This is a genomic window from Bacillus cereus group sp. BfR-BA-01522 (assembly GCF_022662635.1).
Taxonomy (GTDB): domain Bacteria; phylum Bacillota; class Bacilli; order Bacillales; family Bacillaceae_G; genus Bacillus_A; species Bacillus_A cytotoxicus.
In genome coordinates, this window is the sequence record NZ_JAKUDY010000017.1 from 1 (window position 1) to 57,671 (window position 57,671).

Sequence of the window (57,671 nt, forward strand, 5' to 3'; positions counted from 1 at the left end):
TGATGATGGCAGAGAGGTCACACCCGTTCCCATACCGAACACGGAAGTTAAGCTCTCTAGCGCCGATGGTAGTTGGGGCCTTGCCCCTGTGAGAGTAGGACGTCGCCAGGCGAATGGAGGATTAGCTCAGCTGGGAGAGCACCTGCCTTACAAGCAGGGGGTCGGCGGTTCGATCCCGTCATCCTCCACCATATATGCCGGCTTAGCTCAATTGGTAGAGCAACTGACTTGTAATCAGTAGGTTGGGGGTTCAAGTCCTCTAGCCGGCACCATTTTCAAAATGAGCCATTAGCTCAGTTGGTAGAGCATCTGACTTTTAATCAGAGGGTCGAAGGTTCGAGTCCTTCATGGCTCACCATTTTAAAAGAATATGCGGGTGTGGCGGAATTGGCAGACGCACCAGACTTAGGATCTGGCGCCTTTGGCGTGGGGGTTCGACTCCCTTCACCCGCACTTTTAATAAAACACTTATAACATGTCTTGCGGAAGTAGTTCAGTGGTAGAATACAACCTTGCCAAGGTTGGGGTCGCGGGTTCGAATCCCGTCTTCCGCTCCAAATATGACATGCCGGGGTGGCGGAACAGGCAGACGCACAGGACTTAAAATCCTGCGGTGGGTGACCACCGTGCGGGTTCGACTCCCGCCCTCGGCACCATATGCGCCCGTAGCTCAATTGGATAGAGCGTTTGACTACGGATCAAGAGGTTAGGGGTTCGACTCCTCTCGGGCGCGTTCTCTTTCGGGAAGTGGCTCAGCTTGGTAGAGCACCTGGTTTGGGACCAGGGGGTCGCAGGTTCAAATCCTGTCTTCCCGATACTAAAAAAACATGGGGCCTTAGCTCAGCTGGGAGAGCGCCTGCCTTGCACGCAGGAGGTCAGCGGTTCGATCCCGCTAGGCTCCACTTTATATGAGTTTTATGGCGGTGTAGCTCAGCTGGCTAGAGCGTACGGTTCATACCCGTGAGGTCGGGGGTTCGATCCCCTCCGCCGCTACCATAAAGGACCTTTAGCTCAGCTGGTTAGAGCAGACGGCTCATAACCGTCCGGTCGTAGGTTCGAGTCCTACAAGGTCCACCACTTAAATTAAATTATATGGAGGTATACCCAAGTCTGGCTGAAGGGATCGGTCTTGAAAACCGACAGGCGGCGAGAGTCGCGCGGGGGTTCGAATCCCTCTACCTCCTCCATTTTCATATTATATATCATCGCGGGGTGGAGCAGTCTGGTAGCTCGTCGGGCTCATAACCCGAAGGTCGCAGGTTCAAATCCTGTCCCCGCAACCAAGGTCCCGTGGTGTAGTGGTTAACATGCCTGCCTGTCACGCAGGAGATCGCCGGTTCGACCCCGGTCGGGACCGCCATCATATAAAGGCTCGGTAGCTCAGTCGGTAGAGCAGAGGACTGAAAATCCTCGTGTCGGCGGTTCGATTCCGTCCCGAGCCACCATTTTGAAATAGCAAGCCGGCTTAGCTCAATTGGTAGAGCAACTGACTTGTAATCAGTAGGTTGGGGGTTCAAGTCCTCTAGCCGGCACCATTTTCAAAATGAGCCATTAGCTCAGTTGGTAGAGCATCTGACTTTTAATCAGAGGGTCGAAGGTTCGAGTCCTTCATGGCTCACCATTTACAATTTTATGCGGGTGTAGTTTAGTGGTAAAACAAGAGCCTTCCAAGCTCTGGTCGAGAGTTCGATTCTCTTCACCCGCTTTTTCTTCTGTGGGCCTATAGCTCAGCTGGTTAGAGCGCACGCCTGATAAGCGTGAGGTCGATGGTTCAAGTCCATTTAGGCCCACCATTATTCCGCAGTAGCTCAGTGGTAGAGCTATCGGCTGTTAACCGATCGGTCGTAGGTTCGAGTCCTACCTGCGGAGCCATTATAGAGAAGTACCCAAGAGGCTCAAGGGGCTCCCCTGCTAAGGGAGTAGGTCGCTAACGCGGCGCGAGGGTTCGAATCCCTTCTTCTCTGCCAGAAATTTGGCCCGTTGGTCAAGTGGTTAAGACACCGCCCTTTCACGGCGGTAACACGGGTTCGAATCCCGTACGGGTCATATGAAAGAGATAGCATTATGCTATCTCTTTTTTCATGTTTCTGAAATAGTAAAAATATAATAATGGTTAATAGTATCAAACATATACTACTTAATATCATACAAAAGATCATTATGCTAAGTTTTTTGGCTTTAACTGCTAAGAGTGAAGCGATGATACATCCAACATCGATTATAGAAAATAAAGTAAAACTTTAATCAGTGGGGGGGCTTCATCCCTCGCTGATTATGGGCTCTCACCAATCGGGCTGTTACGGGCAGCCCTACTCCCACCTATCTTCCTTGCTGCTCTCTGAATCTTGAGGTGGGAGTCTTACTACCCTGAAATAGCGGGATCAAATAATTAAGGTCCATAGATTTAATCTTGTTATAAAAAATATTAGCAATGTAGCAATTATTAAAGAAATACTCCAAAGAATAGGAATGGTTATTGTTTTGCTTTCTTACGAATTCCTCATTATTTCACCTCATTTTTATTGTATCAAATCTAATTACTTGCAGACTATTGAGAAGAAATGGAATATCAAGTAGGGATTCCATAAAGAACATAAGCTTTGGAAGGTATCGAGATCGTGCAGGTAAGGAGAAAAAGAAGTATATGTATATACTAATTGTTTTTTTACAATTAGCAGGCAGATCGAAAAAATGGAATTGATTTCATGGGTAATAGTATAACTTTCTACTATGTGTGAAAAAGTTCACAAATAGGTCATAATTTGTGAACTTTTTCACAATTACTTATGCTACAATATGAGTGTAAGGAAGTTAAACAACATTAAATTAGTACTTTAATTAATTATTAAAACAACAATAATAAATGTTAGTCATAGAGAGGGGAATTCACAATGAAAAAAGGCATTAATCGTGTAGTATTAGTAGGAACAGGAGCTGTAGGTTGTAGTTACGCTTATTCCATGATTAACCAAGGTGTAGCTGAAGAATTCGTGCTTGTAGATGTGAATGAAGCAAAGGCAGAAGGAGAAGCGATGGACTTAAGCCATGCGGTACCATTTGCTCCATCACCAACAAAGATTTGGAAAGGTAGCTATGAAGATTGTAAGGATGCTGACATTGTCTGTATCACAGCTGGATTACCACAAAAACCAGGTGAAACTCGTTTAGATTTAGTGGAGAAAAATGCAAAAATCTTTAAGCAAATTGTTCGTAGTATTATGGATACTGGTTTCGATGGGATTTTCTTAATCGCAACTAACCCAGTTGATATTTTAACTTATGTAACTTGGAAAGAATCTGGATTACCAAAAGAGCGTGTAATTGGTTCTGGTACAACTCTTGACTCTGCTCGTTTCCGCTACATGTTGGGTGATTACTTCGATGTGGATCCACGCAATGTTCATGCATATATCATTGGGGAACATGGTGATACTGAACTTCCAGTTTGGAGTCATGCGACAATAGGTGTTCAAAAAATTGAAAAAATTATGTCTGATAACAAAGAAAAATACAGCCAAAAAGATTTAGAAGATATCTTTGTCAATGTTCGTGATGCTGCTTATCATATCATCGAGCGTAAAGGCGCAACTTACTATGGAATCGGTATGTCACTACTTCGTGTAACAAAAGCAATTTTAAACAACGAGAACAGCGTATTAACTGTATCTGCATACCTTGAAGGCCAATATGGTGAGAAAGATGCTTATGTAGGTGTTCCTGCTATTATTAATCGTCAAGGTGTACGTGAAATTGTTGAGCTCGAGTTGAATGAAGAAGAAAAAGCAAAATTCGCTCATTCTGTAAAAGTATTGAAAGAAACAATGGCACCAGTATTATAAGATAGTTAATAACTGATTTAGAAGCTGGGAACTGCTTCCTGCTTCTAAATTTTATATAAATTCCTTTTCTAGTTCTTGTTGTATATCCCCAAAATATATCCCTTTTTGCTGGAGAAGGATAAAAAAGAGTCCGTCCAAAAGTTATACTTTTGGGCGGACTCTTTTTTTAATAGTTAATGAAGTGACGCAATTTGTTGAAATTGCCGATATATCCTAATCATTTCTTCTCAATCATTAAAGCGCTTTCGGAAAATGTTCGTCAAATTTCGATATATTTCCTTATAAGGTGATGTTTTTTCTCTCAAATGTTATGAAAAAACGGATATTTATTTCAAAAGGAACAAGGATATTTCATCCCTATAGCGAATGTTGAATGTATTGAAAAATTCTGTCATCTTCGTGAGGTGAACATATTGCGTGCCATACATTGTTTAGAAGAAAGGTTAGAACAATTTCATACAGAGAAATGTTATGAGAGCTATCAAATATTTGGAGCACATCTTGCAGTAGAAAATGGAGTGCATGGTGTACGTTTTACTGTATGGGCTCCTCGTGCTAAAAATCTAAGTGTTGTTGGAGATTTTAATGAATGGAATGAAAAGCAACATAGGATGCAAAAAGTGACAGAAGCGGGGATTTGGTCGCTATTTATTCCTCAAATAGAAGAAAAAGAAATATATAAATATGCTATTGAGACCATCAATGGCGAAGTGATTTTGAAAGCAGATCCTTATGCAACATATGCAGAAGTAAGACCAAATACGGCATCTGTTATTTTGGATATAGAGGGATACGAATGGAATGATAAAAATTGGTTTCGTAAAAAGAAAAAAAAGTCAGTTTATAAAGAAGCAATGGCAATTTATGAATTGCATTTTGGATCATGGAAAAAGAAAGAAGATGGTTCTTTATACTCATATCGTGAAATGGCAGAGGAATTGATTCCTTATATGGCAAATCATCATTTTACTCATATTGAGATTATGCCGCTTGTTGAGCATCCATATGATCGGTCATGGGGATATCAAGGGACGGGATACTATGCAGTGACAAGTCGTTTCGGCACGCCGCATGATTTTATGTATTTTGTCGATGAATGTCATAAATATGGAATCGGTGTCATTTTAGATTGGGTACCAGGGCATTTTTGCAAAGATGCTCATGGCTTATATTTATTCGATGGAACACCAACCTATGAATATAGAGATTTAGATGTACAAGAAAATCGTGTTTGGGGAACGGCAAACTTTGATTTAGGAAAGCGAGAGGTAAGGAATTTTTTAATTTCAAATGCACTATTTTGGATGAAATATTATCATATTGATGGTTTTCGTGTTGATGCAGTTGCGAATATGCTGTATTGGGAGAAAGAGGGGAAAGCACAGAGTAATGAATATGCAGTTTCTTTTTTGCGTGAATTAAATGAAGCAGTATTTGCAGAAGATGGCGAATTTCTAATGACTGCTGAAGATTCAACAGCTTGGCCTCTTGTAACTGCTCCAACTTATGAAGGGGGATTAGGATTTAATTATAAGTGGAATATGGGTTGGATGAATGATGTTTTGAAATATATGGAGTGTGCTCCAGAGTATCGAAAATATATTCATGAAAAAATGACATTTTCTTTATTATATGCTTACTCAGAAAATTTTATTTTACCTCTTTCACATGATGAGGTCGTTCATGGAAAGAAATCATTGCTGAACAAAATGCCAGGAAACTATTGGGAGAAGTTTGCACAGCTTCGCTTATTATATGGATATTTCTTTACACATCCAGGAAAGAAATTATTGTTTATGGGAGGCGAATTTGGACAATTTGATGAGTGGAAAGATCTTGAAGATTTAGATTGGAATTTACATGAATTTGAAATGCATCGTCATATGCATGATTACTTTAAAGAACTCATAGCATTGTATAAGCGTTCTAAACCACTTTGGCAGCTCGATTATTCTCATGAAGGATTCCAATGGATTGATGCTGATAATAAAGAGCAAAGTATTTTCTCGTTTATTCGTAAAGGAGATAGAGAAGATGATGTTCTGATTGTGATATGCAATTTTACTAGCATTGTGTATGAAAAGTATAAGGTTGGCGTACCAGAGTTTCAATATTATAACGAGATTTTAAATAGTGACGCGATAGCATATGGTGGTTCAGGAAGAATAAATAAAAAGCGTTTAAAAAGCATTTCACAGCCATATCATAATCAAACTGCTCATGTAGAAATTACAATTCCACCATTTGGCGTATCTATTTTAAGACCAGTGAAAATGAGAAAGGGGAGCAAAAAACAAGATGGTAAAAAAGCAGAATTGCGTAGCAATGCTACTAGCCGGAGGAAAAGGTAGTCGCTTAAGTGCATTAACAAAAAACTTAGCGAAGCCAGCTGTTCCTTTTGGTGGTAAGTATAGAATTATTGACTTTACATTAAGTAATTGCTCCAACTCTGGAATTGAAACAGTGGGGATTTTGACGCAATATCAACCATTAGAGCTTCATAATTATATAGGGATTGGAAATGCATGGGACTTAGATCGAGTGAATGGCGGAGTAACGGTTTTGCCTCCATACGCAGAAGCGTCTGGAGTGAAATGGTATACGGGCACAGCGAGTGCCATTTATCAAAATATGAATTTTTTACGGCAATATAATCCTGAATATGTCTTGATTTTATCTGGAGATCATATTTATAAGATGGATTATAGCAAAATGCTAGATTACCATATTGCGAAAGAAGCGGATGTTTCGATTTCTGTTATTGAAGTGCCATGGGATGAAGCAAGTCGTTTCGGTATTATGAATACAAATGAAGAGATGGAAATTGTCGAGTTTGAAGAAAAACCACAATTTCCGAAAAGCAATTTAGCTTCAATGGGTATTTATATTTTTAATTGGGCCATTTTAAAAGAGTATTTAGAGATGGATGCACGAAACCCGGACTCTAGTAATGATTTCGGAAAAGACGTACTGCCACTTTTATTAGATGAAGGGAAAAAATTAATTGCGTATCCATTTCAAGGATATTGGAAGGATGTTGGTACAGTAAAGAGCTTATGGGAAGCAAATATGGACTTACTTCGTGATGAGTCTTTATTACAGTTAAATGATCATGAATGGCGCGTGTATTCTGTTAATCCAAATGAACCACCGCAGTTCATTTCTGAGACAGCCAAAGTAGAAGAATCACTGATTAATGAAGGATGTATTATTGAGGGAGAAGTGAGGCATTCTGTGCTTTTTCAAGGTGTAACAGTAGATGAAGGAAGTAAAGTGATTGATTCAGTTGTGATGCCCGGGGCTCATATCGGTAAAAATGTTGTCATTGAAAAAGCAATTGTTGGGCCCGGTATGGTCATTGAAGATGGAGAGGTGATTCGATCAGAGAAAAATACCGACGATGTTGTATTGATTGCAGAAGGAATATAGATAAGGGGATGAGATGGATGGGAGAAACAATGTTAGGAATTATTAATGCAACAGGAAGTTTTCCTTCTTTAAGGAATGTGACAGGACATCGTTCGCTTGCAGCATTACCGTTTGGAGGACGTTATCGTCTGATTGATTTTATGCTTTCTAATATGGTTCATTCCCATATCCATAGTGTAGCGATTTTTACAAGTCATAAAAATCGTTCCTTAATGGATCATCTCGGATCAGGGAAACAATGGGATTTAGATAGAAAACGTGACGGCCTATTTTTATTTCCCCCGAATTGCCAATGTGATCAAGAGGAATTTGGGTCTTTTGCACATTTTCGGAGACATATTGATTATTTTCTGCGCAGTAGACAAGAATATGTGGTGATTACAAATAGTCATCTTGTTACGTCTTTCAATTTTCAAGCAGTGTTAAAGAGGCATATACATATAGGGGCAGATATTACTGAAGTATGCCACGAAGGTATTTCTTTGCAAACTTACGTGCTGAAGAAACAGCTATTAGTAGATTTATTTGAGACATATAAAGGTAAAGAACATTATAGTTTATTTGATGTAGTGAAAGAGAAACGAGGAAAATCATTATATATAGCCACATATGAGCATACCGGATATGTCGCGATCATTGATTCAATTGAAAGTTATTATAAACATAGTTTAGAAATTTTACAGCCTGCTATTTGGAAACAATTATTCACAAAGGAGGCTCCAATCTTTACGAAAGTAAAAGATGAACCGCCAACACGGTATTTAAAGGGAGCGAAAGTGAAAAATACAATGATTGCAAATGGCAGTATGATTGAAGGAGAAATTACGAATAGTGTCGTATTTCGTTCTGTAAAGATTGGAAAAGGTTCAATCATTCGTAATAGTATTATTATGCAAAAGAGTCAGATTGGAGATAACTGTATATTAGATGGGGTTATTATCGATAAGGATGTTAAAATCGAGGATGGTGTAATATTAACAGGGGCGTCTGGTTCTCCACTTGTTGTGGAGAAGGGACAAATAAGAAGTCAAACAATGAAGAGCTATTCGTAAATAGTCTGGAAGTAAATCCCTATGAAATAGGGATTTACTTGCTCATAAAGAATGGAATGAAAATGTGAAGGGAGGAAGCTGCTAGAAGAGCGGAATCAATAGATGCTTTTTGGCAGTGGATAACACGTGAATATTTTATTTGCAGTATCAGAATGTGTACCGTTTATTAAATCGGGAGGATTAGCAGATGTTGCAGGGGCGCTCCCAAAAGAATTAAAGAAGCTTGGAGTAAATGTTCGGATTATGCTTCCAAATTATAGTCTCATCCCTGCAAACTTGCGAGAATCTTTCAAACTTCATAAAGTGATTCATGTGCCGCTTGGATGGCGAAATCAATATTGCGGTATTTTAAAAGGGGAACAAGACGGGATTACGTATTATTTAATCGATAACGAATACTATTTTAAAAGAGATTCTCTCTATGGACATTACGATGATGGAGAGCGATTTTCTTTCTTTTCAAAAGCCATATTAGAAAGTATTCCATATCTTGATTTTGAAGTAGATCTTATTCATAGTCATGATTGGCATACTGCGATGGTCAATTTTTTACTTCATGAAAAATATAAAGATAACCCGTTATATGAAAAAATCAAAACAGTGTATACCATTCATAACTTACAATTCCAAGGGGTGTTTCCGCGGGAAGTGATACATGATTTATTAGAGCTTGGTGATGAATATTTCAATAGTGAACAGCTTGAGTTTTATGGGAATATTAATTTTATGAAAGGCGGCATTATTGCAGCGGACCATATTACAACAGTTAGTTCGACGTATAAGGAAGAGATTCAATATGAATTTTTTGGTGAAAAGTTAGATGGTTTATTGCGTAAATATAATGATAAATTAAGCGGCATTGTAAATGGAATTGATACGAGTGTATATAATCCACGTCTAGATTCTTATATTACAGCCACATATGATGTGGATACTTTATATGCCAAACGGGAAAATAAATGGGCATTACAGCATTATTTCGGTTTACCAGAAAAAGAGAATACACCGATTATTTCAATGGTAACACGTCTGACAAAGCAAAAAGGTCTGGATTTAGTACGCGCTGTTTTTCAAGAAATCATGCAAGAAGATGTGCAGTGTATTATTTTAGGATCAGGAGATTCAGAATATGAGCAATTTTTTGAGTGGATGGCGTATGAATATTCAGAAAAGGTAAAGGTGTATATCGGATTTAATGAAGAATTAGCACATCAAGTATATGCAGGCAGTGATTTATTTTTAATGCCTTCGTTATTCGAACCATGTGGACTTGGACAACTTATTGCATTGACATATGGTGTTATTCCAATTGTGCGGGAGACGGGGGGATTAAATGATACTGTAAAGTCGTATCATGTGGAGACGAAATCTGGGAATGGTTTTACGTTTACAAACTTTAATGCACATGACATGTTGTATACAGTGAGGCGTGCACTGCGGTACTACGAGGATCCAGCAGTATGGAATCAGCTTGTTAAGCAAGCGATGACAGAAGACCATAGCTGGAAAACATCAGCTCTTGCCTATAAGGATTTATATAATCGTTTGCTGAAACTTTCTTAGGTGGTGAAAACATGTTTACTCATGTGGAAAGCTTTAAGGCAGCGTTTTTAGAAAAACTAGAAACGATGTACGGAAAAAGTTTCAAGGAGTCTACAAGTCGAGATCAATATAATACACTTGGTCACATGGTACGTGAGTATATGAATCAGCAATGGATTGCGACGAATGAAAAATATCGAACAGCAAATCAAAAGCAAGTGTACTATTTGTCCATTGAATTTCTTCTTGGACGCTTACTTGGAAGTAATATGCTTAATCTAGGTATCCGTAATATATGTGAACAAGGACTTAAGGAACTTGGTATTTCATTAAAGGAGTTAGAGGAAAGCGAAGCAGATGCAGGGTTAGGAAATGGAGGATTAGGACGCCTTGCCGCTTGTTTTCTTGATTCATTAGCATCGTTAAATCTTCCAGGACATGGATGTGGCATCAGGTATAAGCATGGTTTATTTGACCAAAAAATTGTTGATGGTTATCAAGTGGAATTACCAGAACAATGGCTTCTTCATGAGAATGTGTGGGAAGTGAGAAGGTATGATCAAGCGGTAGAAGTGAGTTATTTTGGACATGTAGAGCCGATAAAACAAAATGGTCGTCTCGAGTTTCGACATACAGGTGCTGAAGTGATTATGGCTGTTCCTTACGATGTTCCAGTCGTAGGGTATGAAACGGATACAGTAAATACACTGCGGCTTTGGAATGCAGAGCCAGTTCCGTTTCCACAACATTGTAAAGATGTTTTAAAGTATAAGCGTGATACTGAGGTTGTCTCAGAATTTTTATATCCCGATGATACTCATGATGAGGGAAAAATATTACGGTTGAAACAGCAATATTTTTTAGTATCAGCAAGCTTACAAAACATTATTCGTATGCATAGGGAACGCAATGGAACGCTCCAGAATTTGCATGAAAAAATTGCAATTCATATTAATGATACGCATCCCGTTTTAGCAATTCCAGAGCTTATGCGTATATTGTTAGATGAGGAGAAGCTTTCTTGGGAAGAGGCCTGGTATATTACAACACATACTATTTCTTATACAAATCATACTACATTATCAGAGGCGCTTGAGAAATGGCCCGTTCATATTTTTAAGCCACTATTACCACGGATTTATATGATTATTGAAGAAATTAATGAGCGTTTTTGTCACGAGCTTTGGGAGCGATATCCATATGAATGGAAGCGGATTGAAGATATGGCGATTATTGCGCATGATCTTGTCAAGATGGCTCATTTGGCGATTGTTGGAAGTTATAGTATAAACGGTGTAGCTAAAATTCATACGGAAATTTTAAAACGGCGTGAAATGCGTTTGTTTTATGAATTTTATCCAGAGAAGTTTAATAATAAGACAAATGGGATTACACATCGGCGCTGGCTTATGAAAGCAAATCCAGAGCTGACTACCCTTATTTCAGAAGTGATTGGAACAGGATGGAAAAAAGAACCGATTCGGTTAGAAGCATTACAAAGCTTTAAAAATAATACTGTTTTTCAAGAAAAATTACATGCGGTTAAGCAGAAGCGTAAAAATATTTTGGCAGAACGTATTCAAAATAAAATGGGGATTCTTATTGATCCACATTCTATTTTTGATGTGCAAGTGAAACGATTACACGCATATAAAAGGCAGCTTTTAAACGTATTACATATTTTATATCTATATAATCGTTTAAAGGAAGATTCTAGTTTTTCATTTTATCCGCGCACATTTATATTTGGAGCAAAAGCATCACCAGGTTATTACTATGCAAAAAAGATTATTAAATTAATAAATGAACTTGCTAGAAAAGTAAATGATGACCCTTATGTTAGTCAATATATGAAAGTTATTTTTCTAGAAAACTATCGGGTTTCCTTAGCAGAAGACATATTTCCAGCAGCAGATGTAAGTGAACAAATTTCTACGGCGAGTAAAGAAGCATCAGGAACAGGAAATATGAAGTTTATGATGAATGGTGCGATTACAATCGGAACATTAGATGGTGCCAACATTGAGATAAGAGATCGTGTTGGTGATGAGGCGTGCTTTATTTTTGGGTTAACAGCAGAAGAGGTACTTCATTATTACCAAAATGGTGGATATCGTGCGAACGATTATTATCATCATAACAGGCATATTAAAAAGGTAGTTAATCAGTTAACAAATGGCTTCTTTGCAAAAGCTGGAGCAGAGTTCGAAGTGATTTACGACTCTCTTATCATCCAAAATGATGAATATTTTGTTCTTCGTGATTTTAGCCCGTATGCTGAAAGACAAGAAGAGGTTGGAAAAGCGTATGAAAATAGAAGAAAATGGCTTGAAATGTCGATTATGAATATTGCACAATCAGGACATTTTGCAAGTGATCGTACCATTTTACAGTATAGTAAAGAGATTTGGGGAATAGGAGATCAAGTAAAACAATCATAAGAAGTGTATGATACTTGTACTTTACTATTTAAGTGCATTTTAATCGTTTGATTCGTTCTTATAAATGATAAATAAAACCAGCTTTAGAGTTACAAAGCTGGTTTTGTATTGTTTACTATGGAATATAATATACCAGTACCACTATATTCCTCTGTAGCAAAATATGAGAATGTAAAGAAACCTGTAACAACAAAAATGAAGATTAGAAAAAGTGCGAAGAAATATTTAACCATGCGTAATCCCCTCATCCCAAAGTAGTTGCATATATTATTATAATATACTGACTTCTCATTTCCAATTATCACCTAGTTAGAAATGAGAAGTCAGACAAGTTTTGTATGTCGTGATAGAGTGGTTATGTGTAATAGATTTTGTATTTTTAGTAAATGTCATATTGTGATGAACATGTGTATATTCCCAATCTTGTTCATTAAAATGTACTTTTCGTGGGGGAAGAAGAGGGACTACATCAAATAAATTTACGAATCGAAAGCTGCTAGCCACTTGTAATTTATAGTAGTTGCGAAAAGCTATATCACCAACTTTTGGTGAGGCAAAGCTATAGAGACCATACTGGGAAAAAGCGGTGTTCATGCGCGCATCTAATATGTGTAGTGTAGCAAGTGCTGCTCCTAGACTATGCCCTGTAGCGAGAAGTTTTTTATGTGCCGGTAAGGAAACAAGCATATCCATAATAGTATCGCGGCAAGATTCATAAGTAGACAAGAAACCATGATGAACATTTCCACTATTTAGTGCATAGGGATATGGTTTTTGATGGACAAGTGAGTCTGTAATCCAATCTGTTTCTGTTTGTGTCCCTCGGAATGCCACGATAATCGTATCCTCAGATTCTATTATGAAGCCGAACCATTCTGTCGTTTGAAGCGCTTTCGCTTGAATGCCTTGTACATATTGAAACCCGTCAGGTATTTTGAAAATGCCATTATATTTATATTGCTCATATGCTAGCTCACAGCAAGAGGCTAACAATATAGCAGTATCTTTGTCGAAGGATAAAGGAGCTCGCATGTAAGAAGCCCTCCTTAAGAAGAAGTATAATTCAATATATGAGTGGGAGAGGTAAATCATTCTTTGCGTGCTTTAAGGTAAGGTGAAACTTTCATCAGTGTGTTTTTTTTATCCCACTGACTATGACCCCTCACTAATCGGGCTCTTATGTTTACTTTTTTCCATCTAAAAGTCGTCCTATTCCACTTAAAACGCTACCTTCACCGCTAGTTTGAACTGCAGGGCTTTCAATTCTAAGTGTTAAGGATTGAATCCAAACTGTTCCTAAGCCTTCTAGTGTTGTGAAGAATAGACCTTCTCCACCAAATAGTGCTGTTTTTACGTTACCAACAAATTCAATATCATAATGAATATCTTTTGTCATTGCAACAAGGCAACCTGTATCAATACGTAATCTTTTGCCAGGCTGTAACTCTCGCTTATAGATCGTACCTCTTGCATGCATGAAAGCTAGGCCATCACCTTCAAGTTTTTGCATGAGGAAACCTTCACCACCGAAGAAACCGCTTCCTAGTTTTTTGTAAACTTAATTCCGGTGGAAACGCCTTTCGCTGTACAAAGAAACGCATCTTTTTGATAAATTATTTTCCCTTGATATTCTGTTAAATCGACAGGGACAATTTTTTCCGGATATAGTGCAGCAAATGATACGTGACGCTTACCATGACCAGTATTGGTAAATACAGTCATGAACATGCTTTTTCCTGCAATAAGACGTTTACTAGCGCCCATTAGTTTGTCGAATAAATCGGGAGAAGGACCGGAACCATCACCGAAAATTGTTTCCATTTCAATATGATCTTTCAGCATTATCATTGCACTAGCTTTTGCAATGACGCTTTTTTTGGAGCTAATTCAATTGCTACAAACTGCATATCATCGCCGTATAGTTTAAACTCAATTTCATGAGACCTCATTCTTTTCACCTCTGTAATGGATAGTACTATTGCACAAAAAAATAAGGCGATAATAAAAATTGGGAGTTTACAGAAAATACATATGCGCACGGAGCAATCTGCTGCGTAATGTAGAAAAAAGTTTGAGAATGAAAGTGTTGTCATTTGACGTTTTCGGTATAGCGTGATATAGTGAAATCACTATTGAGCTACATAATGTGGTACGGAAATAAAGCACGTGGAATTCTAGCTTTACGCTTGTTATGCATTCATGTCCTTTATATCCACCTTTTCATGTGGATTCATAGTTTCATTTTTAATTAGGAGGTACATGAACATGCAAACTGGTAAAGTTAAATGGTTTAACAGCGAAAAAGGTTTCGGTTTTATCGAAGTTGAAGGTGGAGACGATGTATTCGTTCACTTCTCAGCGATCCAAAGCGAAGGCTTCAAAACTTTAGAAGAAGGTCAAGAAGTATCTTTCGAAATCGTTGAAGGTAACCGTGGACCACAAGCTGCTAACGTTACAAAAAACTAATTAGCTAGCGAAGAAAAGCATTCCGACTCTCGGAATGCTTTTTTATTATTCTTTAAAGTGCGATTCATTAATAGATAATTCCCCTTTAAAAGTACGCTCTTCAAAATCATCCAGCATCTGTTCATATTCTTCATGTTCTTCTGTCGCAAAAATTTGTGGGTTTTTCCCATGTATATCTGTTCCGATGAAATTTTCGAAATCCTCAACATATCCGACGTGTTCTTCACCATTGATATACATTTCATTATAGTTTTTGGAATCTCGCCTTTCTAAATCAGCAGGTGTTTCGGATGTTCCATAATTGGCGACATCTTGCCAAGCATCTTCCGCGTCGTATTGGACAGAACGATCTTTGTCGTGTCTACTAAATGACGGTTTTAGAATTTCTTCTTCAACTGGCCGTGTTCTTGTATTGAATTGATTTGTTGTGTGCTCGATGCATGCTGTGGCAGTAGGCATTGCTTCTAGCCTTTCAAGCGGAATAGGTTCGCCCGAAACTTCGCAAATACCATATGTGCCTGCTTCGATTTTTTCTAAAGCATGCTTTGTATCTTGGAGCTGTTTGTTCCAAAATTCAATGAGCCCAAAATCTTTTTCACGTTCATACAATTCTGTTGCCATATCCCCTGGATGATTATCATAAGCGGATAGTTCGCCAACTGATTCCCGCTCAGAAGCACGATCTTCATTTTCATGATTTTGCAACGTTTGTTCTAATTCTTGTTTTTGCTTTTCTAATATGGCTCTAAAATGATTGATTTGTTGTGGAGTTAACATCGTATCCACCTTCCTACAATTCGGTTTCCTTATGTAGTATGAGCCTTGCATGTAGGAATTATGAGGTGGATTTTTATGTTGAAATTTGTCGGTTGGTCGATAAGTGGTGTCGAATCGCCGATAAATAAAAAATGAGCCGCATAAGCAGCTCATTTTTTATAAGAAATATCCAAGTAGCAATCCAATTCCCATTAAGAAACCGAAAATTGTATTTGTTTTCGCTGTTGCTACCATTGCCGGTACCATTTCCATTGGAATGCTCTTTCCAATAAAGCCTTTTGTTGCTTTAAATGCTTTCGGGACACTTAAGAATACAATGAGCATCCATGGAGATACGATTCCAACGATGATAAGTGCAACTGTCCAAATGTAAGAAACGATAAACATCGAAGCAAGAACACCAATTGCTTTTTCACGTCCCACGATAATTGCTAATGTGTTACGACCGTTTTCTTTATCTCCATCTAAATCGCGAATATTGTTTGAAAGTAAAATAGCACCAATTAATATTGCATTTGGGATAGATAAGAGAACAACTTCTGATGTTACAGTTCCAGTTTGAATAAAGAATGAAATTCCAATAATAATAACGCCCATAAATAATCCAGCTGTTAATTCCCCAAATGGTGTGTACGCAATTGGAAGTGGACCACCTGTATAAAGGTAGGCAACAGCCATACAAATAAGGCCGATTGCTGCAAGCCACCAGCTAGAATTCATGCAAATGTAAACGCCTAATAGAATGGAAATACCAAAAAATCCAAAGGCTAAGTTCAATACAGTTTTTGGTTTAATACCGTCGCGGACAATCGCTCCGCCAATCCCAACTGAACCTTCATGATCCAATCCTCTTTTGTAATCAAAGTATTCATTAAACATGTTTGTTGCTGCTTGAATGAGAAGACAAGCAAGAAGCATGATAAAGAAAAGAGGAAGGTGTATTTGATTTATACCGCCGACTTGCATTGCATAAGCTGTTCCAATAAAAACAGGAACAAACGCAGCAGTTAATGTATGAGGACGCAATAAACTCCACCAAATGCGCCAACCTGTCTGTTTCTTCGGTTTTGGCGCCATAGGAGAGGAATTCGTTTCGACTTTCATTTCCATTTTGATTCCTCCTTGGTCACATAATGTACACACTTAAGTGTAGAAAAAAGCATTATATAGTGTCAACGTTTATTTTTTAGGAAGAGCAGACGAATTTCTCAGAAATGCTAATCGTTGACATGACTTTCGTTTGAGGTGTATCTTAAAATCAAGCGTATTTATGACTATTTTTCGCCCATAGGGGGGAGACTTTGTGATTCAAACGAAACAAAAAGACTTGCAAGAAGTACTCACTACAGCGATTGAAAAGAGTACAAATGAACAGACATTGGTTAGTTTTGTAAAACAAATAGATTGGATAGATCCGTTGCTGTTTTATGCGGCAGGAAAAAGGATTGCATCCGAGCATAGATGTTATTTTGCAGATCCAGCAGAGCGCGTTATATTTGCGGGGATTGGTTCTGTTTTCAACATAGTAAACTCTTCAAATGCACGCTTTCAAGATGCTCGTCAGCAGTGGAACAGAGTACAAGAGAAGGCGGTTATTCAAAGAGAAGCGTATGAATTTGGGACAGGTCCGCTTTTATTTGGCGGTTTTTCATTTGATCCAGAAAAGGAACAAACGGAGCTTTGGAAGGAATTTAAAGATACAACATTTTCATTGCCAGCCTTTTTATTAACAGTAAAAAACGAAAAAGCATGGCTTACGATAAATACTTTTGTTTCGGCTAAAGATTCTGCGGATAAGAAATATGAAGAAATTTCTTCTTTAGAGGAAAGAATTTTACAAGAAAGTGAATATCCGCTTGAAGAATCGCGATTAACGGTTACTTCTAAAGTGGAAGTAGACCCGCAAGGATGGATGCATGCAATTGAAAAAGTACAAGAGGAAATGAGAAAGGGAAACATACAGAAAGTGGTATTAGCGCGAGAACTTAAATTAGAAATAGACCAACAAATTGATTCTGCTCGCGTGCTAGAAGCACTTCGTATTGGACAGCCGGATTGCTATGTATTTTCTTTTGATTATAAAGGAGCGTGCTTCTTAGGAGCGACACCGGAACGATTAATCCGTAAAGAAGGGAATAAGTTCACTTCTATGTGCCTTGCTGGATCAATTGGGCAGGGGAATTCTATAGAAGAGAGTCAAAAAAATGGCGAAATGCTCCTTCATGATGAAAAGAATTTAGTAGAGCATGGTTATGTAGTAAATATGATCCGTAGTGTATTACAGGAACATTGCGAATTTGTTAATATTCCAGAGAGTCCAGGATTATTAACAACGAAAAATTTAATTCATTTATATACACCTGTTGAAGCGGAGGGGGATGCTTCCCTTTTAACATTGGTAGAAGAATTGCATCCAACGCCAGCTCTTGGTGGCACACCTCGTCACGTAGCGATGAAATTAATTCGTGATGTTGAATTATTAGATAGAGGATTGTACGGGGCACCAATCGGTTGGATGGATGAGCAAGGGAACGGAGAATTTGCAGTGGCATTGCGCTGTGGATTATTAAATGGTGAAAAGGCATCCTTATTTGCGGGCTGTGGCATTGTAATGGATTCTGTCCCACAGCTTGAATATGAAGAGACAAGTTTGAAGTTTAGACCGATGCTTGGTGCTTTGGAGGAATTGATGAAATGAATAATCATATAGAAGCATTATCATATTATTTAGGCGCGTTTGTTGACGAACTAGCGCGTCTAAATGTATGTGATGTTGTCATTAGTCCAGGCTCGCGATCAACACCGCTAGCCTTATTAATGGAGCAGCATGAACAAATAAAAACATATTTACACGTAGATGAACGATCCGCGGCCTTTTTCGCGCTCGGTATGGCGAAAGCGAAAAAACAGCCTGTGGCGATATTATGTACGTCGGGAACAGCCGCAGCAAATTATTATCCAGCTGTTTGTGAAGCGTATCATGCAAGAGTACCCCTACTCGTTTTAACTGCAGATAGACCGCATGAATTGAGAGATGTAGGAGCACCGCAGGCAATGAATCAATTCAATTTATACGGCTCATTTGTGAAACAATTTATGGAAATGGCACTTCCAGAAGCGAGAGAGCCAATGTATCAATATGTTCGCATGGCAGCTGGACGTGCTGTGGCAAGTGCATCTTTTGCACCAATGGGACCTGTCCATATGAACTTCCCACTTCGCGAACCACTTATTCCAGACTTTTCGTTAGATGGATTGTGGGAACAAGGGTGCGGAGAATATACGAATAGGGTTCAACAAGGAAGCATGACGCTAACGAGTGAATATATCCGTTCTCTTATAAAGCGCCTTTCACGTCTAGAAAAGGGGCTTATTGTTTGTGGAGACGATAGTCACCTAGAGCTTGTAGAAGTGATTGCGGAGTTTGCGGAGAAAACAGGATACCCAGTTTTAGCGGACCCACTTTCAAATCTTCGGACTGGAAGCCATAATCAAACAATGATTATCGATTGCTATGATACCTTTTTGCGAAATGAATTATTAAAAGATACGTGGAAGCCAGATATCATCATCCGTTTTGGTGGTATGCCTGTATCAAAAGCATTAACGCAATATATAAAAAAACAAGAGAGTGCTGTTCATATCATTGTAGATGAATCTGGAAAGTGGCGAGACCCAGCTTTAATGACAACAGAAGTTGTTTCTGCAAGCGATGTGGCATTTTGCAAAGCGATGACAGAACATATGCAAAAACGAGAACAGAATGACTGGTTCAAAAAATGGAAACATATAAACGATAAAACAAAGGAAACACTTCGTGAAGTTGAAGCATATGATACTGCTTTTGAAGGAAAAGTGATTACAGATATTGTTCGTATATTACCAGAAGGTGCGACATTATTTGTAAGTAACAGTATGCCAATTCGTGATGCAGATACATTTTTATTTACAAACGAGAAAAAAATACATGTGATGGCCAATCGTGGTGTGAATGGTATTGATGGAATTATTTCCACTGCATTAGGAGCAAGCACTGTTTGTGAACCACTTGTATTAGTAATTGGTGATTTATCATTTTATCATGATTTAAATGGTCTTTTAGCAGCGAAATTACATGATTTAAATATAACTATTGTTGTTGTGAATAATGATGGTGGAGGTATTTTTTCATTCTTACCACAATATGAGTCAAAAGAGCATTTTGAATCGCTATTTGGAACACCGCTTGGTCTTGATTATGAGCATGTTGTAAAGATGTACGGTGGTTCATTTGTTCGCGTAAGTGGCTGGGAAGCATTTCGTGAGGAAGTACAAAAAGGAATAATAGAAAGAGGATTACATGTTGTGGAAATTTGTACGAATCGAGAAGAAAATGTACAGTTGCATCGTAAATTGTGGGCAAAATCCGTAATAGAAATCAAAGACATGTTGCAAGGTGACACGGAATGAAAGTAACACTAGAAGGTGTGGCGTATGAATATGAAGTGGCTGGAAGTGGGGAGGCATTATTGCTCCTTCATGGTTTTACAGGAAGCATGGAAACATGGCGGTCATTTCTTCCTTTATGGAGCAAACAGTTTCAAGTGATCACTGTTGATATTGTAGGACATGGGAAAACGGAAAGCCCTGAAAGCCTAGTTCATTATGATATTCAAAATGTGGCGGTGCAGATGACAAAGTTGCTCGATCACTTGCAAATTGAAAAGGCGCATATACTTGGATATTCAATGGGCGGAAGACTTGCCATTACAATGTCGTGTTTGTATCCGGAGCGCGTAAAATCACTTATATTAGAAAACTGTACAGCTGGGCTCGAAACAGAGGCGGACAGAAAAGCACGCCGCATGAAGGATGAACAATTGGCAGAGCGAATTGAATTAGAAGGAATCGAAGTCTTCGTAAATCATTGGGAAAACATACCTTTATTTGCAACGCAAAAAACATTGCCACAAGCCATAAAGCAGGCAGTAAGAAAAGAGCGGCTCGCAAATCATCCGAGGGGACTTGCAAATAGTTTAAGAGGTATGGGGACAGGCGCTCAGCCTTCTTGGTGGAATGAGCTGGCAGGACTGAAGATGCCTGTTCTGTTACTAAGTGGAGAGTATGACAAAAAGTTTTTTTTAATCTTAAAAAATATGCAAAAACGCATCCGAAACGCGAAATTTGTCAAAATTGATAAAGCAGGCCATGCAATTCATGTGGAACAACCGCAAAAGTTTGGTACAATAGTAGAGGGATTTTTAAAAACCATACGGTGATGCTTTCTTTTTTTAGAGAAAGTTGAACTTATATTAGCACAACAAAAAGGAGGTAAGAGTAATGGCTATCGAATGGATAAAAGAAGGCAATTACGAAGATATTATTTATTCCACATACAATGGTATCGCAAAGATTTCGATTAATCGCCCTGAAGTACATAACGCATTCCGTCCTGAAACGGTAATGGAGTTAATCGATGCTTTTGCACATGCGCGTGATGATGAAAATATCGGCGTTATCATTTTAACTGGTGAAGGTGGACGTGCATTCTGTTCTGGCGGCGACCAAAAAGTTCGCGGTCATGGTGGATATGTAGGAGGAGACAAAATTCCTCGATTAAACGTATTAGACTTACAACGTTTAATCCGTGCAATTCCGAAACCAGTTATCGCAATGGTAGCAGGTTATGCAATTGGTGGTGGACACGTACTTCATATTGTATGTGATTTAACAATTGCGGCAGACAACGCAGTATTTGGACAAACTGGTCCGAAAGTAGGAAGCTTTGATGGTGGATACGGTGCTGGTTATTTAGCTCGCATGGTAGGTCATAAGAAAGCTCGTGAAATTTGGTATTTATGTCGCCAATATAACGCACAAGAAGCGCTTGATATGGGCTTAATTAATACAGTTGTACCACTAGATCAATTAGAAGAAGAAACAGTAAAATGGGCAGAAGAAATTTTAGAAAAGAGCCCAATGGCATTACGTTTCTTAAAAGCTGCATTCAACGCAGACACGGACGGCCTAGCTGGTATTCAACAACTAGCGGGAGACGCAACGTTATTGTATTACACAACTGACGAAGCAAAAGAAGGTCGTGACGCGTTCAAAGAAAAACGCCGTCCAGACTTCGGACAATTCCCTCGTTTCCCTTGATCAAAAGCGGAATCGAATGTCTATCCCTGACGGCTAATGTTCTTTCGCATGAAGAGTAATTTTTACTTTCCCATGCGGAAGTAGCTCGTTCAGAATAAGAGACTTGATACACATCAAGTCTCTTTCTTTCATGGAAGGAGAATTGGAAATGGAGACAATGCCCAATTGGCTAATGCAACGTGCATTTTTAACACCGGATCGCATCGCAATTGAAACAAAAGAGGAGAAAATTACTTTCTTCGCATTACATGAAAAAGTAGTATCTGTTTGTGAAAACCTTGCTTACTTACAAATAAAAAAAGGTCAAAAAGTGGCTGTTCTGATGAAAAATGGTATGGAAATGATTGCAGTGATTCATGCACTATCTTATATAGGAGCTATAGCTGTATTACTAAATACACGTCTTTCAAGAGAAGAGCTACTTTGGCAAATGGAAGATGCTGAAGTGATTTGCTTATTAACTGATCAAATATTTGAACCAGAGCAGGTGCCTGTCTACACATTTGAGGAAGTGGAGAACGGACCAAAGCAGTCTGTGGTGATTCAAGAGGAATTTTCTTTAGCAGAGGCAATGACAATCATTTATACATCTGGAACAACGGGCAAGCCAAAAGGAGTTATTTTAACATATGGGAACCATTGGGCAAGTGCTGTGGGTTCTTCGCTGAATTTAGGGCTTCGCGATGATGATTGTTGGTTAGCATGTATGCCAATGTTTCATGTAGGCGGATTATCTCTTTTAATGAAAAACATTATGTACGGTATGCGAGTATTGTTAGTTCCCAAATATGACCCAGATTTTATTCATCAAGCCATTCAAACAAAAGGGGTAACCATTATATCAGTTGTTGCAAAGATGTTGACAGATTTGTTAGAGAGACTGGAAAATGAAACATATCCAAGCTCTTTACGCTGCATGTTATTAGGCGGAGGACCGGCACCAAAGCCCCTTTTAGAAGCATGTGTACAAAAAGGAATTCCAGTATATCAAACATATGGAATGACAGAAACATCTTCACAAATTTGTACGCTTTCTGCTGATTATATGTTAACGAAAGTTGGTTCTGCAGGGAAACCTCTTTTCCCATGTCAACTTCGCATTGAGAAGGACGGTAAGGTTATGCCTGCAAATGTAGAAGGAGAAATTGTTGTGAAAGGTCCTAACGTCACACGAGGATATTTTAAGCGTGAAGATGCAACGCGTGAAACAATTGTAGATGGTTGGCTTCATACTGGTGATCTTGGTTATGTAGACGACGAAGGATTTTTATATGTATTAGATCGTCGCAGTGATTTAATTATTTCAGGTGGCGAAAACATTTATCCTGCGCAAATTGAAGAGGTATTACTTTCTCATCCGCTCGTTTTAGAAGCAGGTGTCGTTGGAAAGTCTGATGAAACATGGGGACAAGTACCTGTTGCATTTGTTGTAAAAGCGGGGCAGGTTACCGAGGAAGAAATGATTCATTTTTGCGAAGAGAAATTGGCAAAGTATAAGGTGCCAAAAGCGGTTTATTTTTTACATGAGTTACCGCGTAATGCTTCAAAAAAATTATTAAGACGTGAACTAAGGCAGCTTTTGGAGGAGAAATAAATGAGAATTAACAAGGCAACGCTCTATGTAACAGAAATGCCGCTTGTTATTCCTTTTGCTGCGAGTTATGGCACATATGAAAGACGGGAAAGCATTGTAGTTGAATTGGAGGATACGGACGGATATATCGGGTTTGGAGAAGTTGTCGCCTTTTCAGAACCGTGGTATACGGAAGAAACAATCACAACAGCACTTCATATGCTTCGAGATTTTTTATTGCCAGATTTGCTAAAGCTTGAAATTATGCACCCAGATGAAATTCCTAGTCTCTTTCAACATATAAAACGGAACCATATGGCGAAAGCAGGAATAGAAGGGGCTGTATGGGACTTATATGCGAAACGTCATAATCAGTCATTAGCAACTTTACTTGGGGGAACACAGCCAGAAATTGAAGTAGGGGTTGTAGTCGGGTTAGATACAGTTCCCAATATGTTGAAACGAATTGAAACGTACGCAGAAGAAGGGTATCAGCGCTTTAAAGTGAAAATTAAGCCGGAACTTGATTATGAATTGCTAAAGGAAATACGAAGAGTTTTTCCAAAGATACCACTTATGGCAGATGCGAATTCTGCGTATACGTTAGCGGATATTGAGCGGTTAAAAAGGCTGGATGAATTTCAATTAATGATGATTGAGCAGCCGTTAGCGGATAACGATTTTTTGGATCACGCCAAGCTTCAAAAACAAATGGAAACCCCCATTTGTTTAGATGAAAGTATTCATAGCTTGGAAGATGCAAGAGTAGCAATTACACTTGGAAGTTGTCGCATTATGAATATTAAGCCGGGCCGAGTGGGAGGACTTACGGAATCCATTCAAATTCATGATTATTGTAGGAATCATAACATTCCAGTTTGGTGCGGCGGTATGGTTGAAATGGGAATTTCACGCGCACAAAATATTGCATTAGCATCGCTTCCAAACTTTACGATTCCAGGAGATATTTCTGCTTCTAATAGACATTGGGAGAAGGATATTATTTTGCCAGAAGTAACGCTTCAGAATGGAAAAGTGATTGTTCCGAAAGCTACTGGGCTTGGATATGCTGTGAACCGCGAGAGATTAGAGGAAATAACAAAGCAACATATTATATATAAGAGATAAAAAAAGGATTCATATAGCGGATCCTCTTTTTCTTTGTACATAAGAGCACAAGCCCGTTTTTGTGCCAAACAAGCTTCCCATTTGCCCCAAAAACATAATATAAATTGAATCCCCTCATTTAGAGCAAGATTGGAGATCTTGTTACGAATGATAGTAAAGGAGGAATAGAGCAAATGAGTGAAAAGTGCGATAACAGACATGGGCATGGACATCATGGTTGCGGAGGCGGCTTTGCGCTTTTAATTGTATTGTTTATTCTGTTAATTATTATCGGAGCTAGCTGCTTCGGCGGTGGCTACGGCGGCTATTGCGGATATGGCGGATATGGTTACGGCTGCTAACAAAAACTATTAAAAATAGCCTTGTGTGTGACGCACAAGGCTATTTTATTCATAATCTAATAGGATGTGATAATTTTTGCATAGAGAGAGAAGTAAAAAGAAAAAGAGAATTTCAACCGATCCAAAAATCGTTAGCACAACTGTGATTTCAGCAGATAAGGATAAGCCTAATATATCTTGCAGCATCTTTGTTGCAAAAAATGTATGAATAGAAGCCATAATATATGGAACAAAGAATAAGATGGCAAGCTGAATGGTAACAGATTGTTTCATCTCGTATTCTGTTAAACCGATTTTGGTAATGGTAATATATTTTTCATGTTCAGTTGCTAAATCGGTGTACATACGGAAATAAAGAACACTTCCAGCACCGATGAAAAAGATTACACCAAGGAATGTACCAATTAAGAAAAAAGAGGCAACTCCTAATTGATACAGTGAATTGCTGGTCTCAGTAGCATGAAATGGAGGATGCTCCGTCTGAACGGATTCGAGATCATGCTGAACGTTTTTCATGTATGAATTGTTTTTGTGATGTTCCTAAAACAGTTAAGATGCCAAATTGTTTCTTGCGTACTTTTAAAAAGGTACCAATAGAATATAGCAAAAAGAAAAAGGAGAGGAAGAGAATGACAACTTCGGAAGTAGCTATCAAGATGTTAAGGGCTTGATTGAGTTCACTATTTTTAAGTTTAGGATGAAATAAATACACAGCAAAGGAAAATGCACTACTTACAAAGTAAGCAAAATAAGCTCTCGAATTGCGCGTTACATTTTTAAATGCAAATTGCAAAAACGTCATCCGCGTCTTCCGCCAAGCAATGCTAATACATCTAATATTTCTTGATAGAACTTCTCACGATACAATCCGCGATGTAATTCATTATAAAGCTCTCCATCTTTAATGAAGATAACGCGATTGCAATAACTTGCGGCAAAAGGATCATGCGTTACCATTAAAATCGTAGCATTCTCTTCTTTATTGAGTTTTGTAAACAATTCCATAACATCGATGGCTGCTTTTGAATCTAGGTTTCCCGTCGGTTCATCTGCAAGTAGAAGAGATGGATGATGAATGACCGCACGAGCTACTGCAGTTCGCTGGGCTTGTCCACCAGAAACCTCAAAAATTCGTTTATCTAAAATATGATCAATTCCAAGTTTCTTTGAGATACTATCAAGTTTTTCATCCATTTCTTTTAAAGGAACATTGTCTAGCGTTAATGGTAAGACAATATTTTCTCCAATTGTTAATGTGTCTAAAAGATTAAAGTTTTGAAAGACAAACCCTAGTTCTTGACGGCGGAATACAGCAAGCTTTTCACGCCGGAACGTATGCGGCTGTTTGCCATTAATAAATACTTCACCAGCAGTAGGAGAATCAATCGTTGAAATTACATTTAAGAAAGTGGACTTTCCACTCCCAGAAGGCCCCATAATGGCAACAAACTCTCCTTTATCTACATGTAAATTAATATTTTTTAAAGCAGTATGAGGGACCTTACCCTCATACACTTTTGAGACATTTTTTATATGCAATACTTCTTCCATAAGAATTCACCTTTCTATTTTTTAAAGCTTAATGTGCTGCGATAACTTTTGTATATACAAGGAACGAATTAAGAAGAAAAAGAGAATCTCGACCATTCCAAATATAATGAGAACAACTGTAACTTCAGTAAATAATGATAAGTTTATCACTTCTTGTAGCATTTTCGTTGCAAACATTGTATGGATGGAAGCCATAATATAAGGAACAAAAAACAAGATAGCAAGTTGAATCGTAGCCGATTGCTGCATCTCTAATTCGGTTAGACCAATTTTGGTAATGGTAATATACTTTTCATGTTCATTTGCTAAATCGGTGTACATACGGAAATAAAGAACACTTCCAGCTCCGATAAAGAAAATGACACCAAGGAACGTACCAATTAAGAAGAAGGAAGCAGCACCTAATTTAATTTGATATAATGTATCACTTGCTTCTTCCATCATATATAAAGGCTCTTCCGATGCAATACTTTTTCGATCTGCCGTTAATTTATCAAGGTATTCCCTAGCGATTACGTGTGTCCTTTCCCAATCTTGTACAGCAAAGTTATATAGTGTCATATGCTTCATATGGCTGGATAATGCATGGACAGTATCATCAGATAAAATTAGTAATTGTGATGTTAATCCAGTCGGTATTACACTGAATGTTTCATATCCTTTTATTTGTAATGTAAGTGAAGCCTGGGACAGCGTAATGTTTGTTTGCTTGAGATCTTTTTGCAGAGGGCTCAATACATTTTGATAACCATGCCCAGGTAGTACATATGTTTCATTGTCTTTTACAAAAAGGTGTTTCAAGCCTAAAGCATCTGCCAGTTTATTATAATCACTTTCCTTTAGTACATATGCAGTTCGGTCGTATGAGATGGTTTCGTCTTTTTGCAATGAAATTTCATATAGATCAGTTTTCAATTTTTTATAGGAAAACTGTTCTTCACTAAGTCGTTTTTCTAGCCAATTCATATGCTGTGAGGCAAATGGATTGGCATCATATGAAATATAAGTGAAAGGAAATGGCTTATTGTTTGCTACATCAAATTTCATAAATTTTCCTAATCCATATATGAATGTAATCATTGTAAATGCAAGGGCGGAGAGCATTGCTACAATAAAGAGCATATTAATATTGGTTCGAATACGACTTGCTAAATCAGAAATCCACAGCATATTAATCCGTTTCATATAAAATTTTCTTTGTCTTTTTAATATACGAATCAGCAGGAAACTAATTTGAGAAAAGAAAAGGTATGTTCCAATCGTAACGAGTGCTGGAATAACAAAAACGCTAGAAGCAATGTATATGGTTCCGATTTCTAAGCCGAGTGATAGAAAGTATTTTGGATTGCCAGCTAATATATATATCCTAAAAGTAAACAAGTAATACCAAAAAGAGAAATAAATATAGAAGGCTTACGTTCCTTCTGCTTCATATTCCCTTCTTTTAGTAAGCGTACTGCTTTTCTTGTTCGAATAAGCATAGGAGTAAAAGTTGAGACAACAATAAAGAGACCAAGAAAGATTGTTATAGTTAAAATAATCGCACCAGTGGGCCAATATAAGTATAGACCAGATGCGTGTGTGATTTTGGCTGTTACAAGCAAGAAAAATTGTGAAAAAACGAGTCCGAATTGTATCCCAAAAAAGATAGACAATCCTCCAATTAACATATTTTCCATAAATATAAGACGCTTTAATTGTCTTTGTGAGATCCCTAAGACGGTTAAAATACCAAACTGTTTTTTGCGCACTTTTAAAAAAGTACCGATGGAATAAAGCAGGAATAAAAATGAGAAACCGACAATAATCACTTCTGATAAAATCATTAAGCTTGTTACGGCATCTGATGTACTCATATTTTGTAATCGAGGATGAAATAAATACACTGCAAATGAAAAGAAAGTGGCAATGGAAAACGCACTACTTACAAAATAAGCGAAATAAGCTCTTGAGTTACGTGTTACATTTTTTAATGCGAATTGCCAAAATGTCATGCTGTATGCCTCCTTATAAAAGAACAAAAAATCTTGCTGTAAAAAGTGTATGAGAATGAATCCTCATACACTTTTGTGAAATATGCTATTGTCATGTACTTATCACCGTCTTATTTTCATCAGATACGTTATTTACAGCATGATGGAAAATAATTTTAATAGAAGTGCCTTTGCCTACTTCAGAATCGAGCGTTACGGAATGGCCTAAATAATCACAAATTTTGCTTACAATATAAAGGCCCATGCCGGTAGACTCTCCGAATGTGCGACCATTTTTTCCAGTATAAAATGGTTCGAATACTCTGCGAATATCTTCTTTTGGAATACCGACACCTTCATCGCGCACTTCTAAAACAATGTTTGTCCCATTAGAATAGGCAGATAAGAAAACTTTTTTCCCATGCTCTCCCGAATAGCGGACAGCATTTGTCATTAATTGATAAATGATGAAATTCAACCATTTCGCGTCAGAAGCAACTTTAAAATCAGAGTGCACTTCTAACACGGGGAAGACTCCATTGCGAATCAATAGCTCTTTTAATCCATTAATATTTTTCGTTACAATCTCTTTCAATGATATGGTTTCAACATGGAAGTCTTCGTGGAAGTTATTTAATCTTGCCATATATAATGCCATATCAAGTCCTTGATTTAATCTATCGAGTTCCTTTTTAAACTTAGGAATTAATTGCTCATCTTCCATTTCTAGAACCATAAGCTGCATAACAGAAACGGGAGTTTTCATTTGATGTACCCAGTGATTAATAAATAATTGATGTTCCTGTTGTTTTACTTCATACGTTTGCAATTCTTTTTGAAACAAACGATATTGTGTGCGAACAAGCTCGTTTACACTATGAGGCATAGGAGCTGTTGCTCTTTCAATAAATGCATCTTCCAGTTTATCGGGTGGTTCACTTAAACGATGATACATTCTCCGATTGCGAACATAGCGATAAGCAAGGAAGCAAATAAATAAATATAAACTTAGTACGATAAAATAAAATTTGTTATTTTGAAATCCATCGACAGCGTCATATAATATGAAAATGATACCGAAATTTAAAGCATATAGTAGAAAAAATGCAAAATGATCACGTAAAAATAACCTCATGCTTATTCACTCCAAGTTGCATTTAAGCGATATCCCAATCCGCGCACAGTTTCAATTCCATTTTGAATGCCAAGTTCATTAAACTTCTTACGAAGGCGTGTAATATTTACATTTAATGTATTTTCTTCCACGAAGCTTTCATCATCCCAAAGTGCAGCTAGTAAATCTTCACGGCTTGCTGTGCGTGGGAACTTCGCTAGAAGCATTTCTGCCAAAATGGCCTCTTTTTTTGTAAGAAGAACTTGCTCAGCTTTAAAGTGCATTTCTGGTCGTTCCGGGAATAATTTTAATCCTTCTACTTCAACGATTCGTTCAGAAATATTTGGTGCATAATCGCCATAAATCCGTCGTAATTGTCCCTTTATTTTTGCCATCACAACGTCATAGTGGAATGGTTTTGTAATGTAATCATCCGCACCGCTTTCAATTGCCATAATTTGTTCCATCTCACCTGCACGAGCAGAGATGAAAATGATAGGACAGGTTGATTCATGACGAATTTGACGACACCAGTAAAAACCATCGAATTTAGGTAAATTAACATCAAGTAAGACAAGATGTGGATTTACAGCGTTAAATGATTCTAGAATATCATCGAAATTTTCCGCAATAACAGCTTCATAACCATATTTTTGAATATGAGATTGAAGCAAAGATGAAATATTTGGATCGTCTTCAACGATTAAAACTGTATACATATGTATATTCCTCCTCCAAAAGCCATTGTAGCTATAGTGTAACATGTGTTTCTTGTCTTTTCATTATGTTGCAATAAGTGCTACTAAACAGTATAGGACAAAAGTGGAAAAAGTAAAAAGATACATGTGAATCATTTACAATTATTTATTGTTGGTTAGATATTTAGATAAATATCTAAATGTCTAATTATTGATTCGCATCACTTAAAACTGCTGAATTTATTCAAGATGAAAAAAGAGGACAATTCGTTGTTTACTCTTTAAACACGACTGTATTTCCAGATTTATTAGCGTGGGTGTTTACGTTTACGACTAAAGGGGGAGAGGGAAAATGAAAAGCTGTTTTTCCTTCTAGGGGAAGAACAGCTTTTTTACTTTTACAAAGTTTGGATTCTAGAGTAGCAGGAAGGAAATAACCGCATTTAACATTCCATGTACAATGATATAGGTGCTGTTTAATCTTACAGAAATGTAATGTTCCTGTAAGAAGAATGAATGGATGGTTCTTGATCCTTGGTGTTACAGTAGTAAAGTAGTTATTTCGCAAAGCTGTATTTCGTTTTCTTCTACTAAAAGCCCTTACATAACTGACCTCTTTTTGTAAGAAACATCGATAGTGGCAAAAGTAGAGAGTAGATAGAGTGGAAAGAAAGAATAGAAGAAACGAGGAATGATAGATGAAAACAGTGCTAGAAGCAAGAAATATAAAAAAAATATATGATACAGGTGGAAATCAATTTGAAGCGTTAAAGAGCATTCATTTGGAAGTAAAAGAAGGTGAGTTCGTTGGAATTATGGGACCATCTGGTTCCGGTAAGACGACTCTTTTAAATGTTCTTTCTACAATTGATCATGCGACGAGCGGTGAGATTTTCATTGATGGAAGTGATATTGTAAAGATGAATGATGATACATTGGCTTTATTTCGCCGCAATCATTTAGGTTTCATTTTCCAAGAGTATAATTTACTAGATTCGTTAACAGTAAAAGAGAATATTGCGTTACCACTTGCATTATCAAAGATAAAAGCAAATGAAATTGACCGACGCGTACTTGAAATTGCGAAGAAGTTTGGAATTGATCATATTTTAAATCAATTTCCTTATCAAATATCTGGCGGACAAAAGCAACGCTGCGCAGCTTCTCGTGCTATTGTTACAAATCCAAGTATGATTTTTGGAGATGAGCCAACAGGGGCGCTTGATTCAAAAGCAGCGACTGATTTATTAGAAAGTATGAAATCATTGAATGAATATGATCATGCAACAATTTTAATGGTTACACATGATGCCTTTGCGGCAAGTTATTGTAAACGTGTTATCTTCATGAAAGATGGACAATTATATAAGGAATTACACCGTGGTGAGTTAGATTGTAAACAATTTTTCCAACAAGTTGTAGATGTAATGTCTGCTATTTCTGGAGGATCGGCCCACAACATTATCTAGCGTCGCTTTTTATAACATACAGCGGAAATTTAAAGGAATGAACAAATAGGATCATTCCGTTTCGATTCAGTTGATTCATACTATTAAATATTTGGTTTATAAATGGAGAAAGACTTTGCGGGTGTGCGCAAAGTCTTTTTTACTTCTTCATAAAATCTTAAGAATTTTTGATGCTATTTTTTAAAAAATGATTGATACACTTTGGCTATATGAAATGATATTGAAACAATTGTAGAAATGGCGACGAAGTATGGAATTTATTTCGGTGGTATTATTTTTAGCATTGCTAGTATTTCGTATTTGTGTATACAGAAAAAAAGTACGGTAGTAAATAAATAGGAATGAAATGTTTAAAACTACGTATTTTGTGATATCCTTCATAATAAACTAGCTCCTTTCGTAATGTAGCTCTGATTTGGTTTGTTTTTTATAGTTATTCAGTGTAACCAAATTAACCTACGAAATTACGGGTAAGGAGCTAGTTTCGTTCATGATAACTTTATCGCACGGTATTAGAGTTATAAATCATTGTAAAATGCCCAGGTAACAATTCAATGTGGCATGGTGTGTGCAGGGCACTTTCTCCATCTGTATCCACTTCTTTTTCCTCTTTCGTTTCAATGCGAATAGATTTTGCTTGTGCATGAAAAATATCATTTTCATCAGTGTCTTCAAAGAGTTTCTTGTTAATATAATCTCTAAATGCTTGGAAACCTGTTGATCTTACAGCAAAAATATCAAGGGAACCATCATCACATTGTACATTCGGAATGAAGGAAGGAATTCCACCAAGATATTCTCCATTTCCTATCATTACTAAGACAGCTTCATCCTCGTATATTTGTCCATCATACGTAATCTTGACAGAGAAAGTATCAGCATTTTTAACGGTACGAAGTGTACTTAAATAGTAACCAATTTTCCCAAGCTTTGCTTTTTCCTCTGCGTCAATGTTATGAGATACTTCCGAAACAAGTCCAATTCCCCAAAAATTTAAGAAGTATTGGTCATTTGCTTTTGCAACATCAACTGGCTTTGTATCTCCTTTTACAATCACATTTGCTGCATGAGCAATATTTTGTGGAATGCCAAGTGTACGAGAGAAGTCATTACAAGTTCCTCCTGGAATAATGGCAAGAGTTGGTCTTATTTCAAGAGGAGCTAGTCCATTTGTACATTCAAAAACGGTTCCATCACCGCCAAAGACAATGATTAAATCAACTTCACTTGCAAATTCTCTACAATATTTTGTCGCATCTCCTTGCTCTTTTGTATGAAGGATTCGTAAGTCGGGAAAAGTGGCTGCTAGTGGCGGGACAATTTTTTCTAGATTTGTATGTAAATCACCTTGTCCTGCTTTTGGATTGACAATGAGTAGAACTTTTTCAAACTCTGTCTTATTCATTTGTATCTCTCCCTTTGCCTCTTTAGTAATAATGCATGATAGAAATACACTTTCTGGAAGTGTCAACTTACTTTTCTGTTACAACGGAAGCGATGTATGGCAAGTTACGATATTTTTCTGCGCAGTCAATACCGTATCCAACAATGAATTCATCAGGGATTTGGAATCCTACATATTCTGCTTGTAAGTCTACTTTACGACGTTCTGGCTTATCCAGTAATGTACAGAATTTCAATGTTTTTGGTTTATGCATGAAGAAGTGATCTTTTAAGAAATGAAGTGTTAAACCAGAATCAATAATATCTTCTACAACAATGACATTTTTCCCGGTAATATTGACATCGATATCTTTTAGTAATTTAACTTTCCCCGTTGTTTCCGTTTGGTTACCATAGCTAGATGCAGAGATAAAATCAATAGTTACATCGTTTTTAATATGACGAATTAAATCAGCGGCAAAGACGAAAGAACCTTTTAATACAGCAATAATAATGATTTCTTCTCCAGCAAAATCACGCTCAATTTGGCTTGCTAATTCTTTGACTTTTGCCTGTAGTGTTTCTTCGGAGATTAATGTATCTTTTATTTTAATATTCATGAGAAGCCTCCTACGTTATAAAACTTATGAACATTTCGACTGTAAAGGATAGAGAAAGAAAAGTCAAAACATGATGATGAGAAGTGAAAATTCAATATTTTTTAACAAAATCCTCCGTAAAAGGTCTGATGATATGATATAATAGTGGTAAGGAAAACGTTTTCATGAAAGGTGAGAGTCATGAAAAAGAAACAGTACACAAGTGTTACATTTATAAAAGCATTATTTCTAACAATTGTTCTTGGGTTGCTAGCTTATATAATTGATATTCCTGTGCTTCGAGTTTCGTTAATTGGAATGACTTTAATTCTTGGAGCTATTTCTCATGGAATGATGCGTCAATTATATGAAGCGGGATTAAATAATAATAAAAAATAAAGTATAATGTAAGGCCTTCATTTATAAGAGATGGAGGTTTTTTTATCCCGCTATTTTAGGGCAGCCCGATTGGTGAGGGCTCATAATTAGTGGGGGATGAAGAAAACCACTACTGATTAAAGTTTCACTTTATTTCTTACAAAAATGTAAGGTGAATTGTAAGAATAATCGATAGTTGAGTAATATTATTTCGGGTACTATAAAAAGTGTAAGGAAAGAGACAAACCCATTTTAGGTAAATGTAGTTTTAGGCATTCTATGCGAAAAGGAGTAGGAGGGAATGAAGAAACGTTGGACAAACTTTGCTTTTCTATCTACTAGTAATACTATCATACTAGATGGAGAGATGACTCTTTCTCACTTATTTGATCAATCAGATGATGAAACTTCTTCAACATTTACAATGAGATGGTGTAAATGGGGCGAACATTGTAATTTGGAAGAAGGGACCCCTAATCAAGAGCAAAGAATCATCTTTACTAACCCTATTAAAGCATGGATTGTCCAATATCAGAAGTGTAACGTCAAAAATCACTTAAAGAAAACTGAGCCAAGACAATTTTCTTCGGATACTCCTATTCTAGAATTGCATGAAAGTAACAATTAAGTACTGAGACACGAAAAGGCACTGTAGAGAAAATCTACAGTGCCTTTTCCATTCTGTTCATAAAAAAGGTTGTAGAGAATTCTTTCTCTACAACTTAAAGAATAGCGTTTAGGCGCTCTTATTTTTTGAATGAATAGGATAAGCACGAATGCTTTGGAATAAACGTGGTGACGTTGTATATAGAAGCAATAGCAATACTGTACATAATGCAAAAGAAGCAAGCATTATACTACCATTTACAATGAAAGAGTATAGAAAGGCTGATTGTCCTTTTGGTGCGTATTGTCCCCAGAAAATAATTCCCGCAATAAAATGGCAGAAATAGCGTGCAAAACTGCCGATCAATGTTCCCAAGATTATATACAAGAGAACTTTTTTTCCTTGGTTATTTGAAATGGCTTTTTGAATTGAGCGATAAAATAAGCCAGCAAATCCAATAAAAGCAAAAGCAATGAAGTATTCAATAACCGCTTGTATTGGCGTTAAAATATAGGCATCTCCGAAGACAATTTGTAATAACCCCCAAATAAGCCCTCCTAAAAAGGCCATTTTGAATCCCCAGCGATACGCAATAATAAAAATAGGGATCATAGCAAATGAAACAGAACCGCCTGTTGGGATTTTAATTGATAATGGTAAAATGTCGATGATTAAGGCGAAGGCTGCGAGAATTGCAGATTCAATCATCGCTTGTAAATTGGTGTTACGCATGTTGACATTCCCCCTAAATCCAAGTTGCACAAAAAAGAATTATGTACCATAGGGAGATATAAAATACGTAATGAAGAAGAGGAGATGTATTTTAACGTTTGCACAATCCCTACATTAGCATTAACTAACAGGTTCTAAGGGTCGGAACAAATTGTTCCCTCTCAGCCATATAGCTCCCCCTGTGATAACGAAATTCTTTATTTGTTAAATTTATTTTAATCGAAATGGATGAGAAGGGCAAATGAATCTTGTATTGCCACTATTTCAATATAAGTGTACGAAAATGTTAACAAATAGAATAGAAAAGCTATAGTGTATGATTTATACAGTATGCTATAATTTATTGAAAATAATTATCATTATCTTTTAAGGGGGGAGATTATGAGTTTGGTTGATATTCAAATAGGTGAAAAAGTATTAGTGAAAAGTATGCAGGCATTAGATAAATTGTTAAAACGGAGATTAGTTGCATTTGGTCTTTCAGAAGGAAGTGAATTGCGTGTGAAACAAAAGGCGATGTTCAAAGGGCCGTTTACACTAGAGTGCCGCGGACAATTCATTAGTATTCGTCATTGCGATGCGAAAATGATAAAGGTGGAATTAGTGTGAATAAGGTTGCTTTGTTAGGGAATCCAAATACAGGAAAAACATCGTTATTTAATGCATTAACAGGTTCTTATGAATATGTAGGAAACTGGAGCGGGGTAACGGTAGAAAAAAAGATAGGGAAATTGAAAGATAAACAAGGAACATTAATTGATCTACCAGGTGTATATGATTTAAATCCTGTTTCTCGAGATGAGGGAGTCGTTACTCACTTTTTATTAACAGAGGAATTTCATTATATGTTAAATATTGTTGATTCTTCTCAATTTGAGCGCAATATGCATTTAACATTACAGCTTTTGGAATTTGGAAAGCCTATGTCTATTGGTTTAAATATGATTGATGTGGCAAAGCAACGCGGAATTGTGATTGATGTAAAAAGATTATCAGAAATATTGGGAGTAACAGTTGTTCCTGTTGTTGCAAGAAACGGGAAAGGTTGTGATGAATTACTAGCTACTCTTCATGAAAATAATAGGAAAGAAATGAACTCATTTATTCTTTCATATGGTGAACAAGTAGAGACAGCAATAGCAAGTATCATGACACTTTTTATGAAAGAAAATTATGAGCATTTAAGATGGCTAGCGCTTCAATTTTTAAGCAATAATGAAGTGGTGGAACAAGAGGTAATGGGATTATCTATTTATCATGAATTAGTAACAATACGCTCTCAGTTAGAGAAAAAACTGGATTGTACGTTAGAAGAGCATATGTATAACACGCGTGCAACGTATATTGAAAAGTTAAAAACAAGTGTCATTCAACATAAACAGGAAGGGAAAATTCCTTTTTCAGAAAAAATAGATAAGTTGATTGCACATAAAATTTTTGGACTGCCCATCTTTTTAGCAGTCATGTTTTTCATTTTTCAGGTTACGTTTACGTGGATTGGCACACCATTATCGGATATACTTGATGAATTTTTTAGTGGACAGCTTACAGATTGGGTTACAGCTGGGTTGATTCATATAGGAGCTTCTGATTTTATTCAAGCGCTTATTACGGAAGGAATTATTGCTGGCGTTGGTGCTGTATTAGTATTTGTCCCACAAATCTTTGCTTTGTTCTTTTTTATTTCATTATTAGAGGACTCCGGATATATGGCGCGAATCGCAGTTGTGATGGATAGAATTATGGAGTTCTTTGGTTTAAACGGAAAAGCGTTTATTCCAATGATTATCGGTTTTGGTTGTAACGTTCCGGGAATTATGGCAGCAAGAACAATTGAACAAGAAAAAGAACGACTGTTAACGGTCTTCGTAACACCATTTATGTCTTGTTCAGCGCGTCTACCTGTATATGCATTATTTGCAGGAGTTTTCTTTCCTCATAGCCAGGCGACTGTTGTATTTTCTTTATACATCGCCGGTATTATACTTGCATTACTTGTTACGAAAATCATGTCCATGACGATTTTAAAAGAAGAAAAGTCTATTTTTGTTGTGGAATTGCCACCTTATCGCATGCCGCAAGCGAAAACATTATGGCTTAGCACATGGGAAAAAGGAAAAGGCTTTGTCCGTAAAGCGGGTACGTTTATTTTTGGTGGATCGGTTGTGATTTGGTTATTAAATTATGCTGGTCCATCTGGGTTTGGTGTTGATATGGGAGATAGTTTCTTAGCGATGATTGGTGGAGTCGTTGCACCGCTGTTAGCACCGCTCGGTTTTGGAACGTGGCAAGCAGCAGCATCACTGTTAACAGGGTTTTTAGCAAAAGAGGTCGTTGTTTCGACCATGGCAATTATTTATGCAGTAAAAGAAGATGCATTAGGAAATATTATGGGAGCGCACTATACAGCGTTATCAGCATATGCATTTATGTTCTTTCTTTTGTTGTACGTTCCATGCCTTGCAACAGTAGCTGTGATTCGCCGGGAAACAGGTTCGATAAAATGGACGATTTTCTCTGTTGTGTATCCACTTATTGTTGCTTATGTATTAACATTTGTCATATATCAAGTTGGGGCGTTACTCGGATTCTAGAAGGAGATGTATAATAATGATAGTCAATATTGTTATTGGTGCTGTCATTTTTGGTTATGCAGGATATACGTTATTTCGTTTTGTAAAGAGAAGTAAAAAAGGAAAATGTGCGGCATGTTCTTTAAATCAATCTTGTCAGTCGAAAACTTGTAGTCCGAATAGGAATCATACTGTGAATAAATAAAAAGCTTTGCGAAATTTGCAAAGCTTTTTTTATGTATCATTTCATTTTAACAAGCTACGCCGCGTCTACTCCATTTCTTCCTGAAAACTCTTTGCTAAGGTCTTTATCAAATTTCAGCACACCTACAGTTTTTTCTTCTCCTTTTACGGTGTCATATGCAGCATTCTCTACAATTGTAAACATATCTGCATAGCTACGGTTATTACCAATACTTGTGTTGCCTTCATATTTTTGTTTGATTCATTACAAGTACTTTCTTTCCGTCTAATGTTACAAGTTTCATTTTATATGAACGATTGATTTTTCTTGCAGTAACATGACAAATATGTAATGGAGTAACAAAAAGAAGGAGTGGGAAATTCGAACATAGGGAATTGTATACACATATTGTAATCAGAATGTAAGATTATTCTTTTTATATTTGAAAAATAAGATGTAAGGGCATGTTGGGTTTGATATAATGTACACAAGGTTATAAAAATGAATATTTTTACTGTGAAGGGAGATTTTTTAAGGCTTCTAAGTAGGGGATTTGAAATTAGATGTAAATATATAGGAGGAATTGAAATGTCTTTATTTAAGCGATTAAGGGATCTAACGATGTCAAATGTGTACGCACTCATTGAAAAAGCGGAAGATCCAGTTAAGATGACGGATCAATATTTACGTGATATGCAAGAGGATGTACAAGAAGCTGAGAAGAGTGTAGCAGCTCAAATTGCGCTTGAGAAAAAGTTTAAATTATTATTTGAAGAGCAAGAAGCACTTGTTAAAAAACGTGAAGAACAAGCGCATATGGCTGTTCAAGCAAACAATATTGATCTTGCGCGTCGCGCTTTAGAAGAGAAGCAAAGTGCAGAGCAAAAAATGAATGAATATAAAGCAAGTTATGAACAAAATAAAGCGGCTGCGGATAACCTTCGTGCTAAATTAGAAGAAATGCGCAAGCAATTAACAGAATTGAAAAATAAACGTGAAACGCTTGTTGCGCGTGTAAATGCAGCCAAAGCACAAAAAAGTATCAATCAAGCAATGTCTGGATTCGATGCTAATACTGCAAAAGCGGGGCTTAGCCGCATGGAAGAAAAAGCTCTTCAATTAGAAGCAGAAGCAGAGGCAAGCGGTGAAATTTATAAAAAAGAAAAGTCGTTAGATGAGGAATTTGCAGCTTTAAATAAAAACTCAGCTGTAGAGGACGAATTAGCGCGTATTATGAAGCAGTACGAGAAGTAATATAGAAGAAAAATCTTTCTTTTTTAGGAGAAAGAGTGTTTAGCTGTATATAGACGCAGCATTTTATGCTGTAAAAAAGTAATTTACTTTATTTGTATTTCGATACAGGGAATGAACATAGATATAAAGATAAAAGAACCGACATGACATGAAAAGTAATCATGTCGGTTTTCTTATTATGTTCTTAGAGGAGGTTTTTGTATGACGTGGATGAATGTGTTAGCGATGTTTGTCTGGACAGGAGCAAGCGCTATTCTTTTATTTACACTGATGTGGATTGATTCTATTTTTACAAAATATAATGATGTAGCAGAAATGAAAAAAGGAAATATAGCTGTGACAACACGATTTATTATGAAATTATTTGCACAAGGATATATTTTGTCGCAATCGATTACAAAATCAAATGATTTATGGCAAGCACTTTTAGCCTCAGTTGTATCATTTGTCATTTTATTAGTTGTAGAGATGTTGATTGAATTGATCTTAAGAAAAATAATGGGATTAGATTTAGAAGAAGGAACAAAGCAAGGGCATGTTTCGCACGCTTTATTAGCGGGCTCATTACATATTGTTGGAGCACTTATTTTAGCAGCTTGTCTATAACAGAAAGAGGAGGGATAAAGCATGAGTTTATTTAAGCGAATTAAAAATATAATAAAAAGTCCAGAACCTGCTAAACCAGAACGATCGTTATTAACGTTAGCTCCTGGAGATATGATTGAAGTTTCATTAATAATGTATGAATTAATTGGAAAAACAAGCATGCATTCTCGTAATGAAATTGTATTAACGTTGCAGGATGGGAAAACGATTCGTTATTTAAAAATTGAAAATCGTGAAAGTACGTATTATAAATTATATACACCGATTGACGGGCGTTTAGATTCGATAGATGAGATTCCAACAACAATTGAAATGGATGGTATCGATTATCATCTAGAAGAGCACTATAGTGGACGTGCTGTTGTCATGGGAAAAACACCGTTTGCTGTTTCAGATGAGCAATATGTATGGGAATTTCAATCCGATAATCGAAAATTACTTCGTATTGAATGGCAAGATGGACGCACAATGATGTATGAGGGAGAAGCAATTCTTTCTGCGGATGTACAAATTATAAGGGCAACATAAGGAGGCGATAATCATGTCAAACCGATTGTTTACCATGATTAAATCGCTCGGTATTGCTACTTTTGTAATTATTGGAATACTTATAGTTGCTGGCTACATATTATTGGGAGAGGGAAATGAACAGTCCATTCAAGACCGCTACCCATTAGAATCAGTTGCAAAAGATGGTAAGCAAGAATCATATGTATATAGGGCTGCAAACAAAACAGTTCCTCAGGTTGCAAAGGAATTGGTAGATGAAAAAGAGCCAAAGCAAGTGTCAAAAGAAGACGAAAATCAAATGTTTCTTGTGTATTCTGATGAGATTTATAACCTTCAAAAAGATAAAGAAAAACCATCGGATACACTGATTGAAATTAGCAATAAAGAATTTGTTCGCCAAAATTATCAACCATCTTTTTTACAAGGGTATATTGTCGGAAGTATTTTAAATGATATATTTGGTTCGTATAAATCGTCGCGTGGTGATTATCGCGGATATAATGATAGACAAAATCATAAGCCAGTTATCCCGGAAAGACCGCCTACAAAAGAGGAAAAGAAAACACCACCGCCTATTACAAAAGAGGGAAAAGGGTCGATTATTAAAAGAAGTGATAAAATTGATTCCAAACCATCTGTAGGAGATCAAGGAAGTATTACGAAAAAAGAGAATAAGAAAGTTCCACCATCTACAGGAAAGAAAGGAACAATTACAAAATCACCAGGTGGTAATAGCTCAGATGTGAAGCCCAAATCATCGATTAAAACTCCGCCAAAGAATACATCTCCCCCTAAAACACGGGTTGGTGGTGCAGGGAAAATTACGAAAAGAAGATAGTGAGAAAGGCCCAAGAAGAGTGGTATCAATTTCTTGGGCCTTTTTTGCGTGTAATTAATTATCGAGCATTTCATAGGATTACAAGCAATAAGGAAGCCAAGGCTATTCTTCTGCTTTTAAGAATAGTCTTGGCTGTATATTAATGAAATATAAAACTTAGAACAGTCAAGAATATCGCAAATCCTAAAATAACCCCTACAACTTTTATATGGCGCTTTTTCCCCATGACAACAATTGCGATATATTCACGAATCAATGCGTTTGGCCAATAATAAAAAGCCGTTTTTGAACCAATTCCTTGGCTATTTAGACCAGCTTGTTTGGCATATAAACCAGCGCGAAATAGGTGGAAGTTATTTGTTGCAAAGATGCTGTTGTAATTTCCGTCTGGTTTTAATGAATCCATAATTTGCTTTGAGAACAGCATGTTTTGGTACGTATTAACTGATCGGTTTTCTTGCACTGTATGTTCAATCGGAATTCCTTGTTCCACAGCATATTTTTGCATTGCTTCAGCTTCAGGAAGGTTTTCATCAGGTCCTTGTCCACCGGAGAAAATAATTGTAGGTGGTGAAGCAACTGCAGCTTGCTTATGATAGAAATCAATTGCTTTATGAATACGGCTTGCTAGTAGTGGTGGAACTTTATCACGAATTAACCCACTGCCGAGAACGATAATGAAATCTTGATTGTATTTTGGCCTATTAAATTGATAAAGAAGATAGGCAGTGAAGAAATTTAGAACATGTATAAAAAAGTACAAAATAATGAGCGAAATTGCGCCGAATATAGGTTGAAAATGAGAAGAAAACAAGCTTGCCGGGTCAAAAATAGCCAGTAGTATCCATAGTAAAATGAATATACCTAAAAAGAGTGTTAAACAATTAGAAAAGCGTCGTCCTTCTTTTTTCATTAATGTTTTTGCATTAAGAAATAGTCCTATTACTAATGCAATTATGCCGAAAGGTAACATCAGTATAAAAGCTAAAAAAGGTATTACAAGAATCCAATGTATGTTTTCATTATCAAATTGAAAAGCGACAATAAGACAAAAAACGAGAAATGAACAGAAAAAAGTATTAAATAAAAAGCCGTTTATTATTTTTCTTGGATCTTTTAAATAAGAATAAAGAAAAATAATGAATAAAATAAGAGGAATCATCCCAAAAATAATCAAGTAATATACACCTCATTTTTATAATCTTTGTGTTAATTGATCCGATATTTCATGGCAACCTCATTAAAGAGGAGCCATAATCAGTGCTGATGAAGAAAGTCCCACTACTGATTAAAGCTTCGCTTTATCACAAAGATTATATTACATGATGAAAAAGATAGTTCTTAGAAAAAAGAGGATTTAGAATTTTCTCAATAAATAGTATGGAATAATATGATACAATGTATTCAAAGCGATATATTAAAAGTAAAATGGTTTTGGACACTCTACGGAGTGTCTTTTCTATTTATATCGCGGAAATGATATTGCTTATCTCACTATTTTAGGGCAGTAAGACTCCCACCTCAAGATCCAAAGAGAAGCAAGGAAGATAGATGGGAGCTCATAATCAGTGGAGGATGAAGAGAAAAAACTTGGATTTGTAGAAGTGCTATAAGGCAGAATTGTTCCTGATAGGCTATTTATTAGATTCCGTGCCAACTCATTCTGGGTTAATAGGAAGGGGGACAAATAGAGAATAGAGCATCTCGATAAGAGGTGCTTTTTTCAATTTTAGATTAAGGATGCTATTCATTTTTCACTATAATAATAGGAATAAATATTTATACTAAACATTAGCAATCTTCCGTATAAATATTATCAATTTACTATATCTTCCATTAATGTTACATTGAATTTGAAAAGACTTTCTTTTTCAAATTACTACCCCTAACAAACTTTTGAAAAAGTTAGCTGTCTCCATACTTGTCATTTATGCCTTAACAAAAGAGGGATCATATGATTCCTCTTTTGTTTTTTTCGACAACATATGACAAATAACATATGTATAATTTATTATTATGTTAAAGGGATATAATAGTGCTTTTTAGTAAAGGAGACGTAGAAATGAACTTCAAAAAAATATTGATGACAGGTGCAATTGTTGCCGCAACGACATTCACATCTATTGGAAATGCACAGGCACAAATTACTTTTTCAGATCTTCCGAATCATCACTGGGCGTACAAAGCGATTATCGAATTAGCAAATAAAAATATTGTTTTTGGATATGGAGATGGAAATTTTGGATTGGGAGATGAGGTAACGCGTGAACAAGTTGCAGCTCTTATGTTCCGTCATTTCAAACCAGCGGAAAAAGAATATTATCATAACCCTTATAAAGATGTGAGCAATCATTCAACTATATTTAAAAAAGAAATTTTAGCTTTAACAGAAATGGGTATTTTTGCAGGAGACGAAAAAGGAATGTTTAGGCCCAAAGACTCGCTAACTCGTGAAGAAATGGCGCAAATTTTAACAAGGGCGTTTCAATTAGACGTAAGGTCAGAGCATACTTTTTCAGACGTAGATAGAAAATCATGGGCAAATGATGCGATTAGTGCTGTGCAGTCCAATCGTATTACTAATGGAACAGGCAATGGTATGTATGCACCAAAAATGCATGTAAGTCGTGAACAATATGTGCAGTTCTTATATAATGCGACATTACCCTTTGAAAAAAGACCAGTTGCAAATCCAGTCGTGAAACCAGAAACAAAGCCGAACCGCTTTGCGAACTGTAAAGAAGCAAACGCTGCTGGTATTTATGATATTACGAAAGAGAGCCCGTATTACGGCAAGCATTTAGACCGAGATGGTGATGGCATTGCTTGTGAACGAAAGAAAGCAGGAAAATAATAGAACCCGTACTGCACTGTTTAAGGAATTCGGTTTATTTTTGTAATCTAAATATGTAAAATTGCATAGAATTGATAAGGATTGTGTATGATATAATCATAATGAAAGCTGTTGGTAATTTTCTTTGTCATAGTTGTTAGGTTTTAACACATAACTTCTAATCGAAAATCATACGTGTAGGCAGAAAAAGACACTCTTTTTAGAGTGTCTTTTTCATATTTTAGTGATATCCTTTGGCAGAGTCTTTATGGATTTTTTCTTTAAAGATACTATAGCTCCAAAGTTGATATCCAATAACAATTGGTACCATGATTAAAGCGACGAAGAACATAATTTTTAAGTTTAATTCACTGCCAGCTGCTTTATATAGCGTTGTGCTGTATGCGTCATTAATGCGCGATGGTAACATGCGCGGGAACATGCCAATAAAGCCAGTTGCCATAAACATCGCAATTGTTAAGCAAACCGTTGTAAAGGCAAAACCAATTTTATGTTTGTATACCATAGCGATTGTTATAATGCTTAATATCATAGCAAGAGCTGGGACAATGAATAGTACGGGATATTCTGTGAAGTTTTGGAATAAGTTTGTCCGATTTGCAGTTGCTACATAGAAGATTGCTAGTAAGATAGCTGCTGTCATTGAAAATGGTTTTGCAATTTTATAAGCGCGATCTGCTACTTCTCCAGACGTTTTAATCATAACCCAAAGCGATCCAGAGACAACGAAGATTGCTGTGAAGAAAAGACCGCCTAAAATACCATAATGATTTAGTAAAGTAAATAATGTTCCTTCATAACCATCCTTACCAATTTGTAATCCATAGTATAGGTTAGCGAATGTAACACCGAATAAGAAAGCGATAAGAAAACTACCGATGGTAAAAGCCCATTTACAAGCGCTTTGCCAAACTGGTGAATCATCTTTATGCATAAATTCAAGCCCTGCTGCACGAGCGAAAAGAGCAAGTAATACTAAAAATAACGGTGTATATAAGTAGCTAAACATATTTGCATAAGTGATTGGAAAGGCAGCGAAAGTAGCTCCCCCGGCTGTAATTAACCAAACTTCATTGCCACCCCAGAAAGGGCCGATTGCTTCTTGCATTTGGTTGCGTTCTTTTCGATCTTTTGTAACGAAAGGGAAGATCATGCCGTTTCCAAGTGCATAGCCATCGAGAATAAAGTAAACAGTCCAAATCACGCCCCATAAACCGAACCAAATCACTGCAAGCATATCATGAGACATGAGCTGCACCTCCCTTAGTAACAGGTTCTTCTAACGCAGCTGGCCCTTTCTTAGCAAATTTCAACATCAAGTATACATCGGCAATTAAAAGTAATGTATAGAATAAAACTAAGCTAAGAAGTGAGAACCAAATTTGTGGTACAGAAATTGGAGAAACAGCTTCGGCTGTTCGCATTAATTTATATACTGTCCACGGTTGACGGCCTGCTTCGGCAACAATCCATCCAGCATTAATTGCAACATATGGAAGTAAAACAGACCACATTGTAATCTTTAAGAATCGTTTTGAGTTTTCTAATTTTCCTTTTCGGTTTAAATAGAAACCAAACCAAGTTAATGCCATGAAGAATATGCCAAGTGCAACCATTAAGCGGAAGCTATAGTAAACAAGGTTTACGTTAGGACGATCTTCTTTTGGAATATCTTTCAGGCCAACAATTTCCCCATCAAATGAATTTGTATAGAAGAAGCTTCCAAGTTTTGGGATTGTGAATAATTCAAAATTCTTTTCATTTTCTACATCAGGAATTTGAATGATAGAGAATCCTTGTCCTTTTCCAGTCTCCCAAACCGCTTCCATTGCTGCACCTTTTGCAGGTTGCATTTTTGCCGCATAAACACCGGATTGATGACCGATGAAAGGTGTTGCAGTTGCTGCAAATAAACCTAAAATAAGTCCAAATTTAAATGATTTTTTAAAGAAGTCTACATCGTTTTTACGTAATAAATGATATGCGCTAATTGCCATAACAAAGAAAGAACCAACGATATAACAACCAACAACTGTATGGAAGAACATATGCCATGCATATGGATTTGTAACGAGAGCCCAGAAATTATCTAATTCAGCACGACCATTGCGTACTACATAACCAACAGGGTTTTGCATAAAACCGTTTGCTGTGATAATCCAAAGTGCAGAAATATTTGTTCCAAGTGCAACCATCCACATACAGAAAGCACGGAATTTTGGTGATATTTTATCTTTACCAAATAACCAAATTCCCATAAAAGTAGATTCTAAGAAGAAAGCAACAAGTGCTTCAATTGCAAGTGGTGATCCAAATATGTCGCCCATGTACTTAGAATACTCGGACCAGTTTGTTCCAAATTGGAATTCCATTGTAATCCCAGTTATAATCCCCATTACGAAATTTATCGTAAATAGCTTACCCCAGAAATTTGCCATTTTACGATATGTTGGGTTTAATGTACGTGCATACTGTGTTTCCATACACGCTACTAAAATAACAAGTCCGATTGTCAATGGTACAAATAAGAAATGATAAAAGACTGTAATTGCAAATTGAAAACGACTCAGTAACAAAACGTCGGACATAATAAGAGTTCACTCCTTTTTAAACATTATCTACATTTAGTTTATAGTGAAAACATGAGAAAAATAGGGAAGAGTTGTTACAAAGCTGTGTGTATATTTTGAAAGAATTATGTCGATTATCTGAAAAAATCTTATTTTTAATATAAGACGATATTCTTTTTGTGTTTTTTAGATTTTGGTAAACTAAATATGTAGTTTAAATGAGAGAAAAGAGGGGCTTTTTACTATGAAGTCATTAGAAGAGATTTTGAGGTACAATGAAAAATTTGTAGAAGAGAAAAAATATGAGGAGTATGAGGCAGGGAAGTTTCCAAATAAAAAAATGGTCATTGTCTCTTGCATGGATACTCGTCTTGTTGAATTATTACCAAAAGCAATGAATATGCGAAATGGTGATGTGAAAATTATTAAAGTAGCAGGGGCTGTTATTTCTCATCCATTTGGAAGTATTATGCGTAGTATTTTAGTTGCTGTATATGAACTTGGTGCTGACGAAGTATGTATTATTGGTCATCATGATTGTGGTATGGCAAAAATTCAAGCAAGCAGTACAATTGAAAAAATGAAAGAGCGCGGTGTATCAGAAGAGAGATTAGATGCACTTCGTTATTCTGGAATTGATTTAGAAAAATTCTTACAAGGTTTCTCAAGTGTAGAAGAAAGTGTAGAACATAGCGTATCAGTTCTTCGTAATCATCCGTTACTTCCAACAGAAGTACCTGTCCATGGTCTTGTTATTCACCCTGACACGGGGAAATTAGATTTAGTTGTGAACGGCTATGAAGCTTAAAAATTTCATTTGTCATCCTTTTTGTCTGGGACGGGATCAAATCCTCCGGGATGAAAAGGGTGACATTTTAATATACGCTTTAGTGTGAGCCAAAAACCTTTGAGAGCACCGTGTGTTTGAAATGCCTCTAAACCATAATGAGAGCAAGTCGGATAAAAGCGGCATGTAGGTGGTGTCATCGGCGAGATGAATTTTTGATAAAAACGTATAATACCAATAAAAATCTGTTTCATAACGGTCTCCTTTTCAGCATATTCTTCTAGTATTATAGCACGGACCATACTTAATACTTTACTAATTCGGATTTCCGTTATATCATATTGGATATAACGGAATTAAAAATAAAAGCGGGAGAGATGATTTATGCCATCAGTAGAAAGCTTTGAATTAGATCATACAATTGTAAAGGCTCCTTATGTAAGACATTGTGGTGTTCATCAAGTAGGTAGCGACGGTATTGTAAATAAGTTTGATATCCGTTTTTGCCAACCAAATAAACAAGCGATGAAACCAGATGTGATTCATACGTTAGAACATCTATTAGCGTTTAACTTACGTAAATATATCGATCGTTATCCACATTTTGATATTATCGACATTTCACCAATGGGTTGCCAAACAGGATATTATCTTGTTGTAAGTGGTACACCGACAGTTCGTGAAATCATTGATTTATTAGAACTAACGTTAAAAGATGCAGTTCAAATAACAGAAATCCCAGCTGCCAATGAAACGCAATGTGGGCAAGCGAAACTTCATGATTTAGAAGGAGCAAAACGCTTGATGAATTTCTGGTTAAGCCAAGATAAAGACGATCTTGAAAAAGTATTTGGTTAAAATGAAAGGAAGCTGCCTGTGAAAGGCAGCTTCTTTCTTTAGTATACGAGGTTCCTCATATCCCTTCTTTTCTTTATTTTATTATGAAACAAAGAGTGCTTTTACATAATTTTGTAATTGTTGAAAACAATAGAAAATAAAAAGAGAGAAAGAAGGGCGCTATATGGAGAATAGAAAAACATACTATATATCAGTTGGAAATGGACAAATTTCGCAAGTGAAAACAGCGGATACATATAGCTTTGAAATTCGAGCAACGGATGAGGAAATTATCCAGCTCCGAGAATACTTTGACCAAGCGTATCGAGAAGACCTTGGATCATTTGTACGTTCTCATGTCCCGTTCGTTGAGTATCATCATGACTCGAATAATGATCGATATGATGCAGAACTACAAAAGGCATATAAGATGATTTATGATTTAGGGAGTCATGAAACGAAAGAATTAGTCGCACAAATGGGAATAATCAATGGATTATAGTTGGATAACATTATGCAGGAAAGCGAGAATATGCTACAATTTGTGGTAGGAAAAACTTGTAACCATCAATAGGGGAGTAATGGCATGTACACATTTAAAGATTATTACCACAACACTGTACAATTATCGTTTGAACGTTATCCATTTTCTCCTGAGCCAAAGCATGTTTGGGTTGTATGCCGGTACAGGGATCAATGGTTATTAACGCATCATTTGCGCCGTGGTCTTGAATTTCCAGGTGGAAAAGTAGAAATGGGAGAGACACCGGAAGAAGCGGCAGTTAGGGAAGTTCATGAAGAAACCGGCGGGATTGTTTCTGATTTAACTTACTTAGGGCAATACAAAGTGTCAGGAAAAGATAAAATTATTATTAAAAATATTTATTTCGCAACCATTAGTGCGGTGGAAGAACATACGCATTATGAAGAAACAAAAGGATCTGTGTTATTAAAAGAAATTCCTGATAACATTAAACATGATAGAAAATTTAGTTTTATTATGCGCGATGATGTATTAGCGCGTACGATGAAGCATATAGAAGAACTCGGCTGTTTTATAAAGTAAAGTGGCCGAGTTCTTTTATCATACGGGATTGTTCAAACTCACCTCAAAATAAATCTCTCTTTCTTTAAAAATAAGTATCGCATATTTTAGAAAGAATGCGTATGATATTTTTGTAGAATCGAATGATGGAGGTTTTTATGGGGAAGTTTTATAGTAAGTTTGTAGGCTTTATTATAGCAATGGGACTACTGATAGCGGGATGCAGTAAAGAAGTAGAGGTTGCCGAAACGAAAGAAATATGTCATACAGAAGAAGAATGTACGAGAATTGGAGATCGGATGGTTGAGAAAGTATACAAAAAGATGGAAAGTCTATCTCAATTGGAAGAGCCAACAGACTATGTAAAGGAATCGAAAGAAATAGAAAAGAAAGATGTACAGTTAGATAGCATGAGGGGAACTGAAAAGAAGCAAGATGATGAAAACTATTTCTTTTTAGCATCTTATTACATAGATGAAGAGGAAATTATCGATCCATATTTTGAAAAACTAGATAAAAAGCGTTTCAATAAAGCATTTGCTGATGATCAGGAAGCAAAGAATGAGATTATGGAACAACATGAAGATAGCGATTATCATGAAATGCTGTGGGATATGTATCGTACATTAATTCCTTCTAAATATCGAAAGAACATTGTAGAGTTTGATATTGTGACAGATGGATATGAAGGGATTGTTGCTCACGTTGCTCCTAGTATGGACGATCCGAAAGATTGGGTGTTAAGTTTAGATACACTTGATTCAGGCGTCAATATAGACGAAGTAATGAAAACATTAATTCATGAGACAGCCCATGTATTGACACTTAATGATAGACAAATCCCAGTGAATGAAAAGTATATAAAGTCATTTGAAGAAGGTAAAGATATTTCATCCTATCAAAACAAATGCAAAACTCTTTTCTTACAAGAAGGATGTGTGAAGAAAGGTTCGTATATTCATACATTTTATGATTCGTTTTGGAAACCGATTGAACGAGAATGGAAAGAGAAGCAGATTGAGACAAATGAAGAAGCACGAATTACATTTTTTGAAGAGAAACATGATCAATTTGTTTCAGAATACGGAACGACGAATGTCGCTGAGGATATAGCAGATACATTTACAGCATTCATTTTACAAGATTCAAAGAAGGTGAAAGAAGGAACAGAACTGAAGTATCAAAAAATTGCATTCTTCTATCAATTCCCTGAACTTGTGAAAATGAGAGCAGAAGTATTATCTGGACTATATGAAATTTCGAAGGGAGTAAAAGAAGCGTAAGTGATCCAAGCAGCCAAAATAGTGGTTGCTTTTTTTTATGAGGAAAAAGGAATAAAAGGTTTACGGTCGAATAAATATAAAATTGACACAAAATTGACACAAAATTGACACATTTTAAATATACATACTATAGAGATAATATATTATTCTCAAGGAGGTAGTAGAGCGGATGAAAACGGTTCTTGCAATTGCTGGTCTCATTTGGGTAATGTCTCATAGTATTCCGATTTTTGAAGGTGAACAAATTCGTACAGCATTAAATAAACATTTTAGTGAGTATCGTATGATTGATCGACAATATAACGTTGTAAAAGTACGTGTGAAAGATTGTTTTCATACGGTTACAGTTGAAGGAAATATGGTGGTGAAGGATACAAAAGTATGCGATTCAAAATAAATGATATATGTAGAAAGAAGCTGAGCCCATCATATAGTTTGGGATCAGCTTCTTTTACGTTTTCCAATTATTAATTTTTCGAAGCCTTCTACAAACACATACATGAGAGTAGCAAGAACGCATGTTAATAATACGCTAAGCAGTATGAGTGTAAAGTTAAAGACTTGAAAACCGTAGCTAATTAAATATCCTAGACCTTGTTTTGAAACGAGAAGTTCTCCAAAAATAACCCCAACCCATGATAATCCAACATTTACTTTTAGTGTTGAAATAATAGTTGGGAAAGAAGCGGGTAAAATCACTTGTTGATATGTTTGCCATTTATTTGCGCCAAATGTATGCATTACTTTTATATAATTTGCATCGACTTCTTGAAAGGCACTATAAATAACGAGAATAGTAATAATGATGGAAATAATGACTCCCATCGCAATAGAAGACGTAATATTTGGACCAAAAATAACGATGATAATTGGACCAAGTGCTACTTTGGGCATTGCATTTAGGACGACAAGGTATGGGTCAAGGACACGGGCTACAAGAGGAATCCACCAAAGAATCGTCGCAATAATGGTACCGAGTACAGTGCCGAGAATAAAGCCAACGCCTGTTTCAAGAAGTGTCGTCCAAATATGGGCCCAAAGAGAGCCATCGATCCATTTATTCAGAAATAACTCCCAAATATTTGAAGGGGAACTAAATAGTAAAGGGTCAATCCACTCTTGGTTACTAGCAATTTCCCATAAGACAAAGAAAAGACTTAAAATACATAGCTGTAAAATGTGAGTAATCCATGTGCGTGTTCGTTCTTTTTTTCGAAACTGTTCATGTAGTTGTTTTATATTATCCAAGGCGTTCCAGCTCCTTCCATATATCTTGAAAAAGGGCTGGGAAATCGGGATGACGTCTTGCTTCTAATGGTGATAAAGAACGAATGTTTTTGGGAATATGAAAGGTTCTTGCAACTTTGCCAGGCTTTGCTTGAAGTAAATAAATTTTATCGCTCATCGCAATAGCTTCTTCAATATCATGTGTAACGAGAAGGGATGTCTTCTTATACGTTGGGAGTAAAGAAAAAACAAGTTCTTCTAGTTTTAATTTTGTTTGATAATCAAGTGCGGAAAATGGTTCATCTAGCAAAAGAATTTTCGGATTTGTTGCGAGCGTTCGAACGAGCGCAGCACGTTGGCGCATGCCGCCTGATAGCTCACTTGGGGACTGTTTTTCGACTCCATCTAATCCAACTTGCTTTAAAAGTTGCAATGCATGCTTTTTTGTCTCCTCTTTATAGGTGTTTGTAATACGCAAACCAAGCATAATATTTTCTTCAATCGTTTTCCATGGGAATAAATAGTCTTGCTGGAGCATGTAACCCATGGAATCTGTTGATTTTGTCACAGGTTCTCCTTCTAAAAAGACGAGGCCGTCAGTTGGCTTTAAAAGGCCAGCAATAATGGATAGAAGAGTTGTCTTTCCACAGCCACTTGGTCCAAGAATGGAAATAAATTCTCCTTCTTTTACGTGTAAGTTCATACATTCCAGAACAAGCTTTGCATGATCTTTGGCAAAAAAACAGTGAGAAACATTAGATATTTGTAAGAAACTCATTGAATTCGCCTCTATTTCTTAATAACGCTCTTAGCAATATTTGTATTCACAAGCGCTTGATGTGGAACTTCTTTTTGTAATTCGCCAGCTTCTTTCATGATTGCTTGTAGCTGTACCCATTCTTTTTCATCTAATAAAGGATCCGTTGCATAAGAATGTTGTTTTTTATAGCGCTCAATGACTTTTACGGTAATATCTTTTGAAGTGTCTTGAAAAAGAGGAGTAACAACATCGGCTATTTCTTCAGGTGTATGTGTATCAACCCATTGTTGCGCTTTATATAAGGCACGTGTAAACTTTTCGGCTGCGGCTTTCTCTTTCTTCAAAAAGCTTTGCTTTGCCATAAATGTTGTGTAAGGAACAGTTCCTGATTCAGCTCCAAAAGAAGCGACGATATATCCTTTTCCTTCTTTTTCAAAAATGCTTGCTGTTGGTTCAAAAAGTTGAACAAATTCCCCTGTACCAGATGCAAAAGCATTTGCGATATTTGCAAACTCAATATTTTGAATAAGATTCGTGTCTTTATGCGGATCGATGCCGTTCTTCTTTAAAACGTATTCTCCGACCATTTGTGGCATACCGCCTTTCCGTTGCCCTAGGAAAGTGACACCTTTTACATCATTCCAATTAAAAGAATCTAACTTTTTACGTGATACTAAAAAAGTCCCATCAGTTTGTGTAAGCTGAGCAAAGTTAATAATCGGATCTTTAGCTCCTTGCTGGTGAACATAAATGGATGTTTCAGACCCGACAAGTGCAATATCAATTCCGCCAGATAATAAGGCGGTCATCGTTTTATCGCCACCTGCTGTTGTTTGTAAATCAATATCTAGCCCTTCCTCTTTAAAAAAACCTTTTTCCATACCGACATATAACGGTGTATAAAAAAGAGAATGTGTTACTTCGCCAATTCTAATTTTGTGCGTTTGTTGGTTCGTATTTTCCGTTTTACTGCAGGCGACAAGCGTTACAACAGTAAGGACAAATATACAGAAAACCGCTAACAATTTTTTCAATAAAAAAACACCTCCTAGAAATCAATCTACTGTCATGATATGTAGGTAAGTGCCTAGATGTGAGTGATATAGGAGGAATTTTTTTATTCGCTTTGTGATGAAAAAAATGAGGTGGGCAAATGTATATAGAGCGTAGAATGAAATGTTAGGGATTTTTTCGACAAAAAACGACAAAATCATATTCGTATATTTGTTATTCTAAACAAGTTCGTTATTTTTTTATAGATAGGAGGATCTTAATGGAAAAGAAATTATTTTTACTATTGCTTATGAGTTTCTTTGTAATTGTGTTAACTGCATGCCAGGGTGTCCATGGTTCTGAAAAGAAGGAAGCGCAAGAAGAGCAGCGTATAGAAGAAGAAAAACGCAAGCAAGAAGAGCAGCGTATAGAAGAAGAAAAACGCAAGCAAGAAGAGCAGCGTATAGAAGAAGAAAAACGCAAGCAAGAAGAGCAACGTATAGAAGAAGAAAAACGCAAGCAAGAAGAGCAGCGTATAGAAGAAAAGCACAAACAAGAAAAACAAAAGCAGCAATCTACACAGGTACGAGGAGGAAAACCGACAAGATCACAAATTTCGATTGGAACTCATGTGGAAATTATATTGGATAAGGATCGTCGTACGCGTGTCAGTGGCGTTGTAAAAGATATTTTAACTCATACTGAAACGCATCCTTATGGCATTAAAGTGTGTTTACAAGATGGACAAATTGGTCGCGTTCAAAGGATCGGTTGATAAGAGAGCAGTAATCTATTCTTGTGGATAACCTCTGTTTGTTAGAGAGTACATTACATAAAAGTGAATTTGAAAAGATGTAAGTATGTAATTAAATTCAAGAGGTTGTCCATTTTATTCGGACAACCTCTTGAATTAAGCGCGTTTTACTTTGAAAAACGGGAGCTTTGTTGCAATATAAATAAGTCCATATGCAAGAATTAAACACATAAGCGGGTTAATGAAAAATCCATAGCGATTAATTGCTAGGAATAAATTTGAGAAGATGATGTAAATAACAGAGCTTGCTACTAACATCATAACCCGCTTATGTTTAAATGAGTTCAGCATGAAGCAGAAACTGCTTAAGAAGGTACCGATAATAAAGACTCTATGACAAAGTTGGATAAAATGATGAATGCGATATTGGTCTACAGCAGGAGCTGTTTTAAATAACTCGATTGTTTTTCCGACAGTAAACCAAGAGAACCAATATGTGAAATCCGTTTTAAATCCATTTTTAATGAGTTCTTTCGCGTATTCCCCTTTATCAGTGAGTCCTTTTGCCTTCATTTCATTTACAACGTTTTCGTAGCCGATCTTATTGAATGGATCAGCACCTGCAATTAATGGATCGGCGCTTTGTGTTGAGAACAAAATGAATTTATGGAATGCCAAATAGTTACGAAATACCCATGCACCAATAATAAAGAATGGTCCAATAAACCACAGTAGCCCAATTCGAATGGAATCTTTGATTCCATATGTGAACAAGACAACAAGAACCGGAATGAGTAACATAGGAGCTGGATTTGGGCGAATCATGAGTAACATAGATACGACGATTCCAAACCAAATATGGAATTTTGTTTTATTGTACTTCCAAGCAAGAATAAATATATATACACTGAAACATAAAAAGAATATGGAAGGAACTTCTGTTAATAATGTACGGAAGTATGTATAGTTACTCGGATAAATTGCGTATAAAATACTTGCAACAATTCCATAAATATTTTTCTCAAATAATTCTTTTCCGATTAAAAATACTAAGAGCACTGTACCAAGATTAAGTAGCATATTGATAACAGTTGCTACGTAGTAGTAAGGAAGGTGTGTGACATCAGATATAATCATTGCGCCCGCTAATAATAACGGTTGACCAGGTGTGATATATGCATTTTTTCCAGGTACCTCGCTTGGTTCTAAATACACATAACCAAATACACCGTGTTTTAATAACTGTTCGGCTGTTAACGAATAGTTAAATGCATCATTCGCGCCATATGTTACTTTTACTAACTCTCCGTCAAGTCCCGGTTGTTTTACTAAACAAAAAATATGCAGAAGGAAAGAAAGCGTTAAAATTACATATACCGCTTTAGGCAAACTTTTAAATTTGGCTAACAAAAATAAGCATCTCCTTTTTTGTTTCTTTCTTTATTTATTTCGTGATAAAGTCCTAATCTCATTAAGCCTATCCAAAACATAATTGCATTATATCATAAAGTAAAAATTACATCAGTGTGGATTTTACAATAATATTTTATAAAGCAAAACTTGTGAGGAATTTAGCTCACACCTGTTATAAGTCTTCATCAATCGAGATGCTACTGCCTTAAAATAGTGGGATAAAATGAAATACTTTACTTATTTGTGCAAACAAAACGGTGAAATGAAAAGTTCTAATTATAATTTTGGAGTATAATGCAGACTTCATGTGTATAATAGAAGAAAGCGTACGGGCTCCTAGCTTGAAATATAATATATTTGATTATGAAGAGAATGGTTCTTACTGATGCGGGGTGAAATCAATTGTAAGAAAAGAGGGAGAACATTGAAGTATAAGTTTTCACTTCAGCAACCGAGAAAACATACGAATACATTGATTTCCACTATTCATAGTGGAATGTTGGCATTATTATTGGTAACATTCCTATTTATGATTTTAAAGTTTTTTGAATTCGATAAAGGAAAGGAATTTTTGAATGAAAAACTCCCTTTCACCGTGGTGACGATTGGTCTATGGGTTGGGCTATTATATGTCATACGTACAAGAAATAAAGAGCGAAATGGAATCATGCAGATGATTCAACTGTATGGCTACCTTTTTTTGGTAGCGCATACAATTTGTTTAGCTTTTTTAGCCATACAAAGCCATTTTGATATACTGTATGTATTTAGTTGGATATATTGGCATGTGGGACATTTTGTATTGAGTGTAATTGTTGTTTATGTCCTATATCTTCTTGTATACCACCTGCTTGGAAAACTGTTTTTGAGCACCGTTTTGACAAGTTGTTCGTTAATTATATTTGCGATTGTAAATTATTTGAAAATACTGTTTAGAGGTGATCCTCTTTATCCTGCTGATTTTACGCAAATTGTCCATTTAAAATCTGTCATTCCAATGGTATTAGAACCTTTAGAATGGAAATATGTATTATTAGGGGTTATCTGTATTGCATTAAGTATTCTATTGCTCTTATATATTCGAAAACATACGGAACCTGTCAAAGTACCTATTAGCATGAGGCTTTTTGGAATCATTGCTTCTATTTTTATTTTATATGTGTACAGTAATTATACGAATACATTTATGAGCAAACTGTTTCAAAAGTGGGGCGTAGAATTTATTTTGTGGAATCAAAATGAGAACTATGCAAATAATGGTTTTGTATTAGGCTTTATAAGTAATTTAGATACAACAATTATGGAAGAGCCAAAAGGGTATTCCAAAGAGAAAATGGTTCAAATTGCAAATGATATAAAGAAAAAGTATGGAGAGAATATAGGGGAACAAAACAATGAGGCGAAGCCGAATGTTATATACATTATGAGTGAGGCTTTTTGGGATCCAACGAAATTGATGAATTTATCATTTAGTGAAGATCCAATTCCTCATTTACATCATTATATAGAGAACTTTCCAGGAGGACAAACCATTTCTCCTACATTTGGAGGAAATACAGCGAATACGGAATTTGAAGCATTGACAAGTTATTCGATGAGCTTTTTGAAGCCTGGATCGATACCGTATCAACAAGCCATTACAAATCAAAATGAAGTTCCGTCTATTGTAAGTAGTTTGAAGAAAGAGGGCTATTATGCAACAGCAATTCATAGTTATGGTCGGAGTTTCTTTAAACGAGATACAGTATATCATGTGTTAGGATTTGATACATTTCATGCAGAAGATACGATGAAATATACAGACATTGACGGAGATTATATTAGTGATATATCCATGAGTAAAGAGATAATAGAGGAATTAAAGCGTAGGACACAACCTACATTTATTCATGCTGTAACGATGCAAAATCATTTTCCATTTACTCCAGGAAGATTTGGAGAAAATAGAACGGA

At 36.5% G+C, this 57,671-nt stretch carries 51 protein-coding genes, 22 tRNA genes, 1 rRNA gene, 5 pseudogenes and 1 riboswitch (1 of these 80 running past the window's edge); of the genes and pseudogenes, 57 read left to right on the plus strand and 22 right to left on the minus strand.

Annotated elements, in window-relative coordinates:
* The 29 genes from rrf to MR059_RS18560 all read left to right on the plus strand — a co-directional run.
* Positions 1–111 (plus strand): 5S ribosomal RNA (gene rrf, locus MR059_RS18420); the annotation flags it as partial.
* A gap of 4 nt (positions 112–115) precedes the next feature.
* Positions 116–191: transfer RNA gene (locus MR059_RS18425), tRNA-Val, on the plus strand.
* A gap of 5 nt (positions 192–196) precedes the next feature.
* A tRNA-Thr gene (locus tag MR059_RS18430) sits at positions 197–272 on the plus strand.
* A 10-nt stretch (positions 273–282) separates the two neighbouring features.
* Positions 283–358, plus strand: a tRNA-Lys gene (locus MR059_RS18435).
* A 14-nt stretch (positions 359–372) separates the two neighbouring features.
* Positions 373–453: transfer RNA gene (locus tag MR059_RS18440), tRNA-Leu, on the plus strand.
* Between the two features lie 29 nt (positions 454–482).
* Positions 483–557 (plus strand) — tRNA-Gly (locus tag MR059_RS18445).
* A 10-nt stretch (positions 558–567) separates the two neighbouring features.
* Positions 568–656 (plus strand) — tRNA-Leu (locus MR059_RS18450).
* 3 nt (positions 657–659) lie between these two features.
* Positions 660–733, plus strand: a tRNA-Arg gene (locus tag MR059_RS18455).
* A gap of 8 nt (positions 734–741) precedes the next feature.
* Positions 742–815 (plus strand) — tRNA-Pro (locus tag MR059_RS18460).
* Between the two features lie 14 nt (positions 816–829).
* Positions 830–902 (plus strand) — tRNA-Ala (locus MR059_RS18465).
* A 17-nt stretch (positions 903–919) separates the two neighbouring features.
* A tRNA-Met gene (locus MR059_RS18470) sits at positions 920–996 on the plus strand.
* A gap of 4 nt (positions 997–1,000) precedes the next feature.
* A tRNA-Ile gene (locus MR059_RS18475) sits at positions 1,001–1,077 on the plus strand.
* A 17-nt stretch (positions 1,078–1,094) separates the two neighbouring features.
* A tRNA-Ser gene (locus tag MR059_RS18480) sits at positions 1,095–1,187 on the plus strand.
* Between the two features lie 19 nt (positions 1,188–1,206).
* Positions 1,207–1,283, plus strand: a tRNA-Met gene (locus MR059_RS18485).
* A gap of 1 nt (position 1,284) precedes the next feature.
* Positions 1,285–1,360: transfer RNA gene (locus MR059_RS18490), tRNA-Asp, on the plus strand.
* Positions 1,361–1,369: 9 nt separating this feature from the next.
* A tRNA-Phe gene (locus MR059_RS18495) sits at positions 1,370–1,445 on the plus strand.
* Positions 1,446–1,459: 14 nt separating this feature from the next.
* A tRNA-Thr gene (locus MR059_RS18500) sits at positions 1,460–1,535 on the plus strand.
* A gap of 10 nt (positions 1,536–1,545) precedes the next feature.
* Positions 1,546–1,621, plus strand: a tRNA-Lys gene (locus MR059_RS18505).
* 13 nt (positions 1,622–1,634) lie between these two features.
* Positions 1,635–1,705: transfer RNA gene (locus MR059_RS18510), tRNA-Gly, on the plus strand.
* An 11-nt stretch (positions 1,706–1,716) separates the two neighbouring features.
* A tRNA-Ile gene (locus MR059_RS18515) sits at positions 1,717–1,793 on the plus strand.
* A 4-nt stretch (positions 1,794–1,797) separates the two neighbouring features.
* Positions 1,798–1,872, plus strand: a tRNA-Asn gene (locus MR059_RS18520).
* Between the two features lie 4 nt (positions 1,873–1,876).
* A tRNA-Ser gene (locus MR059_RS18525) sits at positions 1,877–1,967 on the plus strand.
* Positions 1,968–1,974: 7 nt separating this feature from the next.
* Positions 1,975–2,046: transfer RNA gene (locus MR059_RS18530), tRNA-Glu, on the plus strand.
* Positions 2,047–2,891: 845 nt separating this feature from the next.
* Positions 2,892–3,839 carry an L-lactate dehydrogenase gene (locus MR059_RS18535; protein WP_012095961.1) on the plus strand — a complete coding sequence of 316 codons (948 nt, stop codon included), beginning with the start codon at positions 2,892–2,894 and terminating at the stop codon, positions 3,837–3,839.
* 413 nt (positions 3,840–4,252) lie between these two features.
* Positions 4,253–6,190 carry a 1,4-alpha-glucan branching protein GlgB gene (gene glgB / locus MR059_RS18540; protein WP_012095960.1) on the plus strand — a complete coding sequence of 646 codons (1,938 nt, stop codon included), beginning with the start codon at positions 4,253–4,255 and terminating at the stop codon, positions 6,188–6,190.
* Positions 6,138–7,268, plus strand: a complete 1,131-nt coding sequence (locus MR059_RS18545; protein ID WP_012095959.1) for a glucose-1-phosphate adenylyltransferase — start codon at positions 6,138–6,140, stop codon at positions 7,266–7,268. Before glgB ends, MR059_RS18545 begins: the two co-directional genes overlap by 53 nt.
* A gap of 17 nt (positions 7,269–7,285) precedes the next feature.
* Complete coding sequence (locus tag MR059_RS18550; RefSeq protein WP_041810097.1) at positions 7,286–8,320, plus strand: GlgC family sugar phosphate nucleotidyltransferase; 1,035 nt, start codon at positions 7,286–7,288, stop codon at positions 8,318–8,320.
* A 126-nt stretch (positions 8,321–8,446) separates the two neighbouring features.
* Complete coding sequence (gene glgA / locus MR059_RS18555; RefSeq protein WP_012095957.1) at positions 8,447–9,883, plus strand: glycogen synthase GlgA; 1,437 nt, start codon at positions 8,447–8,449, stop codon at positions 9,881–9,883.
* Between the two features lie 11 nt (positions 9,884–9,894).
* Positions 9,895–12,303, plus strand: coding sequence for a glycogen/starch/alpha-glucan phosphorylase (locus MR059_RS18560; protein ID WP_012095955.1), 2,409 nt, complete (start codon positions 9,895–9,897; stop codon positions 12,301–12,303).
* 309 nt (positions 12,304–12,612) lie between these two features.
* On the opposite strand, the gene MR059_RS18565 is transcribed toward MR059_RS18560, so the two are convergent.
* Both MR059_RS18565 and MR059_RS18570 read right to left on the minus strand, forming a co-directional pair.
* A complete protein-coding gene (locus tag MR059_RS18565; RefSeq protein WP_012095953.1) occupies positions 12,613–13,335 on the minus strand; it encodes a lipase family protein in 723 nt (240 codons plus the stop codon).
* 151 nt (positions 13,336–13,486) lie between these two features.
* Positions 13,487–14,252: pseudogene (locus tag MR059_RS18570) on the minus strand (TIGR00266 family protein).
* Positions 14,253–14,568: 316 nt separating this feature from the next.
* Here MR059_RS18570 and cspD point away from each other — a divergent pair.
* Positions 14,569–14,769, plus strand: coding sequence for a cold-shock protein CspD (cspD, locus tag MR059_RS18575; protein ID WP_012095952.1), 201 nt, complete (start codon positions 14,569–14,571; stop codon positions 14,767–14,769).
* Between the two features lie 45 nt (positions 14,770–14,814).
* On the opposite strand, the gene MR059_RS18580 is transcribed toward cspD, so the two are convergent.
* Together MR059_RS18580 and MR059_RS18585 are read right to left on the minus strand one after the other, a co-directional pair.
* On the minus strand, positions 14,815–15,546 hold the full coding sequence (locus MR059_RS18580; RefSeq protein WP_012095951.1) for a yteA family sporulation protein: 732 nt from the start codon (positions 15,544–15,546) through the stop codon (positions 14,815–14,817).
* Between the two features lie 156 nt (positions 15,547–15,702).
* Complete coding sequence (locus MR059_RS18585) at positions 15,703–16,656, minus strand: 1,4-dihydroxy-2-naphthoate polyprenyltransferase (protein WP_012095950.1); 954 nt, start codon at positions 16,654–16,656, stop codon at positions 15,703–15,705.
* Between the two features lie 193 nt (positions 16,657–16,849).
* On the opposite strand from MR059_RS18585, the gene MR059_RS18590 reads away from it, so the two are divergent.
* The 7 genes from MR059_RS18590 to MR059_RS18620 all read left to right on the plus strand — a co-directional run bounded on the left by MR059_RS18590 (position 16,850) and on the right by MR059_RS18620 (position 24,726).
* Positions 16,850–18,244 carry an isochorismate synthase gene (locus tag MR059_RS18590; RefSeq protein ID WP_012095948.1) on the plus strand — a complete coding sequence of 465 codons (1,395 nt, stop codon included), beginning with the start codon at positions 16,850–16,852 and terminating at the stop codon, positions 18,242–18,244.
* Positions 18,241–19,995 carry a 2-succinyl-5-enolpyruvyl-6-hydroxy-3-cyclohexene-1-carboxylic-acid synthase gene (menD, locus tag MR059_RS18595; RefSeq protein WP_012095947.1) on the plus strand — a complete coding sequence of 585 codons (1,755 nt, stop codon included), beginning with the start codon at positions 18,241–18,243 and terminating at the stop codon, positions 19,993–19,995. Before MR059_RS18590 ends, menD begins: the two co-directional genes overlap by 4 nt.
* A complete protein-coding gene (menH, locus tag MR059_RS18600; RefSeq protein ID WP_012095946.1) occupies positions 19,992–20,804 on the plus strand; it encodes a 2-succinyl-6-hydroxy-2,4-cyclohexadiene-1-carboxylate synthase in 813 nt (270 codons plus the stop codon). The genes menD and menH overlap by 4 nt, the downstream gene beginning before the upstream one ends.
* Positions 20,805–20,865: 61 nt before the next feature.
* On the plus strand, positions 20,866–21,684 hold the full coding sequence (gene menB / locus MR059_RS18605; RefSeq protein WP_012095945.1) for a 1,4-dihydroxy-2-naphthoyl-CoA synthase: 819 nt from the start codon (positions 20,866–20,868) through the stop codon (positions 21,682–21,684).
* A 148-nt stretch (positions 21,685–21,832) separates the two neighbouring features.
* Positions 21,833–23,278 (plus strand): o-succinylbenzoate--CoA ligase, encoded by a 1,446-nt coding sequence (locus MR059_RS18610; RefSeq protein WP_242161936.1) that lies wholly within the window; start codon positions 21,833–21,835, stop codon positions 23,276–23,278.
* Positions 23,279–24,385, plus strand: coding sequence for an o-succinylbenzoate synthase (menC, locus tag MR059_RS18615; RefSeq protein ID WP_012095943.1), 1,107 nt, complete (start codon positions 23,279–23,281; stop codon positions 24,383–24,385).
* A gap of 173 nt (positions 24,386–24,558) precedes the next feature.
* Positions 24,559–24,726: a YjcZ family sporulation protein gene (locus tag MR059_RS18620; protein ID WP_081428408.1), complete on the plus strand. Its 168-nt coding sequence runs from the start codon at positions 24,559–24,561 to the stop codon at positions 24,724–24,726.
* 45 nt (positions 24,727–24,771) lie between these two features.
* Here the strand turns inward: MR059_RS18620 and MR059_RS18625 are convergent.
* From MR059_RS18625 to MR059_RS18650, 6 genes and pseudogenes are all read right to left on the minus strand, one after another.
* Positions 24,772–25,209, minus strand: a pseudogene (locus MR059_RS18625) (ABC transporter permease); the annotation flags it as partial.
* A 13-nt stretch (positions 25,210–25,222) separates the two neighbouring features.
* Positions 25,223–25,528 carry an FtsX-like permease family protein gene (locus tag MR059_RS18630; RefSeq protein ID WP_041810093.1) on the minus strand — a complete coding sequence of 102 codons (306 nt, stop codon included), beginning with the start codon at positions 25,526–25,528 and terminating at the stop codon, positions 25,223–25,225.
* Positions 25,525–26,277: an ABC transporter ATP-binding protein gene (locus MR059_RS18635; protein WP_012095942.1), complete on the minus strand. Its 753-nt coding sequence runs from the start codon at positions 26,275–26,277 to the stop codon at positions 25,525–25,527. The genes MR059_RS18630 and MR059_RS18635 overlap by 4 nt, the downstream gene beginning before the upstream one ends.
* A 21-nt stretch (positions 26,278–26,298) precedes the next feature.
* A pseudogene (locus MR059_RS18640) lies at positions 26,299–28,271 on the minus strand (FtsX-like permease family protein).
* Positions 28,272–28,362: 91 nt separating this feature from the next.
* Positions 28,363–29,385: a sensor histidine kinase gene (locus MR059_RS18645; protein WP_012095940.1), complete on the minus strand. Its 1,023-nt coding sequence runs from the start codon at positions 29,383–29,385 to the stop codon at positions 28,363–28,365.
* 2 nt (positions 29,386–29,387) lie between these two features.
* Positions 29,388–30,083, minus strand: coding sequence for a response regulator transcription factor (locus MR059_RS18650; protein ID WP_012095939.1), 696 nt, complete (start codon positions 30,081–30,083; stop codon positions 29,388–29,390).
* Positions 30,084–30,283: 200 nt separating this feature from the next.
* Between MR059_RS18650 and MR059_RS18655 the strand changes: the two are divergent.
* A pseudogene (locus MR059_RS18655) lies at positions 30,284–30,418 on the plus strand (transcriptional regulator); the annotation flags it as partial.
* A gap of 342 nt (positions 30,419–30,760) precedes the next feature.
* Positions 30,761–31,531: an ABC transporter ATP-binding protein gene (locus MR059_RS18660; protein ID WP_012095938.1), complete on the plus strand. Its 771-nt coding sequence runs from the start codon at positions 30,761–30,763 to the stop codon at positions 31,529–31,531.
* Between the two features lie 499 nt (positions 31,532–32,030).
* Here the strand turns inward: MR059_RS18660 and MR059_RS18665 are convergent, their stop codons facing one another.
* The gene (locus tag MR059_RS18665; RefSeq protein ID WP_012095937.1) at positions 32,031–32,936 is read right to left on the minus strand and encodes a diacylglycerol/lipid kinase family protein; all 906 of its coding nucleotides are present in this window, start codon (positions 32,934–32,936) and stop codon (positions 32,031–32,033) included.
* A gap of 67 nt (positions 32,937–33,003) precedes the next feature.
* Entirely contained in the window at positions 33,004–33,534 is a 531-nt protein-coding gene (gene hpt / locus MR059_RS18670; RefSeq protein WP_012095936.1) for a hypoxanthine phosphoribosyltransferase, read from the minus strand.
* A gap of 180 nt (positions 33,535–33,714) precedes the next feature.
* Here hpt and MR059_RS18675 point away from each other — a divergent pair, with 180 nt between their 5' ends.
* Positions 33,715–33,912 (plus strand): hypothetical protein, encoded by a 198-nt coding sequence (locus MR059_RS18675; protein ID WP_012095935.1) that lies wholly within the window; start codon positions 33,715–33,717, stop codon positions 33,910–33,912.
* A gap of 280 nt (positions 33,913–34,192) precedes the next feature.
* Entirely contained in the window at positions 34,193–34,519 is a 327-nt protein-coding gene (locus MR059_RS18680; protein WP_041810091.1) for a hypothetical protein, read from the plus strand.
* A 108-nt stretch (positions 34,520–34,627) separates the two neighbouring features.
* Here MR059_RS18680 and thiT read toward each other — a convergent pair whose 3' ends face one another.
* Positions 34,628–35,230, minus strand: coding sequence for an energy-coupled thiamine transporter ThiT (thiT, locus tag MR059_RS18685; protein WP_012095934.1), 603 nt, complete (start codon positions 35,228–35,230; stop codon positions 34,628–34,630).
* 88 nt (positions 35,231–35,318) lie between these two features.
* Positions 35,319–35,420, minus strand: a riboswitch (TPP riboswitch).
* A 191-nt stretch (positions 35,421–35,611) separates the two neighbouring features.
* On the opposite strand from thiT, the gene MR059_RS18690 reads away from it, so the two are divergent.
* Genes MR059_RS18690 through MR059_RS18700 form a run of 3 tightly spaced genes read left to right on the plus strand, consistent with a single transcriptional unit; the run spans position 35,612 to position 38,008 of the window.
* Positions 35,612–35,839 carry a FeoA family protein gene (locus MR059_RS18690; protein ID WP_012095933.1) on the plus strand — a complete coding sequence of 76 codons (228 nt, stop codon included), beginning with the start codon at positions 35,612–35,614 and terminating at the stop codon, positions 35,837–35,839.
* Complete coding sequence (gene feoB, locus MR059_RS18695) at positions 35,836–37,824, plus strand: ferrous iron transport protein B (protein ID WP_012095932.1); 1,989 nt, start codon at positions 35,836–35,838, stop codon at positions 37,822–37,824. Before MR059_RS18690 ends, feoB begins: the two co-directional genes overlap by 4 nt.
* 16 nt (positions 37,825–37,840) lie before the next feature.
* Positions 37,841–38,008 carry a FeoB-associated Cys-rich membrane protein gene (locus MR059_RS18700; protein ID WP_012095931.1) on the plus strand — a complete coding sequence of 56 codons (168 nt, stop codon included), beginning with the start codon at positions 37,841–37,843 and terminating at the stop codon, positions 38,006–38,008.
* A 54-nt stretch (positions 38,009–38,062) separates the two neighbouring features.
* On the opposite strand, the pseudogene MR059_RS18705 reads toward MR059_RS18700, so the two are convergent.
* Positions 38,063–38,245 (minus strand): annotated as a pseudogene (locus MR059_RS18705) (lipoprotein BA_5634 family protein); the annotation flags it as partial.
* A 330-nt stretch (positions 38,246–38,575) separates the two neighbouring features.
* On the opposite strand from MR059_RS18705, the gene MR059_RS18710 reads away from it, so the two are divergent.
* From MR059_RS18710 to MR059_RS18725, 4 genes are all read left to right on the plus strand, one after another.
* Positions 38,576–39,241 carry a PspA/IM30 family protein gene (locus MR059_RS18710; RefSeq protein ID WP_041810089.1) on the plus strand — a complete coding sequence of 222 codons (666 nt, stop codon included), beginning with the start codon at positions 38,576–38,578 and terminating at the stop codon, positions 39,239–39,241.
* A 201-nt stretch (positions 39,242–39,442) separates the two neighbouring features.
* On the plus strand, positions 39,443–39,847 hold the full coding sequence (locus tag MR059_RS18715; protein ID WP_012095928.1) for a DUF350 domain-containing protein: 405 nt from the start codon (positions 39,443–39,445) through the stop codon (positions 39,845–39,847).
* Between the two features lie 21 nt (positions 39,848–39,868).
* Positions 39,869–40,375 carry a DUF4178 domain-containing protein gene (locus tag MR059_RS18720; protein WP_012095927.1) on the plus strand — a complete coding sequence of 169 codons (507 nt, stop codon included), beginning with the start codon at positions 39,869–39,871 and terminating at the stop codon, positions 40,373–40,375.
* Positions 40,376–40,388: 13 nt separating this feature from the next.
* A complete protein-coding gene (locus tag MR059_RS18725) occupies positions 40,389–41,195 on the plus strand; it encodes a DUF4247 domain-containing protein (RefSeq protein WP_012095926.1) in 807 nt (268 codons plus the stop codon).
* Positions 41,196–41,334: 139 nt separating this feature from the next.
* Here the strand turns inward: MR059_RS18725 and MR059_RS18730 are convergent, their stop codons facing one another.
* Positions 41,335–42,372, minus strand: coding sequence for a YdcF family protein (locus tag MR059_RS18730; protein WP_048721643.1), 1,038 nt, complete (start codon positions 42,370–42,372; stop codon positions 41,335–41,337).
* Between the two features lie 885 nt (positions 42,373–43,257).
* Between MR059_RS18730 and MR059_RS18735 the strand changes: the two genes are divergently transcribed.
* On the plus strand, positions 43,258–44,049 hold the full coding sequence (locus MR059_RS18735) for an S-layer homology domain-containing protein (protein ID WP_041810087.1): 792 nt from the start codon (positions 43,258–43,260) through the stop codon (positions 44,047–44,049).
* A 220-nt stretch (positions 44,050–44,269) separates the two neighbouring features.
* Here MR059_RS18735 and cydB read toward each other — a convergent pair whose 3' ends face one another.
* Both cydB and MR059_RS18745 read right to left on the minus strand, forming a co-directional pair.
* Entirely contained in the window at positions 44,270–45,298 is a 1,029-nt protein-coding gene (gene cydB, locus MR059_RS18740; protein ID WP_012095923.1) for a cytochrome d ubiquinol oxidase subunit II, read from the minus strand.
* Positions 45,288–46,637, minus strand: coding sequence for a cytochrome ubiquinol oxidase subunit I (locus MR059_RS18745; RefSeq protein WP_012095922.1), 1,350 nt, complete (start codon positions 46,635–46,637; stop codon positions 45,288–45,290). Before MR059_RS18745 ends, cydB begins: the two co-directional genes overlap by 11 nt.
* Positions 46,638–46,863: 226 nt before the next feature.
* On the opposite strand from MR059_RS18745, the gene MR059_RS18750 reads away from it, so the two are divergent.
* On the plus strand, positions 46,864–47,427 hold the full coding sequence (locus MR059_RS18750; RefSeq protein ID WP_012095921.1) for a beta-class carbonic anhydrase: 564 nt from the start codon (positions 46,864–46,866) through the stop codon (positions 47,425–47,427).
* Between the two features lie 5 nt (positions 47,428–47,432).
* Here the strand turns inward: MR059_RS18750 and yidD are convergent, their stop codons facing one another.
* On the minus strand, positions 47,433–47,660 hold the full coding sequence (yidD, locus tag MR059_RS18755; protein ID WP_012095920.1) for a membrane protein insertion efficiency factor YidD: 228 nt from the start codon (positions 47,658–47,660) through the stop codon (positions 47,433–47,435).
* A gap of 130 nt (positions 47,661–47,790) precedes the next feature.
* On the opposite strand from yidD, the gene luxS reads away from it, so the two are divergent.
* The 5 genes from luxS (at position 47,791) to MR059_RS18780 (ending at position 50,968) form a co-directional block, all read left to right on the plus strand.
* Positions 47,791–48,264 (plus strand): S-ribosylhomocysteine lyase LuxS, encoded by a 474-nt coding sequence (gene luxS, locus MR059_RS18760; RefSeq protein WP_012095919.1) that lies wholly within the window; start codon positions 47,791–47,793, stop codon positions 48,262–48,264.
* Positions 48,265–48,427: 163 nt separating this feature from the next.
* The gene (locus MR059_RS18765; protein ID WP_012095918.1) at positions 48,428–48,745 is read left to right on the plus strand and encodes an HAD family hydrolase; all 318 of its coding nucleotides are present in this window, start codon (positions 48,428–48,430) and stop codon (positions 48,743–48,745) included.
* Positions 48,746–48,829: 84 nt separating this feature from the next.
* A complete protein-coding gene (mutTA, locus tag MR059_RS18770; RefSeq protein ID WP_012095917.1) occupies positions 48,830–49,309 on the plus strand; it encodes an antimutator 8-oxo-(dGTP/GTP)ase in 480 nt (159 codons plus the stop codon).
* A gap of 137 nt (positions 49,310–49,446) precedes the next feature.
* Entirely contained in the window at positions 49,447–50,571 is a 1,125-nt protein-coding gene (locus MR059_RS18775; RefSeq protein ID WP_012095916.1) for a hypothetical protein, read from the plus strand.
* Between the two features lie 169 nt (positions 50,572–50,740).
* Positions 50,741–50,968, plus strand: a complete 228-nt coding sequence (locus MR059_RS18780; protein WP_012095915.1) for a hypothetical protein — start codon at positions 50,741–50,743, stop codon at positions 50,966–50,968.
* A gap of 44 nt (positions 50,969–51,012) precedes the next feature.
* On the opposite strand, the gene MR059_RS18785 is transcribed toward MR059_RS18780, so the two are convergent.
* From MR059_RS18785 to MR059_RS18795, 3 genes are read right to left on the minus strand one after another with little or no spacing between them, the layout of a single operon-like run.
* Positions 51,013–51,819, minus strand: coding sequence for an ABC transporter permease (locus MR059_RS18785; protein ID WP_012095914.1), 807 nt, complete (start codon positions 51,817–51,819; stop codon positions 51,013–51,015).
* Positions 51,812–52,576, minus strand: coding sequence for an ABC transporter ATP-binding protein (locus tag MR059_RS18790; RefSeq protein ID WP_012095913.1), 765 nt, complete (start codon positions 52,574–52,576; stop codon positions 51,812–51,814). The genes MR059_RS18785 and MR059_RS18790 overlap by 8 nt, the downstream gene beginning before the upstream one ends.
* Positions 52,577–52,587: 11 nt before the next feature.
* A complete protein-coding gene (locus tag MR059_RS18795) occupies positions 52,588–53,592 on the minus strand; it encodes an ABC transporter substrate-binding protein (protein WP_012095912.1) in 1,005 nt (334 codons plus the stop codon).
* 239 nt (positions 53,593–53,831) lie between these two features.
* On the opposite strand from MR059_RS18795, the gene MR059_RS18800 reads away from it, so the two are divergent.
* The gene (locus MR059_RS18800; protein WP_242161937.1) at positions 53,832–54,326 is read left to right on the plus strand and encodes a YwbE family protein; all 495 of its coding nucleotides are present in this window, start codon (positions 53,832–53,834) and stop codon (positions 54,324–54,326) included.
* 135 nt (positions 54,327–54,461) lie between these two features.
* Here the strand turns inward: MR059_RS18800 and MR059_RS18805 are convergent, their stop codons facing one another.
* Complete coding sequence (locus tag MR059_RS18805) at positions 54,462–55,715, minus strand: ArnT family glycosyltransferase (protein ID WP_012095910.1); 1,254 nt, start codon at positions 55,713–55,715, stop codon at positions 54,462–54,464.
* A 427-nt stretch (positions 55,716–56,142) separates the two neighbouring features.
* Between MR059_RS18805 and MR059_RS18810 the strand changes: the two genes are divergently transcribed.
* A protein-coding gene (locus tag MR059_RS18810) for an LTA synthase family protein (protein WP_012095909.1) crosses the window boundary here: on the plus strand, positions 56,143–57,671 show its 5' portion. The gene runs 541 nt beyond the window's last position; the window shows 1,529 of its 2,070 coding nt (coding positions 1–1,529); it begins with the start codon at positions 56,143–56,145; its stop codon lies beyond the right edge, outside the window.

Excerpts from the sequence above, each read along its gene's own strand:
- MR059_RS18610 (WP_242161936.1), top strand. The coding sequence starts at position 21,833 with ATGGAGACAATGCCCAATTGGCTAATGCAACGTGCATTTTTAACACCG.
- cydB (WP_012095923.1), bottom strand. The coding sequence starts at position 45,298 with ATGTCTCATGATATGCTTGCAGTGATTTGGTTCGGTTTATGGGGCGTG.
- MR059_RS18765 (WP_012095918.1), top strand. The coding sequence starts at position 48,428 with ATGGAGAATAGAAAAACATACTATATATCAGTTGGAAATGGACAAATT.
- MR059_RS18630 (WP_041810093.1), bottom strand. The coding sequence starts at position 25,528 with ATGACGTTTTTGCAATTTGCATTTAAAAATGTAACGCGCAATTCGAGA.
- thiT (WP_012095934.1), bottom strand. The coding sequence starts at position 35,230 with ATGCGTAACACCAATTTACAAGCGATGATTGAATCTGCAATTCTCGCA.
- MR059_RS18665 (WP_012095937.1), bottom strand. The coding sequence starts at position 32,936 with ATGAATAAGACAGAGTTTGAAAAAGTTCTACTCATTGTCAATCCAAAA.
- MR059_RS18800 (WP_242161937.1), top strand. The coding sequence starts at position 53,832 with ATGGAAAAGAAATTATTTTTACTATTGCTTATGAGTTTCTTTGTAATT.
- cspD (WP_012095952.1), top strand. The coding sequence starts at position 14,569 with ATGCAAACTGGTAAAGTTAAATGGTTTAACAGCGAAAAAGGTTTCGGT.
- MR059_RS18725 (WP_012095926.1), top strand. The coding sequence starts at position 40,389 with ATGTCAAACCGATTGTTTACCATGATTAAATCGCTCGGTATTGCTACT.
- MR059_RS18675 (WP_012095935.1), top strand. The coding sequence starts at position 33,715 with ATGAAAAAGAAACAGTACACAAGTGTTACATTTATAAAAGCATTATTT.
- MR059_RS18535 (WP_012095961.1), top strand. The coding sequence starts at position 2,892 with ATGAAAAAAGGCATTAATCGTGTAGTATTAGTAGGAACAGGAGCTGTA.
- menC (WP_012095943.1), top strand. The coding sequence starts at position 23,279 with ATGAGAATTAACAAGGCAACGCTCTATGTAACAGAAATGCCGCTTGTT.
- menD (WP_012095947.1), top strand. The coding sequence starts at position 18,241 with ATGAATAATCATATAGAAGCATTATCATATTATTTAGGCGCGTTTGTT.
- MR059_RS18660 (WP_012095938.1), top strand. The coding sequence starts at position 30,761 with ATGAAAACAGTGCTAGAAGCAAGAAATATAAAAAAAATATATGATACA.
- menB (WP_012095945.1), top strand. The coding sequence starts at position 20,866 with ATGGCTATCGAATGGATAAAAGAAGGCAATTACGAAGATATTATTTAT.
- MR059_RS18790 (WP_012095913.1), bottom strand. The coding sequence starts at position 52,576 with ATGAGTTTCTTACAAATATCTAATGTTTCTCACTGTTTTTTTGCCAAA.
- MR059_RS18750 (WP_012095921.1), top strand. The coding sequence starts at position 46,864 with ATGAAGTCATTAGAAGAGATTTTGAGGTACAATGAAAAATTTGTAGAA.
- MR059_RS18745 (WP_012095922.1), bottom strand. The coding sequence starts at position 46,637 with ATGTCCGACGTTTTGTTACTGAGTCGTTTTCAATTTGCAATTACAGTC.
- MR059_RS18620 (WP_081428408.1), top strand. The coding sequence starts at position 24,559 with ATGAGTGAAAAGTGCGATAACAGACATGGGCATGGACATCATGGTTGC.
- MR059_RS18720 (WP_012095927.1), top strand. The coding sequence starts at position 39,869 with ATGAGTTTATTTAAGCGAATTAAAAATATAATAAAAAGTCCAGAACCT.
- MR059_RS18580 (WP_012095951.1), bottom strand. The coding sequence starts at position 15,546 with ATGTTAACTCCACAACAAATCAATCATTTTAGAGCCATATTAGAAAAG.
- MR059_RS18645 (WP_012095940.1), bottom strand. The coding sequence starts at position 29,385 with ATGAGGTTATTTTTACGTGATCATTTTGCATTTTTTCTACTATATGCT.
- MR059_RS18565 (WP_012095953.1), bottom strand. The coding sequence starts at position 13,335 with ATGCGAGCTCCTTTATCCTTCGACAAAGATACTGCTATATTGTTAGCC.
- MR059_RS18710 (WP_041810089.1), top strand. The coding sequence starts at position 38,576 with ATGTCTTTATTTAAGCGATTAAGGGATCTAACGATGTCAAATGTGTAC.
- MR059_RS18560 (WP_012095955.1), top strand. The coding sequence starts at position 9,895 with ATGTTTACTCATGTGGAAAGCTTTAAGGCAGCGTTTTTAGAAAAACTA.
- hpt (WP_012095936.1), bottom strand. The coding sequence starts at position 33,534 with ATGAATATTAAAATAAAAGATACATTAATCTCCGAAGAAACACTACAG.
- MR059_RS18545 (WP_012095959.1), top strand. The coding sequence starts at position 6,138 with ATGGTAAAAAAGCAGAATTGCGTAGCAATGCTACTAGCCGGAGGAAAA.
- yidD (WP_012095920.1), bottom strand. The coding sequence starts at position 47,660 with ATGAAACAGATTTTTATTGGTATTATACGTTTTTATCAAAAATTCATC.
- MR059_RS18715 (WP_012095928.1), top strand. The coding sequence starts at position 39,443 with ATGACGTGGATGAATGTGTTAGCGATGTTTGTCTGGACAGGAGCAAGC.
- MR059_RS18550 (WP_041810097.1), top strand. The coding sequence starts at position 7,286 with ATGGGAGAAACAATGTTAGGAATTATTAATGCAACAGGAAGTTTTCCT.
- MR059_RS18700 (WP_012095931.1), top strand. The coding sequence starts at position 37,841 with ATGATAGTCAATATTGTTATTGGTGCTGTCATTTTTGGTTATGCAGGA.
- mutTA (WP_012095917.1), top strand. The coding sequence starts at position 48,830 with ATGTACACATTTAAAGATTATTACCACAACACTGTACAATTATCGTTT.
- MR059_RS18780 (WP_012095915.1), top strand. The coding sequence starts at position 50,741 with ATGAAAACGGTTCTTGCAATTGCTGGTCTCATTTGGGTAATGTCTCAT.
- MR059_RS18680 (WP_041810091.1), top strand. The coding sequence starts at position 34,193 with ATGAAGAAACGTTGGACAAACTTTGCTTTTCTATCTACTAGTAATACT.
- MR059_RS18650 (WP_012095939.1), bottom strand. The coding sequence starts at position 30,083 with ATGTATACAGTTTTAATCGTTGAAGACGATCCAAATATTTCATCTTTG.
- MR059_RS18735 (WP_041810087.1), top strand. The coding sequence starts at position 43,258 with ATGAACTTCAAAAAAATATTGATGACAGGTGCAATTGTTGCCGCAACG.
- menH (WP_012095946.1), top strand. The coding sequence starts at position 19,992 with ATGAAAGTAACACTAGAAGGTGTGGCGTATGAATATGAAGTGGCTGGA.
- MR059_RS18690 (WP_012095933.1), top strand. The coding sequence starts at position 35,612 with ATGAGTTTGGTTGATATTCAAATAGGTGAAAAAGTATTAGTGAAAAGT.
- MR059_RS18635 (WP_012095942.1), bottom strand. The coding sequence starts at position 26,277 with ATGGAAGAAGTATTGCATATAAAAAATGTCTCAAAAGTGTATGAGGGT.
- luxS (WP_012095919.1), top strand. The coding sequence starts at position 47,791 with ATGCCATCAGTAGAAAGCTTTGAATTAGATCATACAATTGTAAAGGCT.
- MR059_RS18775 (WP_012095916.1), top strand. The coding sequence starts at position 49,447 with ATGGGGAAGTTTTATAGTAAGTTTGTAGGCTTTATTATAGCAATGGGA.
- MR059_RS18585 (WP_012095950.1), bottom strand. The coding sequence starts at position 16,656 with ATGGAAATGAAAGTCGAAACGAATTCCTCTCCTATGGCGCCAAAACCG.